The following is a 56,994-nucleotide window of genomic DNA, read 5'->3' as shown; positions in this document are numbered from 1 at the left end:
GGCACGGGGCGTCGTGTCGAAGACGATGGAGGCCGGGGGCGGCGCGGCGATGGCGCTCAGGTTCAGGCCAAGCAGGGCAGCCGCGAGCAGCGGGCGCAGCGGGGAAGCGAGGATCACGTGCAACTCCAGAAAAAGCCGCCGGGCTGGCAGCCGGGCGGCATCGTAGAAGGAGCGGGAGCCAGGTCGGCGTGAGCCCGCCTGGGTAATTTCACCCGAGCGGACTTATGCGTTCCTGATCAGCGCGATGCTTCGAAGAGCAGTCGCGTGGCGAGGTCGCGGCGGGCCGGCGGCTGGGCCTGCAGGCGGTCCAGCATCGCGATCGCGGGGTCGCAGCTGGGACCGGGCTTGGTGGCGTCCGGGATGTCGGCCCACAGGTGCGACAGCATGCCCAGGGCGGTCGGCCCCACCGAGCGCGCCAGCACTTCCATCTCGATGGCGCTGGGCGGCTTGGTCTGGCGGCGCGGTGGCGTGCCCTCGGCGGCTTCGCGGATCCACTGGGCTTCCTGGGCCTGCAGCTCCTCCGGCAAGTGCGGGCGCGCGCTCAGCCGGCCATCGAGCAAATCGCGGCAGACGCCCGTGCCAGTGCCGGCGGCCGCGCGCAGGGCCTTCAGCTGCTCGGCGACCAGCTGCGCGTAGCGGCGGCGCAGGATGGGGTCGGTGCCGGTGATCAGGACCGGCATCTGGCGCGCCAGGGTCGGCAGCGCCAGGGCCTGCACCTCCGCGTCGGTGGCGCCGGCCGCGCGGGCCTCCCACATGCGCTGGGCGACTTCGTCTACGGTGCCGGGCATGCGCTGGTCCAGGGCCTCCCAGACCGGGTGCATGTGCAGCGCGTCATTGAGATCGGTCGGCTTGGCCTTGGCATCCGGCAGCGGGATGGCCAGCGTGCGGGGCGGCGGCGCGATCAGCGAATAGGTGAGCAGCTCCTCGCGCGGCACGAACCACATGCTGCGCGACGGCGTGCGCAGCGTCTTGTCGATCATGGGCTGGGGCAGGCCCAGCTCGGTGTAGGTCTTGGCCAGCTGCTGGTTGGCAAGCTCCTCGAACACCGGGTTGTAGGTGCCGGTGGAGGCGCGGTGAAAGCCCAGCTCGCCCGCCGGCGCGAGATGACGCGGCTGGCCGGCCAGGAAGACCAGCGTACAGGCGCTGGCACAGGTGCCCACCGCGCGGCTGGCGTGGCCGTGCGCCTTCATCGCCGAGGCCATACGCTCGGCTTCACGCACGCGCCCGCCCGGCGAGACCAATTCCACGCGCTTGAGCTCGTGGGCGGCCTCGCTGTCCAGCAGCCGGCGCAGGCGCTCGCCGTCGCCCATGCCGATGACCCCTTCCAGCTTGAGGCTGCGGCCGTCGGGGGAGATGGTGAACTTGGCCTGCCCCAGCGGATCGACGCCGCGGGCCATGGACCAGTACTCGCCCACGCGGGGCAGGAAGCCGAAGACGATGGAAGCCAGCAATTGCAGGGCACCCAGGGCCAGCGTCAGGCGCGCCAGCCAGCCCCACAGCGCGGAGCCGTCCTCGCGAAGGTATTGGGCCGCGGAGCGCCAGCCGCCGACGATGCACCAGACATCCAGCGACATCAGCATCGGCACGCCCAGCAGCAGCACGATGGCACTGATCTGCAGGGAGTCGCCCTTGACGCTGATCCAGGTCATCAGGCCGGTCAGCAGCAAGGCCAGCGGCGTGGCCACCAGGATGTTGTTGACCCAGTAGCTGCGCACCAGGCTCATCTCGCCATGCCAGTGGCGGGCGAAATAGCCCCGCCGCGATTCCCGCACCACCGGCTGTCGCTTGGGCTTGGGAGCCGGGCTGGTCGTGCCCGCCGTGCTGGCCGTGGCGGCGGGGCGTGTGCGGTTCGAGGCCTGCTGCCAGGCGGCGGGTTCTGGCGCCGGCTGGGCCGGAAGGCGCGGCAGGTCGTGGTCGACCTGGGTGGGATCGACGTAGGGGCGGGGGGAGCGTGCGTCAGTCATGGCCGGCGCAGCTTACTGACCCCGACGCCGAAACCAAGGTGGCTATTCACGGCGAGTCGTCAAATCCGGTAGTTGTCCTGCATCGGATAGCGTCGTGCGACCAGGGCGAACAGCATGGCCGCCACCAGCGCGAAGCCGGCGAAGAAGAACATCAGGCAGGCCGTCTCACTGTAGCCGGTGGACTTGATCGCTTCTAGGGCCGCCGGGCTCTTCACGCTGACGTTGGACAGCAGCACCCACAGGTTGCCGATGGTCACCGACAGGCTCCAGAAGCTCATGATGGTGCCCTTCATGGACAGCGGAGCCTGGCTGTAGGCGAACTCCAGGCCGGTGGCCGAGACCAGCACCTCGCCGAGGGTCAGCGCGACATAGGGCAGCATCTGCCAGACGATGCTGACCGTCTGGCCAGCGTCCAGCCACAGCTGCAGCATGCCGGCAAAGATCCAGGCCACGCCCGCCAGAGCGATACCCGCACCCATGCGGCGCAGCGCCGTCACCTTCAGGCCCATGCGGCCCAGCGCCGGATAGAGCACCAGGTTGTTGAAGGGGATGAGGATCATCACCAGCGCCGGGTTCAGCGCCTGCATCATGGACGACTGGAACCAGCTGGGCTTGGCCATCTGGTCGGCCTGCAGCACCCAGGTCGAGGCCTTCTGGTCGAACAGCGACCAGAACGGCGTGACGAGGGCGAACAGCACCAGCACGCGCAGCACCGCACGCACGCCGTCCACGGCCTCGTCCGGATGCACGGCACGGGCGCGCTCCAGCTGCATGGCGGCGCCGACGCCGCCAAAGCCCATCACCAGCACCAGGGCCAGGCAGACGGCCGGCACCAGGCCTAGGCCGTCGTAGCGGCTCAGCGCGTAGCAGGCGCCGACGACGCCGACGGCCGCGACAGCCGCGCCCGTGCCACCGGCCTTCAGCGACGTCCAGACCACCTTCAGGAAGCTGTGCGGGTTGGCGCCGCGCGCCGGCTGGTGGACGTATTGGCGGCGGCCGCTCCACAGGATGAGGGTGGCGGCCAGCATCAGCAGGCCGGGCAGGGCGAAGGCCACGCTGGCGCCATAGGCCTTCAAGATGACGGGCATCAGCAGCGACGCGAAGAAGCTGCCGAAGTTGATGATCCAGTAGAAGGCGTCGTAGACCTTCTGGGCCAGCGACTGATTGCGCTTGTCGAACTGATCACCGACGAAGGAGCTGACCAGCGGCTTGATGCCGCCCGAGCCCAGCGAGATCAGGAACAGGCCGAAATAGAAGCCGCGGATGTTGTCGTCGAACAGGGCCAGGCAGGCGTGGCCGGCGCAGTAGATGACGCTGAACCAGAAGATGGTTGGGTACTTGCCGAAGAAGCGGTCGGCCAGCCAGCCGCCCAGCAGCGGGAAGAAATAGACGCCGATGACGAAGGTGTGGAAGACCTCCTTGGCCTCGGCCTTGCGCAGGTCTTCGGGGATGGCCAGCAGCAGGCTGGTCATCATGAAGACCGTCAGGATGTTGCGCATGCCGTAGAAGCTAAAGCGCTCACATCCTTCGTTGCCGATGATGTAGGGGATCTGGGGCGGCATCTTGGCCGCCGCGGTGGGCGCGTGGGTGTTCGCGGTGGTCGTGGTCATGCGTGGCCTTGGGAGTTGCGCATCAATTGAAAACGCCGCGCGGCTTGTGGCCGGCGGCGTTCAGGGGGAGCTTGTCAGCCTGTGTGGATCATGCCTCGAAAGGCAGCTTCACCTGGCTCAGATCCTTGCGGGTTTCCACGAGCACCAGCGGGCCTTCGTCGACGATGACGACGGCTGCCGGCTCGCGGCCCAGCGCAGTCGGCGCGGGCTCGGCGGCGATGGCGGCCTGGACGGCAGCGATCTTGTCGGCGTCGGAGTTGACCCATTGCAGGCCGGCGCCTTCGGCGATGGCCTGCAGCTCGCCCATGGGCAGCTTGAAGACCTCGACGACCGGTGCGGGAGCCGGGGCGGGCGGCGGCGGGGCCACCACAGGGGCCGGTGCCGGCGCCGGAGCGGCCGCGCTGGCCATCGCGTCCTCGATCAGCGAGCTCTGCACCGGGGCAGCCACGTCGGCCGCGGCGACCTCGCCGGCAGCGGCGGTCTCCTGGCCTTCGACGCCACCTTCCTCACGGCGGTTGCGATTGCGGTTGCGACCGCCGCGGCGACGGCCGTCACGGCCATGGCCTTCGCCGGCGTCATCACCTTCGGCGACCGGAGCCGCCTCGGCTGCAGCAGCTTCATTGCCTTCAGCGGGTGCTTCGGCGCCAGCTTCTGTGCTGCCGTCGACGTTAGCGGCGGCCTGGTCGTCACGGTCGCGACCACCACGGCGGCGGCGGCGGCCACGGCCCTGGCGCTCTTCACCGACCGGCGTGTCTCCGGTCGGGGGCAGGGCGGCTTCGGCCTGGCTGTCGACGAAGGCGGGCGGAGCGTCATGGACAGCGGCCAGGTCATCGCTCAGTGGAGCGGCAATCGGAAGGGCGGCGATGGTCTCGGCGGCCGGGCGTTCCTGGCGCTCGCCACGCGGGCGGCGCTCGCCACGTTCCTGGCGCTCACCACGTTCCTGGCGCTCACCACGTTCACCACCGCGATCACCGCGCTCGGCACGCTCACCGCGCTCCGGACGCTGCTGCTGCTCGGGCTTGTCGCCGCCAGCTTCGGTGCGCTTGTTGCGGTCACCACGGTCGCCGCGTTCACCGCGCTCGCCACGACCCTCGCCGGACTTGCCGTCGCGGCGGCCACCCTGGCCGCGCTGTTCGTTGCCACGTTCACCGCGCTCACCACGCTCACCGCGTTCGCCACGGCGGCCACCGTCGCGACGGCCGTCACGGCCGCCTTCACGCTTGGGCTTGTCGGTCGTGGCCGGTGTTGCGGCCTTGGCTTCGACGGCTGCCACGGGCGCCGGGGCGGGCGTGCCGCCGCCGAAGAAGCTGAACAGGCGGCTGAAGAAGCCCTGGGCCTGCGGAGCCGGCGGGGGCGGAGCCACGATCGGAGCCGGCGGCGGGGGCGCCACGACGGGCGCCGGTGCCGGCAGCGGCGCCGGCTGCTCGGGCAGGATGCCCTTGATGACGGGCTCCTGCTTGTTCTTCTTTTCGCCGGCGTCGCGGCGGGTGATGCCCACCTCGTCGTCCGGCTCCTCGATCATCGTGTAGCTGGCCTGCAGGTTTTCCAGACGCGGGTCGTCGTGGCGCAGGCGCTCCAGCTTGTAGTTCGGCGTCTCGAGGTGCTTGTTGGGCACCAGCAGCACGGTGACGCGCTGCTTGAGCTCGATCTTGGTGATCTCGGTGCGCTTCTCGTTCAGCAGGAAGGAGGTCACTTCCACCGGCACCTGCACGTGCACGGCGGCGGTGTTGTCCTTCATGGCCTCTTCCTGGACCATGCGCAGGATCTGCAGCGCGCTGGACTCGGTGTCGCGGATGTGGCCGGTGCCGTTGCAGCGCGGGCAGGTGATGTGGTTGCCTTCGCTCAGGGCCGGGCGCAGGCGCTGGCGGCTCATTTCCAGCAGGCCGAACTTGCTGATGGAGGCGAACTGCACGCGGGCGCGGTCCTGGCGCAGGGCGTCGCGCAGGCGCTGCTCGACGTCGCGGCGGTTCTTGCTCTCCTCCATGTCGATGAAGTCGACGACGATGAGGCCGCCGAGGTCGCGCAGGCGCATCTGGCGGGCGATTTCGTCGGCCGCTTCGAGGTTGGTGCGCGTGGCGGTCTCTTCGATGTCGCCGCCGCGGGTGGAGCGGGCGGAGTTGACGTCGACGGAGACGAGGGCTTCGGTGTGGTCGATGACGATGGCGCCGCCCGAGGGCAGGTTCACCGTGCGGCTGAAGGCCGTCTCGATCTGGTGTTCGATCTGGAAGCGGCTGAACAGCGGCGCGTCGTCACGGTAGCGCTTCACGCGATGGCCCTGGTCGGGCATCACGTGGTTCATGAACTGGTGGGCCTGCTCGAACAGGTCGTCCGTGTCGATCAGGATCTCGCCGATGTCGGACGTGAAGTAGTCGCGGATGGCGCGGATCACCAGGCTGGATTCCTGGTAGATCAGGTAGGCGCCCTTGCCGCCCTTGGCCGCGTCGTCGATCGCGGTCCAGAGCTTGAGCATGTAGTTCAAGTCCCACTGCAGCTCCGGCGCCGAGCGGCCAATGCCGGCGGTGCGGGCGATCAGGGACATGCCCTTGGGGTACTCGAGCTGGTCGAGGTTTTCTTTCAGCTCCTCGCGGTCCTCGCCCTCGATGCGGCGCGAAACGCCACCGCCGCGCGGGTTGTTGGGCATCAGCACGAGGTAGCGGCCGGCCAGCGACACGAAGGTCGTCAGGGCGGCGCCCTTGTTGCCGCGCTCTTCCTTCTCGACCTGGACCAGCAGTTCTTGGCCTTCCTTGATCGCGTCCTTGATGGTCGCGTTCTTGACGTCGGTGCCTTCGCGGAAGAACTGGCGCGAGATTTCCTTGAAGGGCAGGAAGCCGTGGCGGTCCTCGCCGTAGTCGACGAAGCAGGCTTCGAGCGAGGGCTCGACCCGCGTCACGACGGCCTTGTAGATATTGCCCTTGCGCTGCTCGCGGCCTTCGATTTCGGTCTCGAAGTCCAGCAGCTTCTGGCCATCAACGATCGCGAGGCGCCGCTCTTCCGGCTGCGTCGCATTGATCAGCATGCGTTTCATGTCATCACTCCTCGCGTCCCGTGCAGGAACGCGTCACGTCATGCCACCTCGAAAGGTGGCGTTCAAGACGCACGAGCGACAGCGTGGAACCGTGGAAGGAGTGCCCTGGACCGCTCGGGTTTCTGACGCGGGGTCAGACGCCGAGCGGCGTTGGCGCATGCGACCAGGCCGTCATGTCACGAGGAAGCCCTGCCTCGACCCAGCCGCGCGTGAACAACGCGAGCGCGCCGGGCCAGGCGACCACCGCAGCTTCTGGCTGGGGTCGCGCGGCGGGGCGCAGCGGGTGGGGGAGGAAAGGGCTCATCCGCGAAGGAGGGCTGGACGCTGGTGCGAGCTGTTGTGGCCTGGTCGTTGAATCAGGCCGCGCTTTCTCGCACCTTGAAAACCTTGTTCGGCAACCGGATCTCTTTGGGCTTCAAGGCCGTTGAAGAGAGGCCGGTGGGTTCCGGGTGTCATCGCTCTGCCACACCGTGTCGCCAACCGCCGTCTCACTTGGGGAAACTGCCTGTCGGCTGCAGGATGCGTTGCATCGCCTGTTGTGGTTCGAGGGGCAAGCCCTTCGAGCCCCGCGTTACCGCCGCTAAAATCAAAAGAATCAAACACTTACGGCAGCAACGTGGTGAAAAGGATTATAGGGGCAGGCAATACCGCCCCTGCCACGGGGTCGGCGGCCGCCGTGAGTACGGACAAACCCGCAGTCCGGCGCGTCATCGTGGACGACGGATCGGCCGGCCAGCGCCTGGACAATTTTCTACTGCGCGAGCTCAAGGGTGTCCCCAAGACCCATGTCTATCGTGTCATCCGCGCGGGGGAAGTGCGGGTCAACAAGGGCCGGGCCCAGGCCGACACCCGGCTGGAAATCGGCGACGAGGTGCGCATCCCGCCGGTGCGGGTGCCCGAGAAGGCCGAAGCCCCTGCCGCGCCGGCACGCGAATTCCCCATCATCTTCGAGGACGAACACCTGCTCGTCATCGACAAGCCGGCCGGCGTCGCCGTGCACGGCGGCTCGGGCGTCAGCTATGGCGTCATCGAGGCCCTGCGCCGCTCGCGACCGACGGCCAAGTTCCTGGAACTGGTGCATCGCCTCGACAAGGAAACCTCGGGCCTGCTGATGATCGCCAAGAAGCGCAGCGCCCTGGTCAACCTGCAGGACCAGCTGCGCGAGCGCGAGACCGGCAAGACCTATGCGGCCCTGGTCTGGGGTGACTGGCCGGCCAAGCTCAAGGTCATCGACGTGCCGCTGGTGAAGTTCGTCGGCAGCGACGGCGAGCGCTGGGTGCGCCCGGGCAAGGAAGGTGAGGAAGACGCCAAACGCTCCATCAGCCTGATCAAGGTTGTGCAGCGCACGCCGCAGTTCAGCCTGCTGGACGTGACCATCAAGACCGGGCGCACCCACCAGATCCGCGTCCATCTGCAGCAGGCCGGGCATTCGATCGTCGGCGATCCCAAGTACGGTGACTTCGAGCGCAACCGCGAACTGGCGCGAGGAGCGACCAAGTTCGATCGGATGTTCCTCCACGCGCGGCGATTGCAGTTTCAGCATCCGGCGACTGGTGAAACGGTCACTTGTGACGCGCCGCTGCCTGCAGCTTGCCTGGACCTTGTTAGAGCGGCCAGATGAACTTGCGCTGGGTGGTTCAGTGGCTGAGTCGAGTCGCTGTCGTTGCCATGGCGGCTGTCGGGGGCTCGCCGGTTGCCGCCATGTCCATCATGCCGCCCGATCCGATTCCCTTGCGATTCGAGGCTCGGACGGACCGGCTGACGCGCGATGGTTTTGCGGCGTTGGACGAGTTGGCGGTGCGGGCTGCGCAGTGCCCGACGAACGAACTGGCCGTGCACGTATGGCCTGCCAAGAACGCAGACATGGCGCTGACGAAGCGCCGGCTGTCAGTCGTTCGCGAGCGGCTAGGGCGGCTTGGGTTGAAGCTGGCTGTTGAGTTGAAGCCATTGCGCACGTCCGCAAGGGCTCGGCCTCGGCATCGCGATGCGCTGTGGGCGGACGCGGGTGCTGCGGATGATGTGTGGTGCTATCTGCGAGAAGGCTCAATCTTATTTGCGTGGGCCGAAGAGATGGGGCGTTACGTCGACGGCGCCACACCTACGCCACCGGCCTTTTGGCAGCGGCTGTCCGGCCGGGGAAGGGACCTACTTGCGATGCCGATGGCGATTGCGGCGCTCTGCGGTGAAGCGCAAGGGTGTACTCGACACACCGAGCTGTTTCACTGGTTGGCTGATCAAGCCTTGGAAAGGGTTGGAATAGAAACTCGGCGCGGGTGGCTGCTTCACCTGTGGGCGAAAGCGGAGGATCCTGATGTCGAGCGATTCCAACGGCGCTGGGAGCTTGCGGCGTTGACTCTCGAAGAACGAGGCGGATATGCGCACGAGATGGCCAACAGTGGGCTGCCTTGGCCGGTGATCGAGCGGCGGCTGCTCGAGCCCGGGTTGATGACGAACTTTGGAGAGCAGCCCATGATCGCGGGCGGGCCAGGACCGCACTGGCTGTTTTACACGGCGAGCCGGCGCGGCCAACTCGACGCGTTCGATAGGCTTATCGACGCTGCCGGGCCGGCCAAGGCCTGCTTCGTCGCACAAGCGTTTGAGGCCGCGGGCGTAGATCAGGAGCAGTTTGATCAGTGGAGACCACATTTCGCCGATTGGGCGCGTGGGGCCACGGTCCCGTATCAGCCAAGGTACATGCGAGGCCTTCCCAACGCCTGCGATCCGGTCGCTGTCGTTCTGAGCGAAGCTTTTTGCGTGGATCCGGACGATTCGGCAGCGCGCTACGAGAGCATCTGGCACGTCCTGGTGGGGTCGGGGGTTGCGCATGACGCACTCTCAGTTCGGCTATTCACCGAGCCGGCTGTCGAAGGTATTCGTCAGCCATGCCGGTTGGAGCCAGTGCCAGGTCAGCAATTGCGCTTTCGCCGCGTCGAGAGCCGTTGACTGCAGAAGGCGAAAAGGCTGACAGCTGACAATCCCTCCATGACCACCCGCCCCCAACGCTTCGACCTGATTGCCTTCGACTGGGACGGCACCCTGTTCGATTCCACTGCGCTGATCGCGCGCTGCATCCAGCGTGCCGCCGTCGACATCGGCGAGCCCGAGCCAGAGTTCGAGCGCGCCAAATACGTCATCGGTCTGGGCCTGCGCGATGCGCTGGAGCACGTGGTGCCAGGCCTGTCGCACGACCGCTATGGCGAGCTGGGCCTGCGCTACCGCCACCACTATCTGGCGTCCGAGCACGAGGTGGCGCTGTTCGAGGGCACGCTGGAGATGCTGCAGGCCCTCAAGGCCCGCCACCACTGGCTGGCTGTGGCCACTGGCAAGAACCGCGTGGGCCTGGACCGGGTGCTGGCCCATGCCGAGCTGACGAAGATGTTCGACGGCACGCGCACGGCCGACGAGACGCGCTCCAAGCCGCATCCACAGATGCTCAACGAGCTGATGCGCGAATTCGGGGTCGAGCCCGAGCGCACGTTGATGATCGGCGACACCACGCATGACTTGCTGCTGGCATCCAACGCCGGCGTGCCCAGCGTGGGCGTCAGCTTCGGCGCCCACGACCACGAGACTTTTGCCGAGCACAAGCCGCTGTTCGTCGCCCACTCCACGCGCGAGCTGCACGACTGGCTGTTGCAACATGCTTGAGCAAGAGGTCAAGCCGCCGCAGCGCCTGTGCGCCTCCTCCGAGCTGGAAGAGCGCGGCAAGGCCGTCAGCTTCGACGTCATCCAGTGGCGCGAGCATGTGCGTGCCTTCGCGCTGCGCTTCGACGGCCGGGCCGTGGCCTATCTGAACCGCTGCGCCCATGTGCCCACCGAGATGGACTGGCAGGAAGGCGAGTTCCTGGACCATGACAAGCGCTACATCATGTGCAGCATCCATGGCGCCGTCTACGACCCGCTGACCGGCCAATGCCTGATGGGCCCCTGCAACCGCGGGCGCCTGACCAAGATCGAGCTGACCGAGCGCGACGGTGAAGTTTTCTGGCACCCCACGCGCGACACCAAACCCGCTTTTGAAGATTGACATGAGCAGCACCTCCGACGATTCCCTGCCGCCTCCCATGCAAGAGCCCGTGGGCGTGCCCGCGCCGCCACCCATCGTGGCGCCTCAGCATGAGGCTCTGCTCGCCCAGCTCGCACGCGAGTTCCTGCAGGAAAAGCGTGTCGAGAGGCGCTGGCGCACCGTGTTCCGGCTGTTCTGGCTGACGCTGATCGGCCTGCTGGTCTACAGCCTGTGGCTGCAGGGTAAGCATGTCTCGCCGACGACGGCACCTCACACCGCCCTCGTCGAGGTGCGCGGCGAGATTGCCGCCGACACCGAGGCCAGCGCCGAGCTGCTGCTGGCCGCGCTGAAGGACGCCTTCAAGGACGACGCGGCCCAGGCCGTCGTGCTTCGCATCAACTCGCCCGGCGGCAGCCCGGTGCAGGCCGGCATCGTCTATGACGAGATCAAGCGGCTGAAGAAGCAGTACGACAAGCCTGTCTATGCCGTCGTCGAGGAGATCTGCGCCTCGGGCGCCTACTACATCGCCGCGGCGGCCGACGAGATCTATGTCGACAAGGCCTCGGTCGTTGGTTCCATCGGCGTGCTGATGGACGGCTTCGGCTTCACCGGCCTGATGGACAAGGTCGGCGTCGAGCGCCGCCTGCTGACGGCCGGCGAGAACAAGGGCATGCTGGACCCGTTCAGCCCGCTGACGGCCAAACAGCGCGGCTATGCCCAGGCGATGCTGGACCAGATCCACCAGCAGTTCATCGCCGTCGTGCGCGAAGGCCGCGGCAAGCGCCTGAAGGAAACGCCCGAGGTCTTCTCGGGCCTGTTCTGGAACGGCGAGCAGGCCGTCAAGCTCGGCCTGGCCGACCACTTCGGCAACCTCGACTACGTGGCCCGAGAGGTCGTGAAGGCCGAGGATGTCATCGACTACACGCCGCGCGACAACGTCGCGGAGCGCCTGGCCAAGCGCTTTGGCGCCGCCATGGGCGCCGGCGCCGTGAAGGCGCTGAAGGAAATGAGCCCGATCCGTTGAAGCAATAGAAAAGGCCGCAGCCCTTGCGAGCTGCGGCCTTGCGCGGAGCGCTGATGCGCTTACTGCGTCTTGGTCTCGGTCTTGGCGGGCATGTCGGTCTTGGCGGCCGCGACATGCTTCTTGCCATGATGCTTGCCGGCGTGCTTGGCGCTGCTGGCGGCTTCAGCCGGGGCGGCGGCAGCTGCGGGAGCCGCAGTGGTCGTCGTTGCAGCGGCGGGAGCGGGCTTGGCGGCCGGGGTCGCGGCCGGAGCCGGCGTCGCGGCCTGGGCCACGGTGGTGGTGGCAGCGGTCTTCGCGGCAGCAGCCGGGGCGGGGGTCGCAGCCGGGGTCGGGTTCTGCGCCAGGGCCACGCCCGAGACGAGCGTGATGAGGGCGGTGGCGATGGTGGTCTTCAGCGTGTTCATCTTGAGGGCTCCAGGGTGGTTTGAGATTTCGGTTCGGCTTGTCGACAGCTTGTGACCACAACGACGCCTCGAAGCGCCGCGTTGACCCGGTTGCAAAGCCTTACAACGGCCAGAATCCACTCTCATGAATACCTTCGACTGGAAGGCGGGCTATCCCAGCCGCCGCAGCCCGCTGTTCGCGCGCAACATCGTCTCGACCTCGCATCCGCTCGCGGCCCAGGCCGGGCTGCGCGTGCTGCAGGTGGGTGGCAATGCGGTCGATGGGGCAATAGCCGCCGCGGCCTGCATGACGCTCGTCGAGCCCTGCAGCAATGGCCTCGGCTCCGATGCTTTCTGCATCCTGTGGGATGGCCGGCAATTGCATGGCCTCAATGCCTCGGGTCCCGCGCCGGCGGCATGGACGCCGGAGTTCTTTGGGGGTCAGGTCATGCCCAAGCGCGGCTGGGGCTCGGTGACGGTGCCCGGCGCCGTCGGCGGCTGGATGGCCCTGAGCGAGCGCTTCGGCAAGCTGCCGTTCGCCGACCTGATGCAGCCGGCCATCGAGATCGCCGAGCGTGGCTACGCGGTGCCACCCATCGTGCAAGGCAAGTGGGCCATGGCCTCGGCCTTGAGCGAGCTCAGCTCGCAGCCAGGCTTTGCGCAGGCCTTCCTGCCGCAGGGCCGCGCGCCCGAGGTCGGTGAGCTGTTCCGTTTCGCCGATGCGGCGCGCAGCCTGAAGCTGATTGCCGAATCCAAGGGCGAGGCCTTCTATCGCGGCGAGATCGCGGCGGCCCTGGCCCGCTTCGCGCGCGAGACCGGTGGGGCGTTGACCGAAGCCGATCTTGCAAGCTACCAGCCCGAATGGGTCACACCGCTGGCCAAGGACTTTGCCGGCCACACCCTGCACGAGATCCCGCCCAACGGCCAGGGCATCGCGGCGCAAATGGCGCTTGGCCTGCTCGAGCATTGGGACGTGAAGGCGCATGCCGTCGACAGCCCGCAAGCCCAGCATCTGATGATCGAGGCCATGAAGCTCGCCTTCGCCGACGTCTACCGCTATGTTGCCGAGCCCAGCGCCATGCCGGTCAGCGCGGCGCAGTTGCTCGACCCCGGCTACCTCGCCTCGCGCGCCAAGCTCATCGACCCCAAGCGCGCCCAGGTCTTCGGCGCCGGCAACCCGATCAAGGGCGGCACCATCTACCTGACCGCGGCCGACGAGTCGGGAATGATGGTCAGCTTCATCCAGAGCAATTACATGGGCTTCGGTTCGGGCCTGGTGCTGCCGGGCTACGGCGTCAGCCTGCAGAACCGTGGCCACTGCTTCACGCTCGAAGCCGGCCATCCCAACCAGGTCGCGCCGGGCAAGCGGCCCTTCCACACCATCATTCCTGCCTTCCTGACGAAGGACGGCGCGCCCGTCATGAGCTTCGGCGTCATGGGCGGAAACATGCAGCCGCAAGGCCATCTGCAGACCCTGGTGCGCATGCTGAGCCATGGCCAGAACCCCCAGGCCGCCTGCGACGCGCCGCGCTGGCGCTTCAACGAAGGCCTGTCGATCAATGTCGAGCCGCACATGCCTGCGGCCACCATCGAAGCCCTGCACGCGCGCGGCCACGAGATCGGCGACATCCACGACAGCTACCAGGACTTCGGCGCCGGCCAGTTCATCTGGCGCCTGGGCGATCCAGGTGTCGAGGGCTATGTGGCCGCCAGTGACCCGCGCCGCGACGGTGCGGCCGTGGGCTGGTGAGCATGGAAGCGCTGCGCCTGAACCCGGGCGCCGACCTCCGCGGCGCGCTGGAAGCCTTGGCGCGCACCGGCTTTGTCGTCGCCGGCATCGGCAGCCTGGCCCATGCACAGCTGCGCTTCGCCGGTGAACCGGGGCCGACGCGCATCGAAGGGCCGCTGGAGATCCTGACGCTGAGCGGCAGCCTGACGCCGGATGGCGCCCACCTTCACGCCAGCCTGTCCGACGCCTCGGGGCGCGTGCTCGGCGGTCATGTCTGTGCTGGCTGCGAGGTGCACACGACGGCCGAGCTGCTGGTCGCGCCGCTGCAGACGGGCTCGCTGTCCCGCGCCTTCGATCCGGCGACGGGCTATGCGGAATTGGTGATTCGTCACCTATGACGCTTGGCACGAGACGCCGCCGGCCTGCGCTGCTAGCATGCGCTGCATGACCAAGCTCCTCGACCTCGACTGACCGCGCTCTAGCGCGTTGCTTTGTCCGCGCGGGCGCTGCCCGCGTGTCGAGTGATCCTGAGTTGAGCCTAGCCATGTGGTCTCGTCTGATCCAGTTTTTCACCCTCGCGCCCGGCGACCTGCTGCGCGATGCGGTCTATCGGCGGCTGTGGTCGTCCATCCTTATCTCGTCGCTGGGCGGCCAGGTCACCATGCTGGCCCTGCCGCTGACGGCGGCCGTGCTGCTCAATGCCAGTCCCACCCAGATGGGCCTGCTGCAGGCCATGGAGATCCTGCCCTTCGTCTTGTTCTCCCTGCCCTCGGGCGTGCTGCTGGACCGCATGCGCAAACTGCCGGTCTATGTGGCCGGCGAGACCCTGCTCGCCTTCGCGGTGGCCTCCGTGCCGCTGGCGGCCTGGATGGGTGCCCTGAGCATGGGCTGGCTCTATGTCGTCGGCTTCGTGCTCGGCACGGTGCACACGACGGCGGGCAGTGCCGCGCAGATCGTGCTGACCCAGGTGGTGCCGCGTGAGCGCCTGGTCGAGGCCCATGCCAAGAACGCGCTGGCCGGCTCGGGCGCCGAAGTCGTCGGACCCGGCCTGGCCGGCGTATTGATCAAGCTGCTCGGCGCGCCCCTGGCCCTGGCCGTGGACGCGTTCGCGCTGCTGGCCTCCGCCCTCATCCTGCGCGGCATCCGCGTCAAGGAGCAGCTGTCGGCCACGCGCGGCGCCTTCTGGGCCTCGCTGAAGGAGGGCTTGAGCTTCGTGCGCTCGCAGAAGCTGCTGGTCAGTCTTGCCACGGCCACCGGCGGCTGGCAGCTCTTTCACAACGCGGCCCTGGTCGTGCAGATCCTGTTCGCCACGCGCGAGCTGCAGCTGAGCCCGCAGACCGTGGGAGCGTCCTATATCGCCCTGGGCGCCGGCACCGTGCTGGCCAGCATCTTCGGCCACCGCATCAGCCGCCGCATCGGGCCGGGGCCCTGCCTGGTGCTGGGCTATGCGGCCTGCGGCGTCGGCTGGTTGCAGCTGGCGCTGGCGCCGACGGGTCATCTGGGTGTCGTCAGCTTCGGCCTGATGCTGTTCGCCTTCGGCGTCGGCGCCGTGCTGATCTTCATCAACTTCCTGTCGCTGCGCCAGGCCGTCACGCCCGCGCCCATGCTGGGCCGCATGACCAGCACCATGCGCTGGCTCATCCTGCTGCCCGCCGGTCCCGGTGCCCTCATCGGCGGCTGGCTGGGCGAGCATATGGGCCTGCGTTCGGCCCTGGCCTTCTCGGGTGTCGGCGCCTGCCTGCTGGCGGTCATGGCCTGGCGCCACCCCGTCATCCGGGGCGTGCGTGAGCTGCCCAAGCCGGTGGAGGTGGTGACCGCATGAGCAACAAGCCCATCGATCCCGTCCTCCTCGACGTCCCCGAGCGCCTGGACGGCGAGCGCACGGTGCTGCTGGCGCCGCACCCGGGCCTGGGCGCCGAGTTCGCCGTCGTCATCACGCAGTCGCTGTCGCACCTGCGGCCGTGGATGCCTTGGGCCCAGGAAGCGCCGACGGCGGAGATCTCCGAAACCGTCGTGCGCAAGATGCAGGCCGACTTCATCGCGCGCCGCGACCTGTGTTTCCAGATCTATGCCCGCAAGCCTGACGGCAGCCCCGGTCGCCTGCTCGGCGGTACCGGCCTGCACCGCATGGACTGGACGGTGCGGCGCTTCGAGATCGGCTACTGGATCCGCCCCGAGGCTGCCGGCCAGGGCCATGTCAGCGAAGCGGTGAAGCTGCTGACCGTCATGGCCTTCGACAAGCTGGCGGCGCGGCGGGTCGAGATCCGCTGCGACCCGCGCAATGCGAAGAGCCGCGCGGTGGCTGAGCGCAGTGGCTTCGAGCTGGAAGGCATCCTGCGCAACGAGGCCCTGGGCGTCGACGGCCATCCGCGCGACACCTGCGTCTACTCGCGCATAGCCTAGCCCTTAGCCATCACATGCGGCTGTCGTGCAGCGCGCCGCCGCTGAGGTCGACCATGTCGGGCTTGATCTCGGCGTAGCGCAGCACGCGCCCGCCCCACTGCTGCGCGAAAGCCTGGGCGCCGGCTTCGTCGGCGAAGCTGCCGGCCGTGGGGCCCATGGAGCCATGGCGCTTGCTGCCGAGCACGTAGACGGCCTGGCGCGCATCGATCCAGTGCCCGACGGGCTTGTCCCAGTCGGCCTTGGCCATGTCCTGCACATGGGCGGCCAGCAGCGGGCGCACCTGCTCGGGCTTGAGCAGCGTGGAGAGCAGCTCCATGCTGTCGCAGAACCAGGCCACCTCGCTGCTGCCCTTGTAGAGGATCTGGCCCTTGGGCCCGGGGTAGTCGGACAGCAGCATGCCGTCCAGCGAGCAGCTGGACTGCGCGGCGATCTCGCGCGGCTTGGCGGCTTCGTCGCCCGCGTCCTTGCGGCCGCAGCCGGCGAGGCCCACGGCGGCGAGGGCGGCGCAGCCGCAGAGCAGGCCGCGGCGGGTGGGATGGAAGGAACCCAGGGTCATGGCTTGAATCTCCAACCCGCCAGGGCCAGCGGCGCGCCTATCCAGGCCAGCATCGCGCCGCCCATGAGCCAGGGGTTGCCCAGCGCAGGCGGCACGACGCTGGCGAGGCCGTACAGGCGCGCCATGTCGTCCAGCGAGAACACGTTGAGGATGCGGAACACGTCCGCGGGATTGAGCAGCAACAGGTAGGCGAAGCCGTCGCCGCTGAGCACACCGCCCAGCTCGCCGCCTAGTTCTCCGCCGGTAGCCACCAGCAGGCCCAGCAGCAGCAGGTCGAACACCAGCACCAACGCGAACCACAGCGCGATGGCCAGGCCCGAGGCGCGGGTGCGGTCGCGGGCCAGCACGGAGAGCAGTAGGGCCAGGCTCAGGAAGGCCAGGCCCAGCAGCACCGAGCTGGCGACAAAGCCGCCGTAGTGGTACAGCCCCGCCGCACCGAAGCGCTGCCACAGCAGGGCCGCCACCAGCGCAAAGCCGGCGAGAGTGGACAGGGCCAGCGCCGCGGCCAGGCCCAGGTATTTGCCCAGCAGCAGTTCCAGCCGCGTGATGGGCAGGGCCAGCAGCAGGTCCAGCGAGCCGCGCTCGCGCTCGCCGACGACGGCGTCGAAGCCCAGCAGCAGCGCGATCAGCGGGATCAGGTAGATGACCAGCGAGACCAGGCTGGCGATGGTGGCCTCGATGGAGCGCGGGCCGATCTGGCCCTGGGCTGCGCCACCGAAGTAGGTGATGGCCAGCGAGAACACCGTGAACACGATGGCCACGGCCAGCACCCAGCGGTTGCGCAGCCGGTCGCTGAACTCCTTAGCCGCCACGGCGGCGATCTGGCGGGCTTGCAGTCCGTCCTTCATGCAGCCTCCCGCAGCTCGAAGTAGAGGTCTTCCAGCGTCGGCTCCTGAAGCCGCAGGTCCGTCAGCGGCTGGGCGGCGAGCTGCTGCAGCAGCGGCATCTTGAGTGCACGCGGGCAGTCGAGGCTGGCCTGTTGCGCGCCGTCGCGTTGCCAGCTCACGCCCGTCAGGCCGGCGAGCCGGGCAGACAGCGTGTCGAGCACCGTGGCCTCGGCTTCCAGGCGCAGGTGCAGCGGGCGCGTGGAGCGCTCGCGCAGCGCGCCGACCGTGCCGTGGGCGCACAGCCGGCCGTCGCAGAGCATGGCCAGCGCATCGACGCGCTGCTCCAGTTCGGCCAGGATGTGCGAGCTGATGACCAGCGTGACGCCGCGTGCGCGCAGGCGGTCGAGCTGGGCATAGAAGTCGCGGATGGCGGCTGGGTCCAGGCCGGTGGTGGGTTCGTCCAGCAGCAGCAGTTGGGGCTCGCCGAGCAGGGCCTGCGCAAAGCCCAGGCGCTGGCGCATGCCTTTGGAGTACTCGCGCACCGGCCGGCGGCCGGCGTGGCTCAGGCCCACCTCCTCGAGCAGCGGCGCGCATTGCGCCAGCGGCGCGCCCTTGAGGCGAGCGAAAAAGCGCAGCGTCTCCAGGCCGTCGAGGTTGTCGTAGAGCACCAGGTTCTCGGGCAGGTAGCCCAGGCGGCGGCGCGCCTCGCGGAAGTTGCGGCCGCCGACCTCGCAGCCGTCCACCCACAACTGGCCCTGGCTGGGCGCGATGAGGCCCAGTACCAGCTTGAACAGCGTGCTCTTGCCGGCGCCGTTGTGGCCGATCAGGCCGAGGAGCTGGCCGCGCGGCACCGTGAGGTCCACGCCGTCCAGTGCCTTGAGCGGCGCGCCACGGCGGCCGTAGTGCTTGGCCACGCCCTTCAGGCGCAGCGCCGGCGGGGCATCAACGGAATTGCTTGTCACGCCATTCGCTCCAGTTCTTGTGTTGCGGCCGCATGGCCGGATGGGCGTCCACGACGCTGGGCACGCGCAGCACCGGGAACTGCTGGCCCAGCAGGCGCAGCGCCTGCACGGCCGGGCTGCCCATCAGCAGCTTGACGCCGGGGTAGCGCCACTGCAGGCGGTCCACCAGCTCGTTGGCCTCGTAGGGCACGTCGCCCAGGCCGTCGCCGTTGCGGTCCCAGCCGAGGTAGTTGTCCCAGTGGTTGCCGTCGCCCTGCCCATGCGCGCTGTCGCCGGCATCGCCCCAGCGCTCGTCGCGGGCGCCGATGTAGCGCACCTGCTCGCGGTTGGCGATGAAGTCGTTGCGCTGCACCACGTTGCGCGTGGAGCCGGCCGAGAGGTGCACGCCGACGTGGTTGTCCACCACCAGGTTGCCGCGCAGCGTCGCGTACTCGACGTCGTAGATGAAGAAGCCGCGGTTGTTGCCGGCGACGATGTTGTCCTCGATCACCGAGTCCTGCAGCGTGCGCAGCATGATGCCGAAGTCGCTGTTGCCCCAGGTGCGGTTGCGCCGCACGGTCTGGTTGCGCACTTCCATCAGCGCCAGGCCGCCGCGGTTGAGGTAGCTCTCGTTGTCCTCCCACAGGTTGTAGTAGGAGTTCATGTAGTGCGTGCCGTAGCGGCTGTGGTGCAGCTTGTTGGCGCGGAACTCGGCGTGGTGGGAGACGTCCACGTAGAGGGCGTCGCGCACAAAGCTGATGTTGTTGCCGACGATGCGGGCGCCCTGGGTGTTGTAGAGCTGGATGCCGTTGCCGCGCTGCGAGGAGTTGAAGTCGCGCAGGCCGGTGATCAGGTTGTGCTCGACGTGCACGTCGTTGGCCTTCTCTATCCACAGGCCGAAGAGGTTGTAGGTCAGGTCACAGTGCTGCACCACGGCGCGGTGGCTGCCGGGCTGGATGTAGATGCCGGCATGCTGGGACTTCAGCTCGTGGCCCGAGTCGCGCACGATCAGGCCTTCGATGGTCACGTCCGGGGCCGCCACGCGAAGGGTGTCGCCGCGCTGGCTGCCGCTGATCGTCGGGCGACCGATGCCGCGCAGCGTCAACGGCTTGTCGATGCGCAGGTTCTCGTCGTAGCGGCCGCGTTCGATCTCCAGCACGTCGCCGGGCTCGGCGTGCGCGATGGCAGCCTGGATGGCCTCGCCGGGATGCACGCGCCAAGTGGCAGCATGGGTGGCCTGGGCGCTGAAGCCCAGGGTCAGCAGGGCCAGGGCCAGCAGTCGCGGCAGTTTCGCTCCGGGAGGTTTCATGCCGGCAACCATCCCAGCGACTTGAGGGCCAGGAAGAAGGCGGCACCGATCAGCAGGTTCTTGAAGCCCACGTAGCTGAGCATGTCCATCCAGCCGGCGACGCGGTAGTTGGCACGCCACCAGGGGCCGTCCTTCACGTAGCGGCGGCCGCTCATGCGGATCAGCACCTCGTAGACGCTCCAGCCGAACCACCAGCCGATGATGGCGGCGGACGACAGCTTGCCCTGCGCGGCCAGCAGCCAGGCCAGGCTGGCGGCCACGGCCAGGGATATGCCGGCCACCTGCAGCGCGCGCTGGCTCTTCCAGCCTTCGCGGCTCCAGGGCCACAGGTGATCGCGGATCTCCAGCAGCAACACCTGCCAGGCGGTCGCGGCGCCGCGGGCGGCGTAGGGCTGGGCCGGGTCGGTGGGCATGCGCGGGTCCGGGCCTTGCGCGGCCTTGGGCGAGATGGCGGGCACGGCGTCGATGGGGATGTAATAGCCGTCGCGGCCGATGGGCGTGATGAGCAGGCCGTCGCGCTCGCGGCGCTTGCGCTCCTTGGCCAGCGGCGGGCAGCCCTTGTCGTCGGTGTAGAGCACCATGCAGTCCAGGCAGTGCAGGCACTCGCGGTGGTCGATGCGGCCGGCCGCGTCGATGGCCTGGGCGCCGCAGCCCACGGCGCAGGCCTTGCAGCTGTTGCAGTCCTGCTTGCGCTTCAGGCCGAACCAGCGGAAGGTGCTGGGCATGGCCAGCGAAGCGCCCAGCGGGCACAGGTATTTGCAGTAGGGACGCTCGATGAAGATGGACAGCCCCAGCAGCGCGGCGACGAACAGGCCGTAGGGCCAGGCACGGTTGAAGATGCCGACGAGGAAGGTGGTCTTGAACGGCTCCACCTCGGCCAGCATCTCGGCTCGGCCCATGTCGAACATGGACACGGCCAGCAGGCCGAAGAAGATCGCGTACTTCAGCCACTTCAGCTTGTCGTGCACGGCCTGCGGCACGGGCTTCTGCCAGCGCTTGAGGCCGAGCCTGCGCGCGATCTTGTAGATCGCTTCCGACAGCGAGCCGAACGGGCACATCCAGCCGCAGAACAGGCCGCGACCGAACAGGAAGACGGTGACGATGATGAAGATCCAGAACACGAAGATGAACGGATCGGTCAGGAACAGCGACCACGTCCACTGGAACAGCAGACTGTGGAACCAGGTGAGCACCTGCGTGATGGACGGCTGGGCCATCAGCCCGAAGCCGACGAACACGGCGGACAGCGCCCAGGCGCTGTACTTGAACGCGTTGACCGGCCACTTGTTCTTGTGCGTGGAGCGCCGTGTGAGCCGCTCGCGCAGCGCATAAACCACCGCCACGCCCACCAGCAGCGCGGTGAAGAGCGCGATCTTCAGCGCCTGGCTCTTCCAGATGCGCTGCCACGGCGCATCGGGCTCCACGACCTGGGGACGGCCGCCCTGCAGCAGCAGGTCCGGCAACCAGTACTTGCTCTCGAAAACGGCGAAGCTGCGGTGTCCGGTGGCCTGGTCGACGCGGTTGCCCAGGAAGGCCAGCTTCCACGGGTAGGCGGCCGAGAAGCTGGGCGACCGGATGATGAAGATCGCCGATTCGGTATAGGACGGCGCGCCTTCGGCTTCCAGGCCATAGAGGTTGACGGCGTCGAGGTCACGGAAGGTGAAGGCGTCGGCGCCCTGCTTGACCTGCACGCGGTCGTAGATGCCGCCGCGCACGAAGCCCGAGCCCTTGAAGGACTCGGCGCCGGCGCTGCGCACGATGAAGAAGGCCTGCTCGCCGTCCTTCAGGCGCGAGCGCAGGCTGGCGTAGCCGTTGTCGCCCAGCAGGCTGCGGCCCAGGTCGGGGTGGTTGAGGTCGCCGAACCACAGTTCGATGAAGGGTTCGTTGGACGGCGGCAGGCCCACCTGCTCGGGCCGCACGCGCAGCTGCTGCACGGCGCCCAGGGCCTGCAGCTCGCTCCAGCGGTAGCGGCGCCCGGCTTCCTGCCAGCGCGCGCGGTCGCGCACGGTGGGTTCGATGATGCCGACCTGGCGCGCCACGGCGCTGCCCGAGAGCTGCATCACCTGGTTCTGTGCCACGACGGTGACGGTGGCGCCCGAGATGGCATCCACGCCCAGCACGTTCTCGTCCGGGCGCGAGGGGCCGACCTCGATCTGGTCCTTGACCGACTTGCCCAGGTACTGATCGTTGAACTTGACCAGGGCCGTCTCGGGAATGCCCAGCAGCAGGATGGGCTCGGAGTGTTTGAGCACCTTGACGCCGACATAGCGCCCGGTGGTGTCCATGCCGATCAGCGTGACCACCGGCTTGCCGGAGTAGGCCGGCGTGTCGGTGATGTCGGTGGACAGCATGACGTAGCCCAGTAGCGCGGGCTTGGGCCCGCCGGCAGCGGCCGGACCGTAGGCCTCGACATAGGGCGGCTGGCCCTTGCGCGGCGAGAAGCTGGCGGCGCCGGGAAAGACCTCCTTGCAGGGCAGCAGCGCGCACAGGTCGGGCGCGGTGGCGAGGTCGGCCGGCAGCTCGGCCTCGTAGGCCAGATGCGCGGGTGCGGCCTGCGCGAGCGCAGCCGCCAGAAAAAAAACCGCGGCCAGCGCCCGGAGGCAGGCCGCGGCAAGTCGTTCCAAAAACGTCATCTGAGTTCTCGTCTTCCGCCGCCCACACCAGCCGGCTCGAGTGGCCGGCGTGGGGGCGTCGTGCGCCTCGTCAGGCTTCCACGATCATGCGCGTGCGCATTTCCAGGTGCAGGGCGTGGCAGAAGTTGGTGCAGTAGCACCAGAACACGCCGACCTGATCTGCCACGAACGTCACCGACTTTGTTTCCAGCGGGTTCACGATGAACTGGATGTTATGGTTGGGGATGGCGATGCCGTGCGTCAAGTCCTCCACCTTGTCCAGGTTGGTCAGGATCAGCGTGACCTCGTCGCCCTTCTTCAGCTTGAACTCGCGCATGCTGAAGGCCGGTGCCTGCGAGGTCATCTTCACGGTCACCTTCTTGCCGTTGCGGAAGACACCGGTCTCCTTCGGATCCTTGATGGCGATGGGCGAGTCATCCAGCGAATAGATCTGCTTGGGCTTGAGCAGGTCACGCTTGAAGATGATGAAGTCGTGAGGCTCGCCGCGCACCGGGTGGTCGGCCAGCAGCACCATCTTCTCGCCCGACATGTCGATGATCTGCTCGTTCTCGGGGTGCAGCGGGCCCACCGGCAGGAAGCGGTCCTTGGAGAACTTGCAGCCCACGGCCAGGTACTTGCCGTCGGCGGCGATGGTCTCGGACTGCGAGCCGTTGATGTGGCCCGGCTGGTACTGCACGTCCAGGCGGTCGACCACGTACTTGGCGCTCTTGTCGCCCTTCTGGAAGGCGATGGCCTTGTCGATGTTCCACTTCACCACCTGGCTGTCCAGGAACAGCGTGGTGTAGGCGTTGCCGCGGCCGTCGAAGGCCGTGTGCAAGGGGCCCAGACCGATCTCGACTTCGGCGACGATGGCGTCGTCCACCTTCTCGAACTTGCCGTCGAACCAGTCCAGCACCTTGGCCAGCTCGATCACGGTGGCGGTGGGCGACAGCTTGCCGGCGCAGATGAAGTACTTCTGGTCGGGGCTGGCGTTGACGCCGTGCGGATTCTTCGGCACCGAGACGTAGGCGGTCAGCGCGGTCTTGGCGTCCTTGTTGGCTTCGCGCGTACCGTCCACGACCGGCACCTTGGAGCTGCCGATGGTCTTGAACTTGCCGGCCTTGACGGCCGCCTCGATGCGGGCGACGTTGAAGAACAGGCAGGCGTCGCGCTCGGCGGACATCATGTCCTCGTAGTGCACGCCCATCTCGGTGTTGTACTGGTTGGTGGCCGCCAGCTTGCCGTCATACGAGGTGGCCGTCAGGTCGCAGTTGCCGTCGATCAGCACCTGCCAGCGCACTTCCATGGTTTCGGCGTCCACGCAGCTGAACAGCGAGCGGTACTTGCTGCCGTCTTCGATGCCGGCATTGGGCAGCGGGGTGGCGAACTCGCCGCCGCAGAACACGCGCGTCGTGTAGTTGATCTTCGGATCGACCGGGTCGCGCTTGTCCGGGAAGATGCCGTGGAAGCCCTGCACGTTGGGCAGCTGCGTGATCTTGTCGCAGACGAAGTAGTCCAGCCGGATGCGGGCAATGCGGCTGTTGATCTTGTCGTTGATCCAGGCGTAGCGGCCGTCGTAGTTGCCGTCCTTGTAGGAGGCGTGCGTGTGGTGGGTGTCGCCCACCGTGTAGCGCAGCGAACCATCGGCCTTGGTGCCCATGATCTGCTTGGACTCGTTGGTGATGCCCCAGCCCACCAGCGCATCGGGCACGAAGCAGGGGATGCGCAGCAGCTCACGGCCAGAGGGCAGGCCCAGCACGCGCATGTCGCCGTTGTGGCCGCCGCTCCAGAGGCCGTAGTAGCTGTCCAGCTGGCCGGGCTTGAGGTGGGTCGCATTGGCTTCGCCCCCATGCGCTGCGGGTGCGGCACCGCTGGCGGCGGGCGCGGCGTCCTTGCCGTCGACCTTCTTCTCGGTGCAGGCGGCGGCGCCCAGGGTCAGGCCGGCGATCGCGGCGCTGTTGATGAATCGGCGACGCGCCAGCCCCTGGGGTTCGGCGCTGTTGCTCGTCATGCTTTTGTTCTTGCTTTCGTCTTTCATGGTCTTCCTCTTGGGCTGATCGAACGGAAAGGGGCGACCCGCGCGCCAAGTCGGCGCGCGGGCGCAAATGGGGGTGGGGGCGATGGGCCGTGCCATCGACGTTGACGGCAGGTCTGGAGCCTTGGGGGTGGCTGCGTGCAGCAGGACCCGGAAAGCAGACGCATCGTCGCCACGAGGGGGCCTGTCGATGTTGATTTGGATCAGTGTTTGCTCGTTGCGATGAACATGTGGCGTGGTTAGCGAACACAATCCGGCCCGTTCTCTCCCGCTCCCTTTTCCCTTCTCCTCACTCCTCAAGCCATGAACCAAGTGACATTCCGCCAGGCTGTCTTGGCCGCCATCGCAGCGCTCGCGCTGGCCGCTTGCAGCAAGCAAGAACCTGCCGCCACGCCCGCCGCTGCGCCCGTGGCTGCCGCAGAACCTGCATCGGCTGCACCGGCCGTCGCCGAGAACGCCGTCGGCAAGGGCGTGTTCGGCAAGACCTGCTCCATGTGCCATGCAGCCGGTGTGGGCGGCGCGCCCAAGCCGGGCGACAAGGCCGACTGGGGTCCGCGCATCGCGCAGGGCAACGAGGTGCTCTACAAGCACGCCCTCGAGGGCTTTACCGGTGCCAAGGGCATGATGCCGCCGCGTGGCAGCGGTGCCTCGCTGACCGACGACGAGGTCAAGGCCGCCGTGGACTTCATGGTGGCGCAGTCGCGCTGAGGCCGCCTTGTCTCCGATGACGTCGCGAGGCCGCCGGGATGTGATGCTCGGTTTGCTGGCCTGCGTGCTGCTGCCGCGTGCGGCATGGGCGCAGGTTGCCGGCGCTTCGCCGGTGCAGCGCAGCTCGGCCGTTCTGATGGGCACGCAGGTCGATATCGTCGCCGTGCATGCCGACGCGGCACAGCGTGCCCAGGCCGTGGAGGCGGCGTGGTCCGAGATGCTGCGCCTCACCGAGATGATGAGCCGCTATCGCAGCGCCAGCCAGACCAGCCTGCTCGCCAGGGCCGCCGGCGGCGCGCCGCTGCCCGTCGCGCCCGAGATGATGGCGGTGCTGCTGCAGGCGCAGCGGGTTTCGCGGCTCAGCGGTGGGCATTTCGATGCGACGGTGGGCGCATATGCCGACTGGCATTTCGAGCCGGGCCAGCCGGCGCGGCTGCCCGACGCGTCAGCGCTCACGCGCCAGCAGGCCCTGGTGGATTCGCATGCACTCCAGCTCGACCCGCAGCGTGGTACCGCGAGGCTGGCGCGAGCCGGCATGCGCCTGGACCTCGGTGGCATCGGCAAGCTGCCGATTCTTCAGGCGGGGCTGCGCACGCTGGCCCGCCATGGCGTGACGGATGCATTGATCAACGGCGGGGGCGACGTGCTGTGCAGCGGCACGCTCCAAGGCCGTCCCTGGCGCATCGGCCTGCGCGATCCTCGCGCGCCGCAGCAACTGCTGGGCGTGCTGGCAATGCGCGGTGGCGTGGTGGCCGCTTCAGGCGACTATGAGCGAGGCTTCGACCTTGCCGGGCGCCGCTACCACCACATCCTCGACCCGCACAGCGGCCAGCCCAGCCAGGGTCTGCGCGGTCTGGCGCTGGTGGCCGAGGACGTCGACGCGGTGAACGGTTGGGGTGCCGCCATGATGGTGGCCGGTGCCGGCCAGTCGCGGCGCTGGCTCCAGCAGCACTTGCCGGACGTCGCGGGCGTGCTGGTCGACGCCGACAGGGCCTGGTTTTCGGCGGGCCTGCGGGAGCGCTTGCTGACATCGGTCTAGGCGCGGGTTCAGCCCCGACCCAGCCGGTCCACGGCGCGTTCCCGCCCCCGGGCTCACTGCTGAATCGCCACCTCCGTCAGCTCGCTGAGCTTGTCGCGGATCACTTGGTCGACGCTTTCCTTTCGACCTGAGTCGCCCTTGTACGCATTCGACGACTTGTAGAGGGCCGCCCATTGCTCGCGCATGGTGTCCAGGCTGTAGACACGTTTCAGCTCCTTGGTGGCTTCACCCTGCTGGTTGTTGTCGACGTAGATGCCTTCCGGCAGATAGTTGAGTCGATTGCCCTTGTAGATGCGCTCTCTGAAGAGAAAGCCGGCCTTGATGCCCCCTTGGTGGTTCTGGCGGGTGACGATGATCCTGTTGGCGCCCAGCACCCGTTGAGGTGAAAAGCCGACGCCCCAGCCGGAGGCCACGCTGTAGACCAGCGTTGACTGGTCGATCGAGCCGATGTCGATCTCGACGTCCTCACCGCTGTGCCCAGGCCCCGGCACCGGGTCGAACAGGACGAGATCGATGTTCACGTAGAGGCCATTCTTCTGGTGGGTACTCTTGATGGCCGTGGCCAGCCGGGTCGCAGCAACGGCGTTGCGGCTGTGGGCCTTGATCATCAAGAGCACCGAACCCTGTGCGATCCCTTGGATTTGGTTGCCGAACTCTTCCAGCCCGAACGAAACGTTGTTCTCGATGGAGTTCTGGCCGGTGTCTGAGGCGCCACCCTTTGCATTGGGCCCACCGATGACGACTTGGCCGCCGTGCTTGTCGTCCTTGTCCGAAACGACCTTCTTTCCCGGCCGGCGCGTGCCCACGTCGTCTTTGTCGGTATGGGTGATCCAGTCGTCAAAGCCGGATCCGGGCATCACGAACTTGATCACTTTGACGAAGCCCGATTCGAGCACGCCGGCGCGACGCCCGCCTTGCGCCTGCACGGTTTCCGGCACGGCACCGTCAGCTCGTGCCTGTACAGGCGAGGATGGGCCCAGGTCATGCAAGGGTTGGCTTGCTGCCTGGGCGCCTATCCGGTCGGCTTCGCTTTCCAGGCTCTCGTCATTGTTGACGGCTACGTCGCCCACCTGGGTCGTCGGTCGTACTCGCCCTTGCCGCTGCTGCACCACATGCCATGCCTCATGCGGCAGATGCTGTTCCTGGCCTGGTGCCAGATGGATGTCGTTGCCCTGCGCGTAGGCCAGTGCATTGAGTTGCGCCGGCTGGTCGGAGTTGTGATGAACGCGCACCTCCGACATGTCCATGCCAGAGAGCGTCTCGATGCCGGCCTTGAGGGCGTCCGGCATGCCGGTGCGGTTCTGCTGGCGCGGCCCCGCGGCGACCGGCGACCGGGCTGCGGTTCCGTCGTCTGCTTCCATGGGCCCCTCGACGCGTTGCACCGCCGCGCCCAAGGTCTCGCCGATCTGCCGTCGCTGGGCCAATTGGCGCGGGCTGTTGCTCATCTGCGCCGACAGGCTGCCGGCGCCTTCGCGGGCCTCTCGTTGCGCGGCGGGAGACTGCAATGCGGCCCGATGATCTTTGGCAATGTCCTTCATGGCAGGCTCCGGTCGATGTGGCAAGGGCAGCGACGTGCTCAAGGGCAGCGGCCGACCTCATGGGTCTTCCACCCGCTGCTTGAAGGTGAACACCAGCCCTCCCACCACCAGCAGAGCGATGAGCATCAGCAGTGGCAGGTTGCCTTTGCGCAGTTCGTTCAGCGATGGATCACAGGTGAACACGGCAAAGGCCACGGCGAGGGTGGCGATGCCACCGCCCCACAGCCCCATCAGATAGAGCTGTCCCAGCCGTCGCACGCGGCAGTTCCAGCCGTAGGCCAGCAACGCGCTGCCGGTGGCCAGCAGCAGCGCCTCCAGCGCAAGCCGGAAAGGCAGACGCAGCGGGCAGACGAACTGGCAGAAGGCAGTGTCCTGGTCGAGATAGGACCAGAAGCGTGCGTCGAGACCGGAAAGCACGCTGCGGCCGGTGCCGCGGGTGGTGACGGGCAGCGGCCAGAAGGCGATGCCGCCGAACGACCATCCGATATAGACGAGGTCGCGATCCAACGCATCGGCATCGTTCGGCGAGAGGTCCAGCGGCGAGCCGCCGGTATGCAGCAGGACCGGCACAAGGCTGCCCAGCAGGGCCATGCGGTCTTCGCCGACGAGTTCTTCGTTGAAGTCGGTGCGCGAGCGCAGCTGCATCTTGCCGACGTCGCTGCCCACCCCAAGCGGTGCAAGGAAGCGCACGCTGATGTCGCCCCGGCCGACGTAGTCGGCCTTGGACTTGTAGGTGGCGGCTGCGGCGCTGCGGTCCTTGGAGTCCAGGTCGCCGCCGACGATGCGGCGCTTCTCGGCCGACTTCATGACGTGCATCAGGTTCTTAAATCGGAAGGCGGTCGTCGGTTCGCCGAGCAGATGCTGGGGCACCACCAGGTTGAGATGGAAATGCCGCTCGGGCTGGTCTTCCATGAGCTTCACGATTCCCAGCACCAGCTTCATGTAAAAGCGCTCGAAGCCCTCGGACTGCGCCTCCTCGTCGGTGGGGTCGAAGAAGACGGTCACGCCGTCGTAGACGAAGGCGGCGTCGCGCCAGCGCTGCGGCAGCAGGGTTTCGAGAGAGCCTTGCAGGTCGCCGTGGCGGCGGTCCAGCATGTCGCGCACCTGGCTGGTGGTGGTGTCGAGCACCGTCTCCAGAGCTTTGCCGGACAGCTGGGAGAGTGCCCGGAAGTCGCGTCGGTAGAGCACCAGGTCCAGATTGACGGCATGCTTATCCACCTGGCGCGCAAAGCCGCCACCAGCGCTGTTCCAGCCATTGGGCTGCAGAAATTCGCCGTTGTTGCGCAGGATGGCGCCCATGTACTGCAGCCGGGTGAACTTGTCGAAGCGGACGGGCATGGGCGCGGGGTCCGCGTCGTTCATCCAGTAAGGCAGGAAGGCGAACACGTCGTTGCCGGCGTTGGGCAGCGTGCAGCCGCAGCCTTCGGGCGCCAGTTGAAGCGGCTTTGCGTTGCCGATGGGGTGGGTGACGCCGGCCATTTCGGTGATCTCATCGCGCATCTCGGCCGGCATCAACTTGTCGAGGAAAGTGGCCAGCGGCAAGCGGCCGCTGGCCAGCGCGGCCTGCAGCGCCTTCTCGGCGGGCGCGGGCTTGGCCAATGCGACCGACGAGGCCGCCACGCCGGGCGGGGGAGGGCTTCGGGAAGCCCCCCGCGGGGGCGTCGGGCCGCCATCCTTGTCGGCCAGATCGTCCTTGCGCGGGCAGCGAGTCAGCAGATCCTTGTGTTCTTCAAGTGCGAGTGCGTTCACATGACGCAGGAAGTAGTCGCACTGGCGGGCCCGCAGCGAGTCCTGAAAAACGGCGCGCGTCGGGTGTTCGATGTCCTTCAGCGGCAGCAGCATCTCGCGCAGCTGTTCCAGGGTCGGGCCCAGGATCATGAAGCTTGTGGGCGGCTTGGTGGCCATGGCGGTGCCGTCGGCGGCCGCCTGGCTCGCGGCCTGGGCTTGCACCTCGGCGAACTGGGCTTCGGTGTCGCCGAAGAGCTGGTCCAGCTTGGTCTGGGTCAGCACATAGGTCATGGGCAGTGGAGGGTCGGCCTCGAAGCTGCGGCCGGCCTGATCCAGCGTGACATCCTTGATCGGCCGGCCGCCGCGTCCCTTGCCCGCGCCGCTGGCCGCCTTGGCGGGTGGGGTCACCGGGTCCAGCACGTGCAGCACGTAGGGCGCCTGGTCGACGTGCGGTGGGTTGGAGGCATCGGTCACCGTCAGCTGAAAGCGGTAGTCGCCGCTGGCCGTCGGCGTACCAGCCAGGCGGCCTGTGGCGTCCAGCGTCAGGCCTGGCGGCAGCGTGCCGTCGAGGGTGAAGCGGTAGGGGCCGTTGCCGCCGCGTACCAGGTCGCGCGGCTTGTAGGGCTGATTGAGCCGTCCGCTGGGGAGGGGCACCGTCTGGTAGATCAGGGTGAGCGTGGCGGCTGGCGCGGAGGCCGGCGGCTGCGCGGCGGGTGCCGCCGTCAGCGTCGTGGTCTGGGGCTCGGCACGCGGCGGCACGGGGTGGGCCACGGCCACGCCGCCGGCTGGTGCGGCGGTGGTGCCGGCCGGGCCCTGGGCGGCGGCGTGCAGGACGATGAATCCGGCAGTCAGCAGCACACCGGCCAAGAAGATGCGCAGCCGGGCGCAGTGGCGGCAAGGCTGGGCCCGGGCTGGCGGGGTTGCCGGCGGTGAGGTCGACGATGCGTCGTCGGCAGCCCAGTCATTGCGGCGTCGCAGGAATCGATGTGTATGCATGGTGTCTACACCGTGCGCCCTTCCTTGCGCAGTTCCTTGGCGATGCCCTTGCGCAGGTCAGCGGCGCCGATGCGCTCGCGGCCGGCGTGCATCGCGTTGATGGCGCCGAAGCGCACGACGTTGGCGATGGCACCACCCGCCAGTTCGTGCCGCTCGGCGAATTCGGTGAGGTCCACGTCGGGATCCAGGCGCCCGGTGTGCCGCACCATGCCTTCCCACAGGCGCAAGCGCTGGTCGGCATCGGGCATGGGGAAGTACACCGCCGACTGGAACCGGCGCGCGAAGGCGTCGTCGATGTTGCCCTTGAGGTTGCTGGCCAGGATGACGGTGCCGGGGAAGTCCTCGACGCGTTGCAGCAGGTAGGAGATCTCCTGGTTGGCGTGGCGGTCGTTGCTGCTGGAGGTGGCGGTGCGCTTGCCGAACAGGGCGTCCGCTTCGTCGAAGAACAGGATCCAGCGCCGGTGCTGGGCCTGGTCGAAAACCTCCGCGAGGTTCTTCTCGGTCTCGCCGATGTACTTGGACACCACCATGGACAAGTCGATCCGGTAGACGTCGGCCTCCACCTGCTGGCCGATCAGCGTTGCGGTCAGCGTCTTGCCGGTGCCCGGCGGACCGAAAAACAGGCAGCGGTAGCCCGGTTTCAAGGCCTTCTGCAGCTGCCAGTCGCGCATCAGGGCTTCGCCGTGGCGGGCCCAGGTCGCAATGGCCTGCACCTCGTCCATCACATCTGCATCCAGTACCAGGTCGTGCCAGCTCAGCCGGGTCTCGATGCGCTTGGCGGGGAAGTTGGCGCTGTAGTCCGGCTTGCGAGCCTCGCCGGACCACAACAGGTCCAGCGTTTCGCGTCCTGCCAGCAGCGCGGCGCTGTACCAGGGCTCGCCGGGGGCATCGTGCTGCAGCCGCACCAGGCCGTGCCGGCGCAGCGGTGCGGTGTCGTCCAGCACCCGGTGCAGATCGAAGCGTTGGCCGAGGTTCTCGCCGGCGATCAGGAAGGCCGCGGTCTCCACCGTGGGCAGGAAGCCACCGTGGTGCCGTCCCTTCCAGCCGCCGAACTCGCAGAAGCCGCGATTCAGGTTCTCGTTGTTGACGAAGAGCAGGTCCAGCATCTGTGGCCGCAGATGGGGCGCCAGGGCCAGGGCCAGCACCAGGCGCTCGTTGGGGCTCAGCCCGAAACGGCGCACGAGTTGGGCGAGGTCGTCCGCTGCCGGCCCCTCTGCCAGCGGTGGCGGCGGCGGCAGGTCCGGCGGCGCATCGCGCTCAGCGGGTGCGCCGAAGTGCGCGGCCAGCCGGGCCTGCAGCACGCCATCCAGCCAGCGTAGTTCGCCTCGCAGGGCCTGCGCATTCGCTCGGACGCGTGTGCCGGGGTCATCGCCAGTCGACATGAATCACCCTTTCCATCCACGGATGCCGCAGCGTCGAATAGCCCCACGGCAGTTGATCGATGAGCATGTCGAAAGGTCCCGGCTCCACCACCAGCCGCCAGGCTTCATCGCGCAGCTCCAGCCGCGCCGCGCGCTGCAGAAAGGTCTCGCGCATGCCCGCGATGGACGTGCGGCCCAGGATGCGCCAATGCTGGATGACGGCGCCAAGCAGCCCGTCCAGCGCCTCGAGTTCGGCCGCCGTGGGATCGATCTCGCGCGGCAGCGGCGTGTCCAGCGCCAGGCCGCAAAGCAGCTTGTTGAGCAGCAGTGCCGGTTCGGGCGCGGCGGCCTCGCCGCTGACCAGAATCTGCAGCAGCAATGCGGCACGGGCCGCGGCCTCGGGTCCGGCGAAGGCGGCCGGGCCATCGTCTGCCGCCAGCAGCCCGACATGGGCGAAGAGCCTGGGCAGGTAGGGGGACAGCAGCACCAGCCCCGCGTTGCTGACGTCCATCGTCTCAGGCTGAGCTTCGTCCCGGCGTTCGGCCGGGTCGGGGACCGGCAAGGGCGGCTGCGTCGGTGCGCGGGCCAGGCTGGTTGCTGCGCTCGGCGCCGGGCGCGACGTACGCCATGGCAGGCGCAGGCCCGACACTGCGGCGGCCAGCACGGCCGAGGCGCGGCGCACGGCACGGTCGAACCAACCGGAAGGCGGATCGACGGATGCGCCTGCCTGGCGAGCCAGCTCGTCTGCAACCCGGGCTTCGTAGCGGGCCACGTCGAAGCCCTGTGCGTGATGGCGCAGCGTGTGCCCCAGGGTGGCCTGCCAAAGCCGGCGCTGGCGCGCGGTGACGGTGGCATCGCTGGCGGGCTCGTCGCCGGCGGCCACGGTGGCAATCCATCCGGTCACCGCCTGTCCGGTGGGTTCGGCCATCCACAAGCCCAGCAGCCGTGGCAACAAGGCGAGCGGCAGCAGCTGGGCGAGGCGCTCGCGCACGGCCGTGGCCTCGGCGGCGCGCTCCAGCGTCGTGCGCAGCCAATCGCGGTCCTCGCGCAGCAGCGGCACCCAGGCGTGGGCGACCGCATGCAAAGGATCACTGCCCGACGCACCGGACGCCTGGGCGTCCAAAGCGGCGATCAGCTGGGCGCGCAGAAGCATCAGCACCGCCGGCCGCGGTGTCACGGCATGGTCCAGCGCCTGCCCGAGTACCGACTCCCACCAGGCGCTGCGCGCGCGCGGCGACAGGCCGGCACGGCGGGCCGGCGCCAGTGCCTCCAGCAGCCGGGATGCCGCGGCCGGCTCGCCGGGCATGAAGGCACGCACCAGCTCGGCCAGCAGGCCATCGTCGAACTGCGAGGCCAGGCGCTGCAGCATTGCGACGCGATCGGGCAGGGCGCGCAGCGACTCGATCAGGCCGGCTGCGTCCTCGGCCAGGACGGCGCTGGCGAGGGCCTGCAGGCCTTCGCCGCGTGCTTGCCAGGGCAGGCGGCCGTGGCTCAGGAAGTGCAGCAGCGACTCGCGCCGGGCCTGGGGCCGGGTGCGCACCTGCAGGCCGGTGGCACGGCCAGCGGCGCTGGCACCGTCGCCGGTGGCGCGCAGGTCGGCCAGCATGCGCAAGAGACGCTCGCGCAGGCGACGAGGTGCTTCCGCCTCCCAGTCGTCCAGCGGCAGCTCGCCCAGGTCGATGCTGAGCTCGTCGAGCCGCCAGTGCTCGTCGGGCGGGCAGCAGCTGTCGAAGACCTCGTCGATGACCCGCAACAATGACCCCTGGGCGCAGTCGACCAGGCGGGCCTCGGCGTCTTGTGGCGCGATGCCGGCGCCAAAGTCGGTATTCAGTGTCAGCCGCTCGATCAGGTGCGGCGCCGGGCGATCCCAGTCAAGCATGGCCTTGCACGACGGGCGTTGCGCCGTCGTCCTCTTGCGTCCATTGCCTGGCCTGACGCGCATCGGCGGTCAGTAGCAGCTCGATCAGCTGGCAGGCACAGCCGTCGGCGGCCCATTGAGCGGCTTCGTCGTCGGGGCGTTGGCACCAGGCGCGGCGCGCCTCCAGCCAGGCCGCGTGAAGCGCCTCGAAGGACTGCATCCGTGCCACGTCCAGCACCATGCAGTGCAGCGTCAGATGCGGCGGGCAGCTGATGCGCAGCGTCTCCTGGGCGAAGCGCCTGAAGGCGGGTTGCGCGGTGCGATGAGTCCAGGACGGCAGCACGGCCGTGACGCGCAGGCGGTGGAAGTCGGACTGCAGACGCAGGCGGGCGTGGCGGCCGGCATCGCGATGCAGCGGCCTCAGCAACACATGCTCCACCAGATGCAGGCCTTCGCAGGCCTGGTCCACGCCACGCAGGTACAGGCGCAGGCTTGTGGCTGCGCGACGGGCGGCCTGCGGGCTGGAGAAATCCCCCAGCCGCCACCAGCGGCCGTTCTCGTCGGGGCCGAGCAGCAGCTGGCAATCACCCTCGGCCCAGGGCAGGAGCCGATAGCGGCCCTCGTGCTGGGCGGCCCGCCAAAGGTCCACGGGCAGCGACTGGCGCAGCCAGGCCATGCGGCCCAGATCCTCGCGCAATTGGTGCATGTCGACGGGCCGGACGGCACCGCCCGCCGCTGCCGCGCGTGACAGCGCCGGGTCGTCGGGGGCCAGCAGCCGGGCCTGGTGCTCGTCGCCGGGCGCCTCCACCAGTTGCAGTCGCTCGTCCTGCAGGACTTGGGTCAGCGGCCGGTCATGCCAGAGTTTGAAGCCGAGAAGCAGGCTGGCGCGGCGCTGCATGCCGCTGCAATTGTCGGGTTGGTTCCACGCCGGGCGGCCCGGGTTGAAGCCGCCGGCGCGGTCGCGTGCAAGGGGCACGATGTCGCGCAGCCAGGTGGCCTTGTTTTCCAGCAGCAGGCGCTCGGCCTCGCCCGGCTTGAGGTGGCCGAGGAACTGGCGCATCGAGTTTTGTGTATAGGTCTCGCCGTGCAGGGCCAGCAGGTGGTCGAGCGCCCGGTGCTTGCGTCCGGGCGTGCGGTCGAAGGGCTTGTAGACGGCCTCTGCCATCTGGGCGAGCGGCTGCAGGTAGAGCTCATCGAGGCCGGGCACGGCGTCGGGGCCGATCATCTGCGTCCACAGGCCCTGGCTTGCCCCCGGGGCCACGGAGAAAAGCTCGCGCAAGTGCTGCAGCTGGGCCAGGCCCTGGGCGATGGCCTGTTCCTGCATCACCAGATAGGCCTTGAGCTGCTTGGCGCGGGCCAGACGCTGTGGCGGCGCACCGGCTGCCGGCCCGTGGCGGCCGAGGCCGTAGATGGCGGGGAGATGGTCCTGGACCGACGCATAGCGGTCCATGGCCCGGTGCTGGCCTTGCGGCATCAGCTCGTTGGCGCGTTCGGCCTGTTGCTGATCGGTGCGGGCGTGCTGGGCCCGGCTGCCGGCGCGCAGGTCTTCCAGCCGCCGGCACAGGTCCTGCCACGCGACCTGCACGACGTTGCCGCGGCGGCGCACGGTGATCGTGGGCGGCACGCCGCTATCGGGCAGGCGCAGTGCCAACGCCCAGTCGTCGCCTCGCCAGGCCACGGAACCCGAGGTCGTCTCCTGGCCGTCGACATGCAGCGCCAGCACGCGAGCGTCCACGACGCCCGGCACGCTGCGCACCACGGCCGTCAGGTCCGACAGCGCCAGCGGCTGGCGAGCCGTGGCGGCATGCCGCGGGTCCAGGTCCTGGATGAAACCGTGCTGCAGCGCGGGACCGGTGTAGATCTCCTCCAGCGTGCGGCCCTCCCGGCGCAGTTCGTCCAGTGTCCGGGAGACCGCGGAGTTGGCGATATGGCGGGCGCAGCGGTCGTAGACCTCGGCCAGGATGTCGACAGCGTCGCGCGGGCCGCTGACGTCGAGGTCGGCGTGCAGGTCGCAGGGCACTTCGCGCAGGCAGACGACCTTGGCGTCCAGGTCCTCGCCGAGATTGCGTCGGGCCATATAGGCGGCGCGGGCCGCGGCGATGCGTCCGTCCGGCGCCGCACCGCCGTGCTGGCTGAGTTTGAGCCGCATCCGGTACAGACCGCTGCCGGCCTGGGGTTCGAGGCTGACGTCATCCAGTCCGGGCACGGCGTCCAGCAGATGGCGACGGTAGTCGGCCGGCGTGGTGGGCCGGCAGGGCAGCACCTCGGACGGCGGGTGCAGGGACTGATCCGCATGATCGATGCGGTCGTCAGCGCCGGTGAGGTGGTCTGCCACCGGGAAGCCCGCTCGGTAGATGATGTCCGTCAGGCCGAAGCACAAGTGCTCGAGCAGCGTGATGCCGGGGTCGTGCAGGTTGTGGTCTGTCCAGATTTGGCCGGTCAGCGCCTGCAGCAGCGCGAGGCCACGGGCGCGAAGCTCGTCGAAGCCGACGTTGCCGCCATCGACTTTGGCCAGGCTGTCAGGCACCGGGCCGGTTGGAAGTGCGGGCCTGGCGCTCACCTCACGCCTCCCGCCGCCATGTGGGGGTCGTGCCAGAGCGTCGTGACCGACGCCTGGATGACCCGGTCGTCGCCGTAGTCGCACCGGGTGCGGATCTCGAGCTGGTAGTTGCCATGGCGGCCGGAGCCCCCCGTCCAGCGCAACTGCAGCCGGTCGCAGCGCTGGCCGTACCAGGCATGCTGGCTGCGGATGCGGGCGCGACGCGACGTCCAGGCCAGCCAGCCCGGCAAGGGGTTGTAGGCATTCATGGCGATTGCGTGCACCAGCGCGAAACGACCGGTCTCGGGGCGGCCCACGCCCGCCGTGATCTCGATGGCCTGGCAGCCCTGCAGCGGCCCGGTCAGCGCATGCCAGTCGCCATTGGCCAGCAGCGGCTTGCCGTCGGGTGTCTGGCGGCGCAGTTCGCCCCGGCGCCCATGCGACGAGACCACGCCGCGCACGTCCAGGGCCACGTCGGGTCGGGCCGTGCCGATGCCCACGCGGCCATCGGGGTCCAGCGCCAGTGCCGGTGGCGGCGCTGCCTTGCCACGGCCGTCGCCGGCCCGCAGCAGCAGCTGATTGCGGTCGCCGCCAAACCCCATGGACCAGATCGGATCCTGGCCATTCTGCTCGCGGTAGAAGCTGAGCAGGGCCTCGTCGCTCGTCACCTCGAAGCCGTGTTCCGGCGTCTTGCGGAAGCCCTCGTCGCTCATGTTCAGCATGGAGTCGATGAGGTCGCCGAAATGGTCGCTGGTGGGCCGGCGGCCCTCCTCGAAGAACTGCCTGAGCGTGGCGCGGTTGCGGGTCGTCATGGCGATGCCCTGCCAATCACGAAAGTGGTACCGACGGCCAGTTGGTCCACGCCGGTGGGCTGCGGGCCTCCTGCGGGACTCAGGTCGTCAGCGGTGAGGATGTGCTGCGGCAGCGGCAGCGCGATGCTCCACGGCAGTCGCGCGTGCGAGTGGGCGGCGCCGCGCGCGGGGCGGTCGCCGTCCTGGCCTGGAGGCTGGGGCCCCAGCGGTGACTGCGCGGTGTCGTGCAGGCGGTAGCGGCCCTGGTCGTCGCAGGTGAGCGTCAGCAGCGACAGCCGGCCCACGCTGTCCACGCCGTCGAGCCGGCGGATGCGAGCCTCCAGATCTTCACTGCGTACCAGCCAGTCGAAGCGAAGGCCGTAGCCCTCGTCGAACCAGGGAGACAGCATCTGCACGATGGTGTCGTTCACGCGCCGCAGCGTCGCCCCCTCGTGGGCGCCGGGGCGCAGGCCAATGGTGGCGCGCAGCTGCAGCCGGTCGTAGGCCGGGTTGCGGACGCGGAAGTCAGCGAAGGGCGAGCCTGCCGCGCGCAGAGCCTCGGCCATGCGAGCGAGGTCCACGGCATTGAAACGGGGGGCTTCGCAGGCCAGGGCCGGTTGGTTGCGCGGCAGGTCGGGCACGACGACCACGGTGACTTGGCCGCTGCCGTCCGTCGCTGCGATGCAGCGGACCTTGCAGATCTCGGGGAACTGCTCCAGCAGCTGCCGTTCAACGTCCCAGCCGAGCGAGGCGCGGCCCTTGTGCAGCAGCCGCTCCCCGGCGCGGGTGATCAGGGCGCGGTCGTCCTCTTCGCGGCGCAGGCCGAAGGAGCGCCCCACCTGGGTTACCGCCACCAGGCCGGGCAGGCTGGCCGCCGGTCGGGTGATGGCGCCGCCGGCCAGCGTCTCGGGCGGAGCAGGCGGGGCTGCCTTGCGGCCCGGGCGCGAGTCCGCGCCCAGCTCTCGCCTCAGCCGCAGGCCCTGGGTACGGACCGACACGAGGCGGGCGAAGCGTTCGAAGTCGGCTTGAGCCGACAGGCGCAGCCAGTACAGGCCAGCCGGCATGATCTCGTGCTGGGTGTCCATGTCGCGCGGCAGGTCCAGCGTGACGATGCCCGAGGTCACGCCTCCATGCGTGGTGTCGCCCAGCACCCGGGTCGGCGGCAGGGAGCGCCAGTCGTCGCCGGTCAGCGTGGACCAGCGCAGGGACGGCCGGGCCATGTCGCCGGCCGCGCTGCCGGCCAGGGGTTCCTGCAGCTCGAACAGCAGTGTGAGAAGCCCGCCGGCATCGCTGCCGCTCAGGCCGATGTAGAGGTTGCCGTTGTCGCCCAGACGCGGCAGCAAGGGGTGGCCACCGGTGGTGCCTGATTCCAGCGGCTGCACGCCCAGCGGATGCAGATGGAAGATCCGCTCGCCATCCACGCCTTCGGGCGGCTCGTCATCGCGGTCCAGGGCGATGACGCTGCGGGCTTCGTAGCTCAACTGCAGCCGCTCGATGACCGGTGTGTAAGGCGGGTTGGGCAGGGGGCGCTGGCGCCGGCTGCGGGCGTTGGCGGCCACGGTGGTGGCCAGCTCCATCGGGTAGGCCGCATGGCCAAAGGCCAGCCTCGATCCGGCCAACTGCAGCCTGCACAGGCCGTTGCGGGGCAGCGGCATGTGCTGCCAGTCCTCGGTGCTGGCGCGGCTGAGCTGGCGCAGCGAACCGGGGTCGACCTCGATGCGGCGTGCGGGTTCCAGCTCGCGGCTTTGCTCGTCCCTCAGGAAGAGCCGCTCGTCGCCAGGAAGCAGGCGGCAGGGCTGCCACCGCCCGTCGCGCAGCCAGGCGGCCGTGGCGTCGAAGTGGCCCTGCCGCAGCGCGGCGGCGGGGCCGGCGTAGCCGGCGTAGTGAGCGTCGAAGCCGCCGGCGTCCTGCGGGAGCCCGCCCCACTCAATGTCCAGCCACAACCGGTCCAGCGTCTTGCGGGCGGCCTCGGCCGAGCCGACGGCGACGTGCGACGACTGGCTGGGCAGAGGACCAAAGGGCATGAAGGCCTTGGTGGCGTCCAGCGGACCCAGGTTGTTCTCGAGATGCAGCTGGCGCAGGCCTTTGGCCGTCACCGACAGCTCCGCGGCGGCAAGGGACAGGTGCGCGAGCGGCGAGTAGGCGTAAAGGCGGCCCTGGGTCGAAAGCTCCAGGCGCAGCACCGGCAACCGGGTGGGCCATTCGGGGCCGTGCCGTGTCGGTGTGCAGCCGACGATGGCCGGTGCCTCGGATTCGAGCCGGATGCGCAAACCCAGGTCGCAGCCGCCCTCGGCGCGCTCGACGCGCTCCAGCCGGCACTCGACGGGCAGCCAGCCGTCAATGGCACTGAGGCTCGCGCGCAGCGCGCCTTGCAACAGCCGATTGAAGAGGCGCGAGCGCCTCGGCGCGTGGTTGCCTTGGAAAGGTGTCGGCAGTTCGGCGTTCGGCATGGCGTCGACGGCGGCGCGCATGTCCTGCCAGTCCTTCGCGTCCAGGTCGCCGGGGACGGGCTGGCCGCTTTCCTCGGCCTGGGACTCGCGGGCGTCGCTGACTGCCATCAGCCAATGCGGCAGCAGCGCCCCGAAGGCATCGCTGAGGGCTTGCGGCGTGCGCGCCCGAAGCACGGCGTCGCGCAGGGCATGCAGCCGTGGCCCGGGACCGGCTTCGTTCTGACGCAGCAGCAACCTGATCTCGCGTTCACCTTCGGCGAGCAGCAGCAGCGGCGACGCGATGGCCAGCCCGATGCGTGCATCACGGGCGCCTGCGCCACCGGCATCGCCGAACAACGGCCAGACGCGGCGGCCGTCCGGCGCGGGTTCAGCGAGCTTGCTGCGGGTGACGTAGCCCAGGTGGCATTCCGGCGCGATCAGCGGGTCGCGTTCCTGGCGCAGCGTATGGAGCGCGGCGACGCGCAGATGGGTGACGGCCAGCGCCTCGTCGCTGATGAAGCGCACGGGCCGGCCGGCAGCGTCCTTGCCGGCCTCGAATGGTGTCCCGGGCAGCAGCAGCACGTCGCCCGCAGCTCGCAGGTCGCGTTCGCAGGCCAGGTGCACCCGGTCTGGCCGCGGCGGCAGCGGCTGAAAGCCCAGGCAGTCGCGCAAGTAGAAGTCAACATGCCGCGCGGGCAGGCGATTGACTTCCTGCTGCGCCATCTCGCACAGCTGCAGGAAGGCGATCACCAGCGCGGCGGCCGGTTCGTGGCGACCGGTGTCCAGGCTGGCGGGAAGCAGCTCGCGCGCCAGGTGGCGCACGTCGTCCGCAGCGCTGAGGAAGGCGAAGAATCGTTCGCGCAGTCGTTCGCGGTCGCTGCGCTCGGCGCTGGCATCGGCGTCGGGCTCGTCGCCGATGTTTCGGTGCCAGAGGCTGGAGAGCTCGCGCTCCACGGGACTGGGGAGGCGGGGCGTGCTGAGCGTGCCGCCCTGTTGCAGGAAGCGCCGCTCCACCCAGCGCAGGTCGGCGGCGAGCTGCCTGGCGATGAGCAGCTCGATTCGATCGCACAGCTGGCGCGGCGCCTTGTCGTCCAGCCCGGCCAGGGAGCGCCACCAGAAATCCAGCTCGCGGGCCAGGGACAGCACCTGTTCCGCCAGCTGCGGCAGGGCCGCGGTCTCGGCCTCCGCGCTGAAGCGTTGCCGCCGCGGCCAAAGGTCGGCCGCGGCGATACGGGCCATCATCAGGGTCGGGTCGTCCGTGAACAGAGCGCTCCAGTCGCCGATCTCCTGGTTGTTGAGGTCGTTGAAGCGCAGCCGGCGCGCCAGTTGCGCTGTCATCTCCACGCGCTGCGAGAAGTCGAGATCGTCCGGCCGGAAGTAGCCCGGTTCCAGGGCGCGCGGGAAGCGCTCGCGTTGCTCGGTGCCGGCGCTCATGGCGTTGCCCTCGCGGCCGTCTCGCCTTCGCGCAGATAGAGCGGATAGACGAAGTTGTGCGGGCTGTTGCTGGCGCGCAGGCGATAGGCCAGCCGGATGCGCAGCACGCCTTCCATCAACGCGCTGGTGTCGAACGCCACCTCGTCCAGCGTGATGCGAGCCTCGAAGAACAACACGGCCTTCTCGATGAGACTGCGGATCTCCGTCAAGGTGCTGGTGTTCATCGGCTCGAACACCAGCCGGCGCAGCCCGCAGCCATAGGTGGGATGCATGATGCGTTCGCCCGGTGCCGTACCGAACAGGATGCGCAGGCTCTCCTCGACGTCCGCCACACCGGCTACCGTCACGGCGCCGCAGTTGCGCCGGTCGAAGGCCGGCGGGAAGGCCCAGCCGGTGCCCAGGAAGTCGTGTTCGGCGTCCATGACTGCGTTGTAGGTGAGTGTCAGCCGCCGATGAGAACGGTGGGCAATCCGAGTGCGACGGTGCCGCCGTGGGCCGTGGCGTCACCCATGCGCGCCGCAGGTCGGCCGCCAATCAGCACCGTGGTGGAACCCATCACGATGGCATCCGGCGGGCCGACACAGGTGGCCGTGTCGCCGACCACCGCAGCCGGAAGCTTGCCGACCAGTACGTTGGGTACACCCGGACCGAGGATCGGGCCGCCGACGTGAGGCACCGGCGGCAGGCCCGGGGTGACCATGGGACAGACGTGCAGATCGGTGAGGCGGGCGGCAGGGGGCATGGAGCTTCCTTCGCGTCGTCAATTGATCATGACCAGAGCGCCCTTGACCACGGTCTGTCCCGCGGCCGAGAGCTCGGCGGTTGCGCTGCCCTTGCCGGTGAATCCGATCTGCGCCTCGCAGCTCACGTTGAGACCGGAGGCCTTCACGTCGGCCTTGGCTGCCAGGCTGATGGTGCCCACTGCATCCAGCGAGATGCCGCCCTTGGCCGTCAGGCTGATGTCCTTGGGGCTGTCCAGCGCGATGCCGGAGGCGCTCAGCTTGACGGTGTTGCCGTTCTCGTCTTCCAGCAGGATGGACTTGTCCTTGTCGCTGAGCACGACGCGGTTGCCGCCCGGCGTGGTCAACGTGATGATCTTGTCCTTCTCGTCGAACTCCAGCTTGTGCTTGCAGCGGGTCACGAGTGCCTTGGTGTCGTTGGGGGCAGCAAGGTCGTAGGGTGGCTGGCGGCTGCTGCTGTACAGACTGCCCAGCACCACCGGGTGCGAGGGGTCGCTGGCGAAATAGCCGAGCACCACCTCGTCGTCTACTTCGGGCAGCAGGAAGGTGCCGAAGCCGCTGCTGGCGTGGCCCTGCATCAATCGCGCCCAGACCCCCTCGGTCTCCGCCTGCAGCATCGGCACCTTGACCTGGATGCGGTGTTCGCCGGCGGGGTCGGCGTCCAGCTTCATGACCACGCCGACCTGCAGCCCCGTGACGGGCGGCAGCAGCGCACCGGCCGCCGGCGCCGGGACGTCGCCACGGCTGCAGAACCAGTCCGGGTCGAGCCCGAACTCCGCTTCGGTGGTCCAGGCGCCATCTTCGATGTGATGGCGCAGGCCGGTTACGAAAACGGTGCCATTGAAGCGGTTGCCCACGCCCTTGAGCTCGATCAGACCGCCCACCTGGGCCTTGGCGCTGCCCTGGAAGCTCAGCTGTCCGCGCACGCGAGCGAGCCCGGACTTGACCTGCTGGGCCTTGGCCCATTGGGTCAGCATGTCCTTTGCCTGAGGCGCACCTGCCTGCAGCCGGAAGCTCTCCAGTCCGATCACCTCGGCCAGCGTGGCGCTGTCGAGGTCGCCTTGTTCTGCCAGGTCAGCCGGGTCGGCCGCCGTGCCTTCCAGCGCCTCCTGGGCCTTGGGGTCCCACGAGACGGCCTGTGTGCTGCTGAACTGGTGGCGGGCGTCCACATCGCCATCGAAGGAGATGAGATCGACACCGTAGGTCACGGTCAGCGCCGCTTCGCCATCGGCACTGGGGGGCTTCACGGCCACGCTGCCGTCGTTGGCGATGACGAGCTGGCCATTCGCGTCGGCGCGCGCGAGCATGAAGTCCCAGTCGCTACAGAAGTGCTGGGCCAGCTCGCGGTGCGTCACTGTTGTCGCGGCGACGTCGGCCTCCAGACCGTGGGCGGCGACCAGCTTGTCGATGATGTCGCTGTCGGTCTGGTCGATGTAGTTGGCATTGCGCCGGCCCACGGTCATCTTGACCGCCTTGTCACGGCATTCGACGACCAGACGCGCATCATTGGTGCCCATGACGCGCAGGCCGTGCTTCACGACGATGCCCTCGAACAGGGTCTCCTCTTGCTGGCCATAGCCGGCCTTGACGGCCAGCAGGGCACCGGGCTTCAAGTCCTCGGCATCGCTGATCGGAAACTTGTGTTCCGGCATGTCGCCGTCGTTGAACACAAGTCGAGCGCTTGGAACGGTGTTGGCGGCGCGCCTGACGGTCACGGAGATCAAGTCGGCGCTCTGCGCCAGGCGCTGCCCGGCGACCAGCACGCTCAGCGTGACGACGCCGATCGAGTCCTGCAGCGGAGAGACTCCGGGCATGCTATTTCCCCAGCGGCGGAAACTTCAGCACCGTGCCCGGCGGGATGCTGCGGAAGTCGGTCAAGCCATTGAATCGGGCCACCCGCATGAAGACAGAGGCATCTCCATAGATGCGCTCGCAGGCCGCGCCCAGGGACTCGTTGCCGAACATCTTCACGGTGCGGGTGAGGTCGGAGGTCGTCGCGCGGCTTGTCACACGGCGCTCCTCTTCCTTGCTCATCGCGCCGACGAAGCTGAGGTCGACCTTGGCTCGCAGCGGGTCGCCGCCCGGCTTGAACAGCGTGTATTGCGCCTTCAGCGTCTCCAATCGGCCGAAGAAGATCAGCGTTCCCCAGAGCACGCGCACATAGGGCGGCTCGCTCTTCAGGTCGACGTATTCGTAGACCACCTTGTTGAGCTGCGCAAGCTGGCCCTTGACGTCCGGCGGCTGACCGGGCACCGGTGCCACGACGCCGGTGCCGTCCAGCACGATGGAGAAGGACACCCGCTCGTCGTCCATGCTGCTGAACTTGGGTTCCACGCCGGCCGAGCCCTGCGACTTGGTCTTGTCGTAGTGAATGCCGAAGGCGTGGCTGAACTCCGAGGGGTTGATCTGGGCCTGGAAGGTGGTGTCGCGGTCGAGTTGCACCGCGCCGTTGCGGGCCAGGCTGTAGCGAGTCAACAGCAGCCGGGTCAGCTCGGTGGAGCCGCCATCGGCGCCGGGGCCGCGGGTGGTGTCGTTGGCCATGTCAACGCTCACCCTGGGTGCGCAGCCGCTCGGACAGCCAGGTGCGGCACTCGGCCAGCAGCAGCTCGCGCAGTCGCTGCAGCTCGCGTGGCGCGAGGGCGGCGGGCGGCGGTGCGGGTGCAGGCGTGACCTGGGAGCGGATCAGCAGCTGCCGGACTTCAATGCTCATGACCTGGACTCACATCAATCGGCTGGAGCCGGTGTGGGCCAGCTCGATGCGTTCGATGGCCACTTCGTTGCGCGTGGCCTGGAAGGCTTCAGCCGACCACTTGACCGGGTAGGCGTTCTGTACCGCCCACACCCGCAACGGACCGCCTTCCTCGTCGAGCAGGAAGACGTGCAGCTGCTTCGGGTGGATCGGCTGCGCCAGCCCGCCCTCCAGCACCGCCTGGCACCACAGCAGCAGGCGGGACTCCATCGTCGCGATGCCGCGCGACAGCACCAGTCGCGGATGCTTGACCGCCTTGGGGAGCTGGTGCACGAAGGCGTTCTGCCCGCCTTCGACAACGGTCTCGACGTCCATGTCGAGGCCCAGGCCGCTGACCTCGCGAAATGCGCCGTCGGCATCCTTGGCGTTGGAGCCGAAGGTCACGGCGAAGTGGAAGGCCGGCGGCGGGTACACCGCAATGGCCTGCGCTGACTGGGAGGGCGGCGCAGTGGCGGTGGCCGGCGCGGGTGGCCGGCTCACCCGCGCGGTGGGGCGAGCGGCGGGCGGCAGTGTCGGGGCGGGGGGCGGCATCAGGCGTTGGCGATGGTGAGGCCTTCGTGGGCGATCACGATGGTCTCGATCGCCACCTCGTTGCCGGTGGACTTGAGGTCGGTGCCGGTGATCTTGGTCGGCCAGGCGTTTGCCAGGGTCCAGACCATCGTCGGCTTGCCTTCCTCGTCCAGCAGGCTGATGGTGATCGGCTTGCGCTTGATCGTGTTCATCTTGATCTCGGCGAACCAGTCCCAGAACTTGTTGTCGCCCTTGAAGACGCCCTTCTTCATCGTGACGTCGCTGTACTTCTTCATCCCGGGCATCTTGAGCACCGAGAACGCCGGGCTGTCGCCGTGCCGGTATTCAATGGGCTGGGCTTCCACGTCCAGTCCAGAGACTTCCTGGAAGGACATGACCGCCGAATCCCACTTCACTTCGAAGCGAAATTTGGGGAGTGGCCACACCGTGGTCGATTGCTTTGATCCATCGTCTGCCATTACCTGCCTCCACGAGGGTTAGGGTGAGGTGAAAAAAGGGAGGGAACGATCCTGGCGCGCTGCGCCTCAGGACTTCTGCATCTGCTGCTGGAAGGTGATCTCGATGAACTCGGCCGGGCGGCTGATCGCCACCAGGACGGTCACGCGCAGGATCCCTTCCAGGACGTCCTCGGATGTCATCGTCTCGTTGAGGCCGACGTGCACGCTGAATGCGTCGTCCGGCACTGCGCCGGCCAGGCCGCCGCGTTTCCAGATGCCGGTCAAGAAGCTGGAGATCATGCTCTTGATGGTCACCCAGGTGTTCGCCACGTTGGGCTCGAACACCATGGCTTTGGCGGCCAGGCGGCAGGACTCTTCGAGCATGATCATCGTGCGCCGCACGTTGATGTAGCGCCAGTCCAGGCTGTTGCCGTCCAGCGTTCGGGCGCCCCACACCAGCACGCCTTCGCCAATGAAGCTGCGGATGGCGTTGATGGACTTGCCCTGGGTCGTGACGTTGAGGTCTTCCTGATCCTCGTGCGAGATGTTGACCTCGGGCGAGATGACGCCATTGAGGCTGACGTTGGCCGGTGCCTTCCAGACGCCGCGGCTGTTATCGACCATGGTGTAGATGCCAGCCATCGCGGCTGAGGGCGGAAGCAGATTGAGGTGGTTGCGCGCCTCGGTCATCAGCGTGTTGTAGAGCGGGCTCATCGACACCAGGCTCTTGTGCAGCAGCGACTTGTGCGTCTCGATCGCCACGTCCAGTGCCGGGCGGGTCAGCGCCTTGGCCTTCTCTTCATCGCTCTTGGTGGACTGGTTCACCAGGTCGGTGACGTACTTCTCCCAGTCGGCGTCGGTCTTGGCGACGTCGGCCACGGCTTGGGCCTGCTGGGCGATGCGCGGTGGCGTGGTCGAGGGGTCCACCGTGTCCGGCAGTGCGAGCTCCTTGCGCAGCAGCGTCGCCAGCAGGTCGGGATTGGCAATGCGGGTGTAGTCGAGCTCCTTGTCCTGCACGACCGTCGTGTTGACCCACGGGTAGTACGCCGCCGCGAAATCCAGGTAGTTGACGCCCAGGTCGTTGCGGAAGTTCTCGATCGGGTCGCCGTCGGGGTCCTTGCGGTCGAGATAGCCGCCCCAGACGTCGAGGATGGCGATGCGGTTGCGCATCTTGCCGCCGCAGTGCTGAAGCATGGCCTGCTGGACGGCGACGCAATCCGCCCGCTTGAGCAGCACCGCGTCTGGGATGACGAGCATCGTCGGCTCCTGCTCCTTGATCAGCGGGACGATGCCGTCGGTGAGCTTCGCGGCGTCGACGTCCTCGTCATAGTCACCCACCGAGACGATGTAGCAGGGGCCGCCACCGTTCTGGAAGAAGTGCACCATGCCGTGATACAGCAGGAAGCGGCCGCCGGCGGCGCCCACGGCCTGGGTCAGCGCGTAGTCCTTGCCGTCGGTCCGGAAGTCGGCGCGACCGTTCTTGGGTGTCTCGGCGATGGCCAGCTTGGGATCGGGGCCATGGCCGAAGTAGGTGTGGTATTCGGCCATGGATCCGATGCGCCAGGGCTTGTTGCGCAACGATTTGCCGCCGTTCTCGGCACGGCGCGTGTAGCCGACGAACGCAGGCACCGCGGTGGCCACCTCGACGACGGAGTTGGGGAAGGCGTTTTTCTCGACGATATAGACACCGGGTGTCTTCATGACCATGGCAAGCTCCTCAGCGGGTTATCGATACACGTGGATCTCGGAGATGACCGTGGGCAGTCCCGCGATCACTTCCCGGGCGAGGAACTGGGCCGCAGGCATGGGCAGCCGGCGGATCAGCACCTTGTCAGCGCGACCGTCCGGCTCGGGGCGGCTGCGAAGTTGCAGGCGTCGGGCCGGACGCTGCCCCAACGGGACGCGGCTGTTCGAACGGATGGCCAGCATCGGCGTGCCGTCTTCCATCCGGTCGGGCGTGGGTGCGCCGAAAGCGGTCTCGCCGGAAAGGTCGACGATGGTGAGCGCTGGCTCGGGCCAGTCGCCGTGCAGGCAGTACTTCCAGACTGTGGCGCGCGGTGCCAGCAGCCAGCGCAGACGCGCTGGCGTCAGGGTCGCCCAGGTCGCCCTCAGGTGCGCGAGCGGCAGCCAGATCAGCGCGAACGGCGTGCGGAAGCGGTCGACGGCAGCCAACAGCGATGCCACCGGAGCCTCGTGCAGCGAGCGAGCCATGGCGGTCAGCGTGCCGTCGTCCGGGGGCTCCGAGGGCTGAACCCACAGCAGCTGGCCGGGTCGCGCTGCGACGTCCTCGGTTGCGCAGGCGAAGTCCCCGTCGGTGGCGAAGACGCGCCAGGCCAGGCCGGCGTCTGGAGTCTCCAGTGCATCCGGCGCGTCGGCCGGTCCGTGCAAAGAGAAACCGCTCCCGTCGCTTCGCATCGCGACATCGGCGCGGCGCAGCGCGGTCGTCGTATCGATGGTCGGTTCAAAGCGCAAGCCCTGGCTGCGGCCATCGGCGTAGTAGCCGTGGTGCACTTGCAGGTGCAGCAGTTGAAACCAGGTGTCCACGTCGTCGTCCTTCAGCCGAGCACGCCGACGCGCGGGGTGCGCACCAGGGGGAGTTGCGCGTAAGGCTGACGCGCATCGATGGTGAGCAGGCGCACCCGGTAGAGGACCGAGGGCACGTAGCGGCCACCGAGCACGCCCCAGAGGCTTGCCATCTCCTGCAGGCCGATAGGCTCGATCGACAGCGTGAGCTTGTCCAGCCGCGGGTCGAGCCCGGGCGAATTCTGCGCGTCGAGGACCGGCGTGGCCTGGAAGCAGGCGATGGTGCTGCCGATCAGCTTCAACGCCTCGGTGTAGGTCGTGCCGCCGTAGTTGGCGGCGAACATCACGAGCAGGTTCAAGTGAACCGGCGGCGCCGAGCGGGCCAGGCGTTCACCAGTGCTGACGACGTGCGTCGGCAGGCCAGGCACCTCGTCGCGCTCCAGATTCACGAGGAAGGCCGACAGGCGCTGCGCCGCCGTGGCCGCCGGGCTGCCGTCAGACTCCTGCAAACCGGTGACCGCCACGAGATCCTCTGCCGACTGGTGAGAGCGGCGGAGCACGGCGTTCAGGTGGCCGGCGATATGTTGGAGTGCGGCGTCGATCATGGCGGAGCCAGGGGAGCGGGTCGTTCGGCTTGGAGACTCGATGGGCTGGACGTTAGGGACCCGCCGCGAACGGGTCCATCAGACGAATGCCGAGATCCAGCTTCCGGTTTGCGGAGATCGGGGCGTCCCGACGGCGCGCTCGGTGGTGTCTGTCAACCTGTCAGACCTTCCTGGTCCGTGGGGGCTGACGCAACGGTGCGTGTGCCCATAAACTGGGCGCCACGGGCCCTGCAGAGGCCACGATCAGGGAGAGCCGACGATGGACAGGACCGCCGACGGATCGCGTTCACACACGGTATCGACGCCGGGTGGCGAGGGATGCGATGCCGTGGCGCTCCCGTTGGGCCGCGTGGCGTTGCCCGCCACGGCCGTGCTGGTGCCGACCAGGTTCCTGCTTGGCGATTGGCGGGTCGACGTGACCACGCGGCGCCTCGACCGCGGCGACGACAGCGTGACGCTCGAGCCGCGTCCCATGGCGGTGCTGGTGGCGCTGTGCAGGCAGCCCGGTGTGGTCATCTCGGCGGAATCACTGCTGCAGGAATGTTGGCCGGAGGCGCCCGCCCAGGGCGACAACCCGGTGCACAAGGTCGTCGCCGGCCTGCGACGCGCGCTGCAGGACAGCGCCACGAGGCCGGTGTACCTGGAGACCATACGCAAGCGGGGCTACCGGCTCATCGCTCCCGTCCGAGTGCTGGCGGGTCACGGCCCGCGCAGCCACGTCGACGGGTGGCGCGGGCAGTCGCCGTTCCGAGGCCTGGAGCCATTCGACGAGGCGCATGCCAGCGTCTTCTTCGGTCGCGACGCCGCGGTGGACGAGATGCGCTCCCGCCTGGCCCGGCAGTGGCGCCAGGGCCGGCCTCTCGTGGTGCTCCTGGGGCCGAGCGGTTCGGGCAAGACGTCGCTCGTGCAGGCAGGTCTCCTGCCGGCCCTCGCCGAGCCCTTGCCTGAAACAGGCGGGCTGGTCGATGAAGCCGGTCCATTGCGCATCTGCACGGCCGCCACGGCGGACCTGGGTGCGCTGGGTCGCACGGCCGACGGCACGGTGTTGGACACTTGGGCGGGATTGGCCGGCGCGCTGCTGGACTGGGATCTTGCCGGTGCGCCGCTGCTCTCTGGCTACAGCATCGACAGCCTCGCCGCGGCACTGCGCGAGCGAGCTGACGACGTCGTGCGGCAGTTGCAGATCGCCCTGGACGCGGCCGGAGGGCCACAAGGGCGCCGCACAGGTCCGCCGCTACTCGTGCTGGATCGGCTGGAGGCGCTGCTGCAGCAGCCTGCGCCGCACGTGGACGCCTGGCTGGCCACGCTCGACCGGCTGTTGGCGAGTGGCCGCATCCTGGTTCTGGCCATATGCCGCAACGATTTCTACGCAGCGCTGGCGCGTCATCCCATTCTGATGGAGGACAAGGAGGCCGGGTCCCATATCGACCTGCCACCTCCCGGCGCTGTCGAGATTTCGCAGATCGTCCGCTTGCCGGCCCGGGCGGCCGGCCTGAGCTTCGGCGGCGACGACAGCGGTCTGAACCGCCTGGACGACCGGCTGTGCGCCGATGCGATGCAGTCGCCTGACGCGCTTCCGCTGCTGCAGTACACGCTGCAGCAGCTCTATCTGAACCGTGAGCCGGGTGATGTGCTGAGCTGGGCGGCCTACGAAGCCCTGGGCGGGCTGGAGGGGGCGATCGGCCGGCGCGCCGAGGCCTTGCTTGACGGTCTGCCGGCTGCGCGGCAGGGCGCGCTGCCGTCGCTGCTGTCGCGACTTGTGACTCTCGCAGGCGACGAGGCCGCACCGACGAGCCGCTGGATGCCCGATGACGAGCTCGTCGATGCCGACGAGCGGGCTCTGGTCGAGACCTTCGTCGATGCACGCCTTCTCGTGGCCGATCTGGCTGCGAGCGGCAAGGGCTACCGCGTCGCGCACGAGGCTCTGCTGCGTCGCTGGCCGCGGGTTACAGCCTGGGTCGCCGGCCACCGGGCGGCCCTGGTCGCGCGCGACGGTCTGGCGCCTTGGGTGGCCCGCTGGGTCGAGGCCGGGCGCGCCGGCACCTTACTGCTCCCGCGAGGCGCCATGCTCTGGACGGTGACGCGAGCCCTGGCCGAGGCGCCGGCCCTCTTCGGTCCGCAGGAGCGCGACTTCATCAGGCGATCACAACGCCGGTTGCGCCGCCAGCGCTGGGGCCTCGGGGCTTCCACTGTCGGTGCGCTGCTGCTGGCGGGCGTCGCCGTCGTGGCGGCCGTTGGTTATGCGCATCAGGCAGATCTTGCCGCGGAGCGGGACCGCCAGAGCCGGCAGTTGACGTCCTTCATGCTGGGCGAACTGGCTGACGGCCTGAGGCCGATCGGCAAGCTCAACCTGCTCGGCAGCATCGGCGAGCAGGGTTTGAAGGTGCTGGCGTCGCCCGATCGCAAGGGAGCTGCCGATGCGGCCGCCGACACACTGCAACGCGCACGGGCGCTGGTGGTCATCGGGGAGGTCAACAGCAGCCGCGGCCAGGGCCGTACCGACATTGCCGTAGACGCACTCGAAGCCGCCCGCCGAATGCTGGAGGCCCTGGCACCCGGTGGTCAGCCCCCAGACCTGGACGCCGGCGACTATTTCCGCACCTTGGGCGCCGCCTCCTTCTGGCTCGGTCAGATCGCGTACGACGCAGGCCAGCTCGATGCCGCGACGCAAGCCATGGATCGTTACCGCGACGCCAGCGCGCGCTGGCGTCAGCTCGCACCCACGGATCCAGCCGCGATGGCGGAGCTTGGCTACGCGCTGAACAGCCTGGGCTCGATCACTTTCCGGCGCGGCCTGTGGCAGGCAGCGAAGCGATGGTTCGAGGAATCGCTGACTCTCAAACGGGAGGCGCTGTCCCGCGCGGCGACCGACGCCGAAGCCCGCGAGGGTGTCGCCAATTCGCTGACGTGGCTCGGCCTGGTGGCGCATGTGTGCGGGCGACCCATCGAGGCCCTGCGGCACTACGACGCCGCACGACAGGAGCGCGTCGCGCTGGCCGCGGGCCGAGCCGACGAGCAACTGCGCCTGCGCGACCTCGGTACGCTGGAACTGCGCCGCGCCGAGGCGATCCGCGCGGCGGGCCGACCGTCCGAGGCGGTCGCGGTGATGGCGGCCGGCGTGGAGCGACTGCGAGCCGCGGAGCGGCACGACCCCAGCAATGCCTACTGGCGGATCGACCGGCTGCATGCCGAGAGTCATCTCGTCGTGGCCCGACTCGATGCAGGCCAAGCCGTCGACCGCGAGCTGAACGAGCTGTCCGCAAACCTGAGCACCCCGGCAGACCCCGATGCGGCCCGGGAGCTGTTGCGCCGCGAAGCGCTGCTCCGCGTGGCCACCGCGACGGCGCAGCGCTCCGCTGCGCGGGGCGACTGGGTGGCGGCGAGGCGTCTGCTGGACGACAGCGCCGAGTCGATGGAGGAGCTGCTGCGCCAGCGGCCGCATTACTGGCAACTGCGCGAAGTGCAGGCGCGGCGTGCGCTGCTGACACTGGGCCGGGACGCGGACAACGCGGCGGCGGACTGTGCCCGGCTGCGTGAGGGCCTGCAGTCCACCGTCGACGGCGGCCAGGCCGGCCTCGTGCTGCAAGCCTGGCTGGCCGCGCGTGCCTGTGCTTCCGGAACTGGAGCCGAGCCGGAGGCCGCCCGCCGCCTTGTCGCCGACGGCTACGTCCCGCTGAGCCTGCCGTCGGTCGCGGCTCGCCTCCCGGTTTCTCTTTCCACCCACCCCTGAACGAGGAGTTCCCATGAACGTCACCCCGAACGACACCGGCAAGTCCGGGAACGGTGAAACCACGATCTATTTCGTGGTGCCGTTGATGCCGATGGCCCCCCAGTCCGACGGCCTTGCAACGGAGAACCTGGTGCGGTGCGCGTATTTCGACACCGCGTGGAAGCCCGTCGAGTCCAAGGACCTCGTCACGGATGCGAACAGCAACGTCATCACCTTCCTGCAGCAGGGCGAGGTGTCGGGCTCGGTGCTGAAGTATCTGCAGGACCAGTACGGCTCGGAGCCTGACACAGGCGTTTCGTTGTTCGCCGCTGTGGCCAAGACGCTGAAGTTCGACACCGACCTGCCGCAAACCTTCAGTGCCTCCGGTCACCGTGGTGCATCCTCCATCGACGTACCGGTCCAGCTGAATTCCTGTCGTGGCGTGGTGCTGATCTTCCGCAAACCCGCAAAGGGTGGAGCCCAGAAACTGATCGCGACGGCCGACCCGGAGATCCGCAACGGCAGCGGCGGCTGAAGCACAAGGGCCCTCATGGCGGCGCTGCGGCCGGCGGCCGCTGCGTCGCACGCTGCAGGCCGGCCAGGGCGTCCTCGATGGCGTCGGCGGTCACGCGCTCGGTGCCGAGGAAGGGGCGGTCCATGGCCGCCACGAAATGGAAGACCAGTCCCAGTGTGATCGCCAGGACGAGCAGCGCGCCCCGGCTGCTCGCGCTGACCGGAGGCACGGCCAGAGGCAGCAGCGTGAGCGCCGAGCCGACCAGCACCACGGCCCAGAGCGTGCCGGGCACCTTGCCCTTGGCGGCCTGTAGTCGCGCGCGGCGGTAGTTCAGCAGGTCGTTGGCCTGCTGCCAGGTCTGGGTGAGCAGCACCGTTTCCGCTGGGGTCGTCGACCTCAGGTCGCCCAGGGCGCCGAACAGGGCGTCGAAGGCGGCGAGCGTCGTCTGGCTCTGCCTTTCCTGCTGCATCTCCGGCCACTCTCGCGTGACGACGCTGCGGCCGTATGCTCTCAGGCGCTCCCTGGCCAGTCTGGCCTGTGGGTTGTCAAACAAGGTCAGCGTGCGGGCGAGCTGGGCCATGGCCGTGGCCTCCCGCTGCACGGCCTGCTCGGCCGTGCCGAACGAGTCCCAGACCGATACCGCCGAAAAGGCGAGCAGCAGCGAATTGATGGTCGCGATCACGCCGAGGGCGGCGAGCGCGACATTGCGGTCGGTGTCACTGGCCGTTTCACGCCAGCGCTGAGGGAACAGGGCCTGTACGGCGAGCGCGCCGAGGATCCAGGCGAGCACCAAGCCTGTGCCGAGCATCCAGTTGGGCAGGGAATAGGCGATCAGCGGCATGTCGTCGCTCCGTCGGTGAGGCCTTCGCGCAGGGCGTAGCGGGTCATGCCGGCGATGCCGTGCACGCCGAGCTTGCGGGTGACGTGTTCGCGGTGGGTGGCTACCGTCTTGACGCTGAGCTTGAGGCGGTCGGCGATCTGCTGGGTGCTCAGGTCCTCGGCAAACAGCTGGACGATCTCGCGTTCACGCGCGGTCAGCGCCGGGCCAGGGAGTGCCGCCTCCAGGCGCTGGCGGTCCCGGATCTCGTCGAGCAGGCCACCCATGGTTCCCGGGCTGACGTAGACGCCACCTGTGGCCACCTGCCGTACCGCGCCCAGCAGCTCTTCGCACGAGGCGTCCTTGAGCACGAACCCCGTGGCCCCGGCCTGCAGCGCCGTCACGACGCTTCGCTGGTCACCGTGCATCGACAGGCAGATCACGCGTGTGTCTCCCTGGGCACGCACGCGTCGCGTTGCCTCGATGCCGTTGAGACCCGGCATGGCAATGTCAGTCACCAGCAAGTCGGGTTGAAGCTGCCGTACGAGCTTGACGGCGGTGGCGCCGTCGGCGGCGACGCCGGCAACCTCGATGCGCGTGTCGCGGGACAGCAGGGCGCGCAAGCCTTCCCGCACCAGCTGGTGGTCGTCGGCGAGGACAAGACGAAGCGTCATGGCGTCTCCTGGAGCAGTTGATGAGCGGATTGCGTTGCGGGGGGTGGTTTCGAGCTCATGTGACAGATCGGCAGGCTGAGCGTCGCGCGCGTGCCTCCGGCGTGCAGGGAGCGCAGCGCCAGCTCGCCGCCCAGGGCTTGCAGTTGTGCACGCGCACTGCGCAGGCCGAGGCCTTGTGCGGATCCGGCGAAGCCGGAGGGCAGTCCGCGGCCGTCGTCTTCGACGTGAACCCGGAGTCGGCCGGCAAAGGTAAGTGCCTCGATGCGAACGGTGTGGGCTCCGGCGTGCTTCTGGACGTTGCGACCGAGCTCCCGCACGACTCGACAGACGATGGCGCGCGTCGACGGGGCGACCGCCGGTGCGTCCTCGGTTTCCAGCGCGGTCGTGTCGAGCCTCACTTCCAGGTCGCTGCGCATGCGGAGTTCGGCGGCGACGGATTCCAGCGCCGACGGCAGGTCGTCATGCCAGGCCGGTGGCGCCAGGGTGAAGGCCAGGCGCCGCACGGTGCTGGACAACTCGCCAAGCAGGCTTTCGAAGACGACTTGCGGCGAGTCCGCGTCACCAGACGGCGACGTCGCAGCGGCCCGGCATGCCGGGGAGGGCACAGCCTTGTGTCGCCATGCGCCGTAGGCGAGCCGCAGCTGGACGAGGGCGCCACCGATCTGGTCGTGCAGGAACTGGGCAAGGCGTTCCCGCTCCGCCAGCTCCGCGTCGGCGCACGTGCTCGCGAGGTGGCGCCGGAGCCGGCGCACGGAGTTGACTCGCCGGGCAAGTCGAAACGGCCTCTTTTTCGGCCGGTGGGGCCGATTCGTCCCGCCCGGCCACCCGATCGATCGGGCGTCGGCGGGCTGGTTGACAGACAGGGCAGGGGAGGGGGAGTCAGGATTCATGGGGTGCCCATCCGTTTGGGAATGTCGGCTGTCGGCAACATGCCAATCAGTCCGCTGGGTTCCACGCTAGGCGGCGACCTCCGCAGCGACCTTCCGGAAACCTTCCGGCGTCAGCTGTTCCCTAGACCTAGGGGGCGTTTCCAGGCGCTCGCATCGATGTGCCAGCCGCTTCCTGTCGGCCCAGCCTGGCCTGGCGCCACGAGCGGATGAGGCAAGAGCTCTCAGCTTTTTTGAAGCCCGAAGTCAGCCAAAGGCGGATGCCGGCCTTCTGCCAGCGGAACTAGAGTGGGCTTTCGGGGCATTCAACCTCCACACGAGCAAGGGGCCACCATGGTTCGCAGCAGAGAAAGCGCTCGGCCGGTTGGCGACCGGTCGCAAATTGAGCCCGCCGCCCGATCCTTGGCAGCGCCGAGCGGCCTCCACGACAGCCCGCGCATGGTGGCCCAACGGCAGCAGATCCAACATCTGTTCGGTGATGCGGCATCGGCTCATGCGGAGCAGGGTGCGTCGGGAGAGCAACTGCTCCAGGGCAAGTTTGCGGGTGTCCAAAATGGAGCGCCCGTGCAGATGTTCGGCTTCCTCGGCGCTGCATTGCTCGCTGCGGGGATCACCGTGACGGGCGCGGTCGTGCACGATCTGTATCAGCGTTACCGCCGCTATATCAAGCCGGCAGATCAAACAGCCGAACATCTGCGCGAGGGGGGCATTCACGGCGCGACAGAGAACGCCTCCGCCAATGTGGAGCAGGCCCTGGACACCTTCCATCAGGCCCACGAGCTTCGCAATGACAGGCAGGATGAAACCCGGGCGCATCTTTCGCCACTCGGATCGGTGCTGTCGAGCGGCCTGAGGGAAGGGCACAGCGATCCTGACGAGATCTTGATGAGGGCCATCCAGAGCGAGTTCCCGGGAAGAGACGATGTCAGCGAAGAGGAGCTGGAGTTCGCCATCCAGAAGGCCATCATGGGATCGACGCGCACGCGCGGTGGCATCACCAGCGCGGCGCGCACAGTAGGCGGTGTTACCGACAAGCTGGGGCTGTAGGTCCGCGTCGCGAGGGCGCAAGGTTTGTCAATTTGCGGCTAGGACTCCCAATGAGGTTGCTCGGGCGTCATCTGAAGCCGAGCGGGCGGGATCGAAGCCTCATATTCCGCAAACCAATGCACACCTGCGGGGCCGGCCGATCCAACTGGGCCAACACATGCATATTCCGGCGCGACCTGAGCACCCGGTCCAGCGTCTCTTGAGCACCGAATCCGGCGCATGCTGAGCACCTTGTCCGAGGATGTCGTGCGAGGGCGCTAGTCCGGCGACTTGGCCACCCAGTTCAGCGCCGAGTGCGTCGAATCCAGTGACCTGCGCACCTGCTCCAGCGTGCTGCGCAGGGCGCTGATGCTCCTGTGAAGCGTGCTGGCGCTCCTAGACAGCTTGGAACGTCTTCTTCGCCATCACCTAGCGCATCGACTCGCCCTTGAGACTGATCCGGTGCGCCGTGTACACGATGCGGTCGAGCACCGCGTCGGCAACGGTCGGGTCCGGGAAGAAGCCCTGCTACTTCTCAGTCGGGTACTGGCTCGGGATGAGCAGAGACCCGGTGCGCTGGCGCCGGTCCACCAGTTCCAGAAGGAACTGCCCGCCAGCGTGTCGATCTCGCCAAGACCCAAGTCGTCGAGCAGCAGCAGGCTGGGTTTGGCCAGCGCCAGCTTGAGCTTGGGCAGCGCCCCTTCGTGAGCACGGTCCCTGATAGTGCTGCACAGCTCGCTGGCGCGGTAGAACAGCACCGGGATGTCAAGGCGGCACGCCTGGCCGGCCGGCGCGCAAGCAATCCAGGTCTTGCCCACGCCGGTGGCGCCATGGATGATGAGATTCTGCTGCCGACGAATCCAATCGCGGCTCGCCCAGACTGGCGATCTGCGCCCGATCCGTGCCGCGTTGCGAGCGCGAATCGAGGTCCTCCAGC

Annotated in this window: 46 protein-coding genes (2 of these 46 only partly in view); 14 read left to right on the top strand and 32 right to left on the bottom strand. The window is 68.5% G+C overall.

Going from position 1 to position 56,994, the window contains the following annotated elements:
* From AC3WOE_RS22030 to AC3WOE_RS22015, 4 genes are all read right to left on the bottom strand, one after another.
* Window positions 1-117 carry the 5' portion of a hypothetical protein gene (locus AC3WOE_RS22030; RefSeq protein ID WP_492693538.1) on the bottom strand. Its footprint begins 891 nt before the window's first position, so the window shows 117 of its 1,008 coding nt (coding positions 1-117); it begins with the start codon at window positions 115-117; the stop codon falls past the left edge of the window.
* Between the two features lie 119 nt (window positions 118-236).
* Window positions 237-1,964: a COG3904 family protein gene (locus tag AC3WOE_RS22025; RefSeq protein WP_492693536.1), complete on the bottom strand. Its 1,728-nt coding sequence runs from the start codon at window positions 1,962-1,964 to the stop codon at window positions 237-239.
* Between the two features lie 59 nt (window positions 1,965-2,023).
* A complete protein-coding gene (locus AC3WOE_RS22020; protein ID WP_492693535.1) occupies window positions 2,024-3,574 on the bottom strand; it encodes a POT-type proton-dependent oligopeptide transporter in 1,551 nt (516 codons plus the stop codon).
* A gap of 88 nt (window positions 3,575-3,662) precedes the next feature.
* On the bottom strand, window positions 3,663-6,599 hold the full coding sequence (locus tag AC3WOE_RS22015; protein ID WP_492693533.1) for an Rne/Rng family ribonuclease: 2,937 nt from the start codon (window positions 6,597-6,599) through the stop codon (window positions 3,663-3,665).
* A gap of 619 nt (window positions 6,600-7,218) precedes the next feature.
* Between AC3WOE_RS22015 and AC3WOE_RS22010 the strand changes: the two genes are divergently transcribed.
* The 5 genes from AC3WOE_RS22010 (at window position 7,219) to sppA (ending at window position 11,629) form a co-directional block, all read left to right on the top strand.
* The gene (locus AC3WOE_RS22010; RefSeq protein ID WP_492693532.1) at window positions 7,219-8,220 is read left to right on the top strand and encodes an RluA family pseudouridine synthase; all 1,002 of its coding nucleotides are present in this window, start codon (window positions 7,219-7,221) and stop codon (window positions 8,218-8,220) included.
* Between the two features lie 80 nt (window positions 8,221-8,300).
* A complete protein-coding gene (locus AC3WOE_RS22005) occupies window positions 8,301-9,542 on the top strand; it encodes a hypothetical protein (RefSeq protein ID WP_492693530.1) in 1,242 nt (413 codons plus the stop codon).
* Between the two features lie 39 nt (window positions 9,543-9,581).
* Window positions 9,582-10,247 carry an HAD family hydrolase gene (locus AC3WOE_RS22000; RefSeq protein ID WP_492693528.1) on the top strand — a complete coding sequence of 222 codons (666 nt, stop codon included), beginning with the start codon at window positions 9,582-9,584 and terminating at the stop codon, window positions 10,245-10,247.
* Window positions 10,240-10,626: a Rieske (2Fe-2S) protein gene (locus AC3WOE_RS21995; protein ID WP_492693527.1), complete on the top strand. Its 387-nt coding sequence runs from the start codon at window positions 10,240-10,242 to the stop codon at window positions 10,624-10,626. The genes AC3WOE_RS22000 and AC3WOE_RS21995 overlap by 8 nt, the downstream gene beginning before the upstream one ends.
* Window position 10,627: 1 nt before the next feature.
* On the top strand, window positions 10,628-11,629 hold the full coding sequence (gene sppA / locus AC3WOE_RS21990; protein ID WP_492693526.1) for a signal peptide peptidase SppA: 1,002 nt from the start codon (window positions 10,628-10,630) through the stop codon (window positions 11,627-11,629).
* Window positions 11,630-11,688: 59 nt separating this feature from the next.
* Here sppA and AC3WOE_RS21985 read toward each other — a convergent pair whose 3' ends face one another.
* The gene (locus AC3WOE_RS21985; RefSeq protein ID WP_492693525.1) at window positions 11,689-12,033 is read right to left on the bottom strand and encodes a hypothetical protein; all 345 of its coding nucleotides are present in this window, start codon (window positions 12,031-12,033) and stop codon (window positions 11,689-11,691) included.
* A gap of 124 nt (window positions 12,034-12,157) precedes the next feature.
* On the opposite strand from AC3WOE_RS21985, the gene AC3WOE_RS21980 reads away from it, so the two are divergent.
* The 4 genes from AC3WOE_RS21980 (at window position 12,158) to AC3WOE_RS21965 (ending at window position 16,144) form a co-directional block, all read left to right on the top strand.
* Entirely contained in the window at window positions 12,158-13,762 is a 1,605-nt protein-coding gene (locus AC3WOE_RS21980) for a gamma-glutamyltransferase family protein (RefSeq protein ID WP_492693523.1), read from the top strand.
* A gap of 2 nt (window positions 13,763-13,764) precedes the next feature.
* Window positions 13,765-14,139, top strand: a complete 375-nt coding sequence (locus AC3WOE_RS21975) for a PPC domain-containing DNA-binding protein (RefSeq protein ID WP_492693522.1) — start codon at window positions 13,765-13,767, stop codon at window positions 14,137-14,139.
* A gap of 146 nt (window positions 14,140-14,285) precedes the next feature.
* Entirely contained in the window at window positions 14,286-15,563 is a 1,278-nt protein-coding gene (locus tag AC3WOE_RS21970) for an MFS transporter (RefSeq protein ID WP_492693520.1), read from the top strand.
* On the top strand, window positions 15,560-16,144 hold the full coding sequence (locus AC3WOE_RS21965; protein WP_492693518.1) for a GNAT family N-acetyltransferase: 585 nt from the start codon (window positions 15,560-15,562) through the stop codon (window positions 16,142-16,144). Before AC3WOE_RS21970 ends, AC3WOE_RS21965 begins: the two co-directional genes overlap by 4 nt.
* Window positions 16,145-16,154: 10 nt before the next feature.
* Here AC3WOE_RS21965 and AC3WOE_RS21960 read toward each other — a convergent pair whose 3' ends face one another.
* From AC3WOE_RS21960 to nosZ, 6 genes are all read right to left on the bottom strand, one after another.
* The gene (locus AC3WOE_RS21960) at window positions 16,155-16,700 is read right to left on the bottom strand and encodes a nitrous oxide reductase accessory protein NosL (protein ID WP_492693517.1); all 546 of its coding nucleotides are present in this window, start codon (window positions 16,698-16,700) and stop codon (window positions 16,155-16,157) included.
* Window positions 16,697-17,548, bottom strand: a complete 852-nt coding sequence (locus AC3WOE_RS21955; protein ID WP_492693516.1) for an ABC transporter permease — start codon at window positions 17,546-17,548, stop codon at window positions 16,697-16,699. The genes AC3WOE_RS21960 and AC3WOE_RS21955 overlap by 4 nt, the downstream gene beginning before the upstream one ends.
* Complete coding sequence (locus AC3WOE_RS21950; RefSeq protein WP_492693515.1) at window positions 17,545-18,489, bottom strand: ABC transporter ATP-binding protein; 945 nt, start codon at window positions 18,487-18,489, stop codon at window positions 17,545-17,547. Before AC3WOE_RS21950 ends, AC3WOE_RS21955 begins: the two co-directional genes overlap by 4 nt.
* Entirely contained in the window at window positions 18,470-19,777 is a 1,308-nt protein-coding gene (locus AC3WOE_RS21945; protein WP_492693514.1) for a nitrous oxide reductase family maturation protein NosD, read from the bottom strand. Before AC3WOE_RS21945 ends, AC3WOE_RS21950 begins: the two co-directional genes overlap by 20 nt.
* Window positions 19,774-22,410 (bottom strand): 4Fe-4S binding protein, encoded by a 2,637-nt coding sequence (locus AC3WOE_RS21940; RefSeq protein ID WP_492693513.1) that lies wholly within the window; start codon window positions 22,408-22,410, stop codon window positions 19,774-19,776. Before AC3WOE_RS21940 ends, AC3WOE_RS21945 begins: the two co-directional genes overlap by 4 nt.
* A 70-nt stretch (window positions 22,411-22,480) precedes the next feature.
* Window positions 22,481-24,427, bottom strand: a complete 1,947-nt coding sequence (gene nosZ / locus AC3WOE_RS21935; protein ID WP_492693512.1) for a TAT-dependent nitrous-oxide reductase — start codon at window positions 24,425-24,427, stop codon at window positions 22,481-22,483.
* A 300-nt stretch (window positions 24,428-24,727) separates the two neighbouring features.
* On the opposite strand from nosZ, the gene AC3WOE_RS21930 reads away from it, so the two are divergent.
* Together AC3WOE_RS21930 and AC3WOE_RS21925 are read left to right on the top strand one after the other, a co-directional pair.
* Window positions 24,728-25,132 carry a c-type cytochrome gene (locus AC3WOE_RS21930; protein WP_492693511.1) on the top strand — a complete coding sequence of 135 codons (405 nt, stop codon included), beginning with the start codon at window positions 24,728-24,730 and terminating at the stop codon, window positions 25,130-25,132.
* 43 nt (window positions 25,133-25,175) lie between these two features.
* On the top strand, window positions 25,176-26,171 hold the full coding sequence (locus AC3WOE_RS21925) for an FAD:protein FMN transferase (protein WP_492693510.1): 996 nt from the start codon (window positions 25,176-25,178) through the stop codon (window positions 26,169-26,171).
* A 53-nt stretch (window positions 26,172-26,224) separates the two neighbouring features.
* On the opposite strand, the gene AC3WOE_RS21920 is transcribed toward AC3WOE_RS21925, so the two are convergent.
* The 17 genes from AC3WOE_RS21920 to AC3WOE_RS21840 all read right to left on the bottom strand — a co-directional run bounded on the left by AC3WOE_RS21920 (window position 26,225) and on the right by AC3WOE_RS21840 (window position 48,430).
* Entirely contained in the window at window positions 26,225-27,709 is a 1,485-nt protein-coding gene (locus tag AC3WOE_RS21920) for an eCIS core domain-containing protein (RefSeq protein ID WP_492693509.1), read from the bottom strand.
* A gap of 57 nt (window positions 27,710-27,766) precedes the next feature.
* Window positions 27,767-30,433: an Ig domain-containing protein gene (locus AC3WOE_RS21915; protein ID WP_492693507.1), complete on the bottom strand. Its 2,667-nt coding sequence runs from the start codon at window positions 30,431-30,433 to the stop codon at window positions 27,767-27,769.
* Window positions 30,434-30,438: 5 nt separating this feature from the next.
* Entirely contained in the window at window positions 30,439-31,815 is a 1,377-nt protein-coding gene (locus AC3WOE_RS21910) for an ATP-binding protein (protein WP_492693505.1), read from the bottom strand.
* Window positions 31,799-33,673 carry a contractile injection system tape measure protein gene (locus AC3WOE_RS21905; RefSeq protein WP_492693504.1) on the bottom strand — a complete coding sequence of 625 codons (1,875 nt, stop codon included), beginning with the start codon at window positions 33,671-33,673 and terminating at the stop codon, window positions 31,799-31,801. The genes AC3WOE_RS21910 and AC3WOE_RS21905 overlap by 17 nt, the downstream gene beginning before the upstream one ends.
* Window positions 33,666-36,179: a baseplate wedge protein gene (locus tag AC3WOE_RS21900; protein ID WP_492693503.1), complete on the bottom strand. Its 2,514-nt coding sequence runs from the start codon at window positions 36,177-36,179 to the stop codon at window positions 33,666-33,668. The genes AC3WOE_RS21905 and AC3WOE_RS21900 overlap by 8 nt, the downstream gene beginning before the upstream one ends.
* Before the next feature lie 29 nt (window positions 36,180-36,208).
* The gene (locus AC3WOE_RS21895; protein WP_492693501.1) at window positions 36,209-37,003 is read right to left on the bottom strand and encodes a hypothetical protein; all 795 of its coding nucleotides are present in this window, start codon (window positions 37,001-37,003) and stop codon (window positions 36,209-36,211) included.
* Window positions 37,000-40,845 (bottom strand): baseplate J/gp47 family protein, encoded by a 3,846-nt coding sequence (locus tag AC3WOE_RS21890; protein WP_492693500.1) that lies wholly within the window; start codon window positions 40,843-40,845, stop codon window positions 37,000-37,002. Before AC3WOE_RS21890 ends, AC3WOE_RS21895 begins: the two co-directional genes overlap by 4 nt.
* The gene (locus AC3WOE_RS21885) at window positions 40,842-41,267 is read right to left on the bottom strand and encodes a GPW/gp25 family protein (RefSeq protein WP_492693498.1); all 426 of its coding nucleotides are present in this window, start codon (window positions 41,265-41,267) and stop codon (window positions 40,842-40,844) included. Before AC3WOE_RS21885 ends, AC3WOE_RS21890 begins: the two co-directional genes overlap by 4 nt.
* Before the next feature lie 20 nt (window positions 41,268-41,287).
* Window positions 41,288-41,587, bottom strand: a complete 300-nt coding sequence (locus AC3WOE_RS21880) for a PAAR domain-containing protein (protein WP_492693496.1) — start codon at window positions 41,585-41,587, stop codon at window positions 41,288-41,290.
* A gap of 18 nt (window positions 41,588-41,605) precedes the next feature.
* Window positions 41,606-43,399 (bottom strand): type VI secretion system tip protein VgrG, encoded by a 1,794-nt coding sequence (gene vgrG / locus AC3WOE_RS21875; protein WP_492693494.1) that lies wholly within the window; start codon window positions 43,397-43,399, stop codon window positions 41,606-41,608.
* Between the two features lies 1 nt (window position 43,400).
* Window positions 43,401-44,126 carry a CIS tube protein gene (locus AC3WOE_RS21870; protein WP_492693492.1) on the bottom strand — a complete coding sequence of 242 codons (726 nt, stop codon included), beginning with the start codon at window positions 44,124-44,126 and terminating at the stop codon, window positions 43,401-43,403.
* 1 nt (window position 44,127) lies between these two features.
* The gene (locus tag AC3WOE_RS21865; protein ID WP_492693490.1) at window positions 44,128-44,295 is read right to left on the bottom strand and encodes a DUF5908 family protein; all 168 of its coding nucleotides are present in this window, start codon (window positions 44,293-44,295) and stop codon (window positions 44,128-44,130) included.
* A 9-nt stretch (window positions 44,296-44,304) separates the two neighbouring features.
* Entirely contained in the window at window positions 44,305-44,865 is a 561-nt protein-coding gene (locus tag AC3WOE_RS21860) for a phage tail protein (protein WP_492693488.1), read from the bottom strand.
* Window positions 44,865-45,323 carry a phage tail protein gene (locus tag AC3WOE_RS21855; RefSeq protein WP_492693486.1) on the bottom strand — a complete coding sequence of 153 codons (459 nt, stop codon included), beginning with the start codon at window positions 45,321-45,323 and terminating at the stop codon, window positions 44,865-44,867. The genes AC3WOE_RS21860 and AC3WOE_RS21855 overlap by 1 nt, the downstream gene beginning before the upstream one ends.
* 66 nt (window positions 45,324-45,389) lie before the next feature.
* The gene (locus AC3WOE_RS21850; RefSeq protein WP_492693485.1) at window positions 45,390-47,009 is read right to left on the bottom strand and encodes a phage tail sheath family protein; all 1,620 of its coding nucleotides are present in this window, start codon (window positions 47,007-47,009) and stop codon (window positions 45,390-45,392) included.
* A gap of 18 nt (window positions 47,010-47,027) precedes the next feature.
* A complete protein-coding gene (locus AC3WOE_RS21845) occupies window positions 47,028-47,846 on the bottom strand; it encodes a hypothetical protein (protein ID WP_492693484.1) in 819 nt (272 codons plus the stop codon).
* 11 nt (window positions 47,847-47,857) lie between these two features.
* A complete protein-coding gene (locus AC3WOE_RS21840; RefSeq protein ID WP_492693482.1) occupies window positions 47,858-48,430 on the bottom strand; it encodes a Pvc16 family protein in 573 nt (190 codons plus the stop codon).
* Window positions 48,431-48,689: 259 nt separating this feature from the next.
* On the opposite strand from AC3WOE_RS21840, the gene AC3WOE_RS21835 reads away from it, so the two are divergent.
* Window positions 48,690-52,160 (top strand): nSTAND1 domain-containing NTPase, encoded by a 3,471-nt coding sequence (locus AC3WOE_RS21835; protein WP_492693480.1) that lies wholly within the window; start codon window positions 48,690-48,692, stop codon window positions 52,158-52,160.
* A 13-nt stretch (window positions 52,161-52,173) separates the two neighbouring features.
* Window positions 52,174-52,674 carry a hypothetical protein gene (locus tag AC3WOE_RS21830; RefSeq protein WP_492693479.1) on the top strand — a complete coding sequence of 167 codons (501 nt, stop codon included), beginning with the start codon at window positions 52,174-52,176 and terminating at the stop codon, window positions 52,672-52,674.
* Window positions 52,675-52,687: 13 nt separating this feature from the next.
* Here the strand turns inward: AC3WOE_RS21830 and AC3WOE_RS21825 are convergent, their stop codons facing one another.
* From AC3WOE_RS21825 to AC3WOE_RS21815, 3 genes are read right to left on the bottom strand one after another with little or no spacing between them, the layout of a single operon-like run.
* Window positions 52,688-53,494: a bestrophin-like domain gene (locus AC3WOE_RS21825; RefSeq protein WP_492693478.1), complete on the bottom strand. Its 807-nt coding sequence runs from the start codon at window positions 53,492-53,494 to the stop codon at window positions 52,688-52,690.
* A complete protein-coding gene (locus AC3WOE_RS21820; protein ID WP_492693476.1) occupies window positions 53,485-54,144 on the bottom strand; it encodes a response regulator in 660 nt (219 codons plus the stop codon). Before AC3WOE_RS21820 ends, AC3WOE_RS21825 begins: the two co-directional genes overlap by 10 nt.
* Window positions 54,141-55,034 (bottom strand): sensor histidine kinase, encoded by an 894-nt coding sequence (locus AC3WOE_RS21815; protein WP_492693474.1) that lies wholly within the window; start codon window positions 55,032-55,034, stop codon window positions 54,141-54,143. Before AC3WOE_RS21815 ends, AC3WOE_RS21820 begins: the two co-directional genes overlap by 4 nt.
* Before the next feature lie 330 nt (window positions 55,035-55,364).
* On the opposite strand from AC3WOE_RS21815, the gene AC3WOE_RS21810 reads away from it, so the two are divergent.
* Window positions 55,365-56,078, top strand: coding sequence for a hypothetical protein (locus tag AC3WOE_RS21810; protein WP_492693473.1), 714 nt, complete (start codon window positions 55,365-55,367; stop codon window positions 56,076-56,078).
* A gap of 404 nt (window positions 56,079-56,482) precedes the next feature.
* On the opposite strand, the gene AC3WOE_RS21805 is transcribed toward AC3WOE_RS21810, so the two are convergent.
* On the bottom strand, window positions 56,483-56,994 hold the 3' portion of the coding sequence (locus AC3WOE_RS21805; RefSeq protein ID WP_492693471.1) for an ATP-binding protein. It continues 85 nt past the right edge of the window; only the last 512 of its 597 coding nucleotides appear in the window; its start codon lies off the right edge, out of view — the gene reads right to left on this strand; the stop codon is at window positions 56,483-56,485.

This window comes from Roseateles sp. FW305-36 (assembly GCF_058787015.1).
Note: the sequence above shows the minus strand (reverse complement) of the source record. Positions and strands in the feature narration are given on the sequence as shown.

Coding starts and splice junctions, on each gene's coding strand:
- AC3WOE_RS21870 (WP_492693492.1), bottom strand. CDS start 44,126: ATGGCCAACGACACCACCCGCGGCCCCGGCGCCGATGGCGGCTCCACC.
- AC3WOE_RS21895 (WP_492693501.1), bottom strand. CDS start 37,003: ATGACGACCCGCAACCGCGCCACGCTCAGGCAGTTCTTCGAGGAGGGC.
- AC3WOE_RS21920 (WP_492693509.1), bottom strand. CDS start 27,709: ATGAAGGACATTGCCAAAGATCATCGGGCCGCATTGCAGTCTCCCGCC.
- AC3WOE_RS21985 (WP_492693525.1), bottom strand. CDS start 12,033: ATGAACACGCTGAAGACCACCATCGCCACCGCCCTCATCACGCTCGTC.
- AC3WOE_RS21925 (WP_492693510.1), top strand. CDS start 25,176: ATGCTCGGTTTGCTGGCCTGCGTGCTGCTGCCGCGTGCGGCATGGGCG.
- AC3WOE_RS21910 (WP_492693505.1), bottom strand. CDS start 31,815: ATGTCGACTGGCGATGACCCCGGCACACGCGTCCGAGCGAATGCGCAG.
- AC3WOE_RS21955 (WP_492693516.1), bottom strand. CDS start 17,548: ATGAAGGACGGACTGCAAGCCCGCCAGATCGCCGCCGTGGCGGCTAAG.
- AC3WOE_RS21905 (WP_492693504.1), bottom strand. CDS start 33,673: ATGCTTGACTGGGATCGCCCGGCGCCGCACCTGATCGAGCGGCTGACA.
- AC3WOE_RS21865 (WP_492693490.1), bottom strand. CDS start 44,295: ATGAGCATTGAAGTCCGGCAGCTGCTGATCCGCTCCCAGGTCACGCCT.
- AC3WOE_RS21830 (WP_492693479.1), top strand. CDS start 52,174: ATGAACGTCACCCCGAACGACACCGGCAAGTCCGGGAACGGTGAAACC.
- AC3WOE_RS21965 (WP_492693518.1), top strand. CDS start 15,560: ATGAGCAACAAGCCCATCGATCCCGTCCTCCTCGACGTCCCCGAGCGC.
- AC3WOE_RS21940 (WP_492693513.1), bottom strand. CDS start 22,410: ATGACGTTTTTGGAACGACTTGCCGCGGCCTGCCTCCGGGCGCTGGCC.
- AC3WOE_RS22015 (WP_492693533.1), bottom strand. CDS start 6,599: ATGAAACGCATGCTGATCAATGCGACGCAGCCGGAAGAGCGGCGCCTC.
- AC3WOE_RS21860 (WP_492693488.1), bottom strand. CDS start 44,865: ATGCCGCCCCCCGCCCCGACACTGCCGCCCGCCGCTCGCCCCACCGCG.
- AC3WOE_RS21970 (WP_492693520.1), top strand. CDS start 14,286: ATGTGGTCTCGTCTGATCCAGTTTTTCACCCTCGCGCCCGGCGACCTG.
- AC3WOE_RS21850 (WP_492693485.1), bottom strand. CDS start 47,009: ATGGTCATGAAGACACCCGGTGTCTATATCGTCGAGAAAAACGCCTTC.
- AC3WOE_RS21825 (WP_492693478.1), bottom strand. CDS start 53,494: ATGCCGCTGATCGCCTATTCCCTGCCCAACTGGATGCTCGGCACAGGC.
- AC3WOE_RS22005 (WP_492693530.1), top strand. CDS start 8,301: ATGTCCATCATGCCGCCCGATCCGATTCCCTTGCGATTCGAGGCTCGG.
- AC3WOE_RS22020 (WP_492693535.1), bottom strand. CDS start 3,574: ATGACCACGACCACCGCGAACACCCACGCGCCCACCGCGGCGGCCAAG.
- AC3WOE_RS21945 (WP_492693514.1), bottom strand. CDS start 19,777: ATGAAACCTCCCGGAGCGAAACTGCCGCGACTGCTGGCCCTGGCCCTG.
- AC3WOE_RS21810 (WP_492693473.1), top strand. CDS start 55,365: ATGGTTCGCAGCAGAGAAAGCGCTCGGCCGGTTGGCGACCGGTCGCAA.
- nosZ (WP_492693512.1), bottom strand. CDS start 24,427: ATGAAAGACGAAAGCAAGAACAAAAGCATGACGAGCAACAGCGCCGAA.
- AC3WOE_RS21885 (WP_492693498.1), bottom strand. CDS start 41,267: ATGGACGCCGAACACGACTTCCTGGGCACCGGCTGGGCCTTCCCGCCG.
- AC3WOE_RS21835 (WP_492693480.1), top strand. CDS start 48,690: ATGGACAGGACCGCCGACGGATCGCGTTCACACACGGTATCGACGCCG.
- AC3WOE_RS21915 (WP_492693507.1), bottom strand. CDS start 30,433: ATGCATACACATCGATTCCTGCGACGCCGCAATGACTGGGCTGCCGAC.
- AC3WOE_RS21855 (WP_492693486.1), bottom strand. CDS start 45,323: ATGGCAGACGATGGATCAAAGCAATCGACCACGGTGTGGCCACTCCCC.
- vgrG (WP_492693494.1), bottom strand. CDS start 43,399: ATGCCCGGAGTCTCTCCGCTGCAGGACTCGATCGGCGTCGTCACGCTG.
- AC3WOE_RS22025 (WP_492693536.1), bottom strand. CDS start 1,964: ATGACTGACGCACGCTCCCCCCGCCCCTACGTCGATCCCACCCAGGTC.
- AC3WOE_RS21960 (WP_492693517.1), bottom strand. CDS start 16,700: ATGACCCTGGGTTCCTTCCATCCCACCCGCCGCGGCCTGCTCTGCGGC.
- AC3WOE_RS21840 (WP_492693482.1), bottom strand. CDS start 48,430: ATGATCGACGCCGCACTCCAACATATCGCCGGCCACCTGAACGCCGTG.
- AC3WOE_RS21980 (WP_492693523.1), top strand. CDS start 12,158: ATGAATACCTTCGACTGGAAGGCGGGCTATCCCAGCCGCCGCAGCCCG.
- AC3WOE_RS21880 (WP_492693496.1), bottom strand. CDS start 41,587: ATGCCCCCTGCCGCCCGCCTCACCGATCTGCACGTCTGTCCCATGGTC.
- AC3WOE_RS21890 (WP_492693500.1), bottom strand. CDS start 40,845: ATGAGCGCCGGCACCGAGCAACGCGAGCGCTTCCCGCGCGCCCTGGAA.
- AC3WOE_RS22000 (WP_492693528.1), top strand. CDS start 9,582: ATGACCACCCGCCCCCAACGCTTCGACCTGATTGCCTTCGACTGGGAC.
- AC3WOE_RS21995 (WP_492693527.1), top strand. CDS start 10,240: ATGCTTGAGCAAGAGGTCAAGCCGCCGCAGCGCCTGTGCGCCTCCTCC.
- AC3WOE_RS21820 (WP_492693476.1), bottom strand. CDS start 54,144: ATGACGCTTCGTCTTGTCCTCGCCGACGACCACCAGCTGGTGCGGGAA.
- AC3WOE_RS21930 (WP_492693511.1), top strand. CDS start 24,728: ATGAACCAAGTGACATTCCGCCAGGCTGTCTTGGCCGCCATCGCAGCG.
- sppA (WP_492693526.1), top strand. CDS start 10,628: ATGAGCAGCACCTCCGACGATTCCCTGCCGCCTCCCATGCAAGAGCCC.
- AC3WOE_RS21975 (WP_492693522.1), top strand. CDS start 13,765: ATGGAAGCGCTGCGCCTGAACCCGGGCGCCGACCTCCGCGGCGCGCTG.
- AC3WOE_RS21815 (WP_492693474.1), bottom strand. CDS start 55,034: ATGAATCCTGACTCCCCCTCCCCTGCCCTGTCTGTCAACCAGCCCGCC.